The 57,671-nt window shown below is 63.2% G+C and carries 45 protein-coding genes, 1 tRNA gene and 4 pseudogenes (1 of these 50 only partly in view); 24 read left to right on the top strand and 26 right to left on the bottom strand.

Annotated elements, in window-relative coordinates; translation table 11 throughout:
• Positions 1 to 81 precede the first annotated feature (81 nt).
• The 3 genes from V5B44_RS09200 to V5B44_RS09190 all read right to left on the bottom strand — a co-directional run bounded on the left by V5B44_RS09200 (position 82) and on the right by V5B44_RS09190 (position 2,566).
• A complete protein-coding gene (locus V5B44_RS09200; RefSeq protein ID WP_332359104.1) occupies positions 82 to 1,242 on the bottom strand; it encodes a class I SAM-dependent methyltransferase in 1,161 nt (386 codons plus the stop codon).
• 49 nt (positions 1,243 to 1,291) lie between these two features.
• The gene (locus V5B44_RS09195) at positions 1,292 to 1,912 is read right to left on the bottom strand and encodes a restriction endonuclease (protein ID WP_332358759.1); all 621 of its coding nucleotides are present in this window, start codon (positions 1,910 to 1,912) and stop codon (positions 1,292 to 1,294) included.
• 315 nt (positions 1,913 to 2,227) lie between these two features.
• Positions 2,228 to 2,566 (bottom strand): hypothetical protein, encoded by a 339-nt coding sequence (locus V5B44_RS09190; RefSeq protein WP_332358758.1) that lies wholly within the window; start codon positions 2,564 to 2,566, stop codon positions 2,228 to 2,230.
• Between the two features lie 221 nt (positions 2,567 to 2,787).
• Between V5B44_RS09190 and V5B44_RS09185 the strand changes: the two genes are divergently transcribed.
• Positions 2,788 to 4,617, top strand: a complete 1,830-nt coding sequence (locus tag V5B44_RS09185) for an efflux RND transporter permease subunit (protein WP_332358757.1) — start codon at positions 2,788 to 2,790, stop codon at positions 4,615 to 4,617.
• 60 nt (positions 4,618 to 4,677) lie between these two features.
• Here the strand turns inward: V5B44_RS09185 and V5B44_RS09180 are convergent, their stop codons facing one another.
• Together V5B44_RS09180 and V5B44_RS09175 are read right to left on the bottom strand one after the other, a co-directional pair.
• Positions 4,678 to 5,817, bottom strand: coding sequence for a Fic family protein (locus tag V5B44_RS09180; RefSeq protein WP_332358756.1), 1,140 nt, complete (start codon positions 5,815 to 5,817; stop codon positions 4,678 to 4,680).
• 609 nt (positions 5,818 to 6,426) lie between these two features.
• The gene (locus V5B44_RS09175; RefSeq protein ID WP_332358755.1) at positions 6,427 to 8,343 is read right to left on the bottom strand and encodes an ATP-binding cassette domain-containing protein; all 1,917 of its coding nucleotides are present in this window, start codon (positions 8,341 to 8,343) and stop codon (positions 6,427 to 6,429) included.
• Between the two features lie 250 nt (positions 8,344 to 8,593).
• Between V5B44_RS09175 and V5B44_RS09170 the strand changes: the two genes are divergently transcribed.
• The 4 genes from V5B44_RS09170 (at position 8,594) to V5B44_RS09155 (ending at position 10,649) form a co-directional block, all read left to right on the top strand.
• Positions 8,594 to 8,665: transfer RNA gene (locus V5B44_RS09170), tRNA-Arg, on the top strand.
• Between the two features lie 147 nt (positions 8,666 to 8,812).
• Entirely contained in the window at positions 8,813 to 9,427 is a 615-nt protein-coding gene (locus V5B44_RS09165) for a tyrosine-type recombinase/integrase (protein WP_332358754.1), read from the top strand.
• Between the two features lie 252 nt (positions 9,428 to 9,679).
• Complete coding sequence (locus tag V5B44_RS09160; RefSeq protein WP_332359103.1) at positions 9,680 to 10,255, top strand: DNA-3-methyladenine glycosylase I; 576 nt, start codon at positions 9,680 to 9,682, stop codon at positions 10,253 to 10,255.
• Positions 10,256 to 10,331: 76 nt separating this feature from the next.
• A complete protein-coding gene (locus tag V5B44_RS09155) occupies positions 10,332 to 10,649 on the top strand; it encodes a hypothetical protein (RefSeq protein ID WP_332358753.1) in 318 nt (105 codons plus the stop codon).
• A 436-nt stretch (positions 10,650 to 11,085) separates the two neighbouring features.
• Here V5B44_RS09155 and V5B44_RS09150 read toward each other — a convergent pair whose 3' ends face one another.
• Both V5B44_RS09150 and V5B44_RS09145 read right to left on the bottom strand, forming a co-directional pair.
• Positions 11,086 to 11,436 (bottom strand): hypothetical protein, encoded by a 351-nt coding sequence (locus V5B44_RS09150; RefSeq protein WP_287655731.1) that lies wholly within the window; start codon positions 11,434 to 11,436, stop codon positions 11,086 to 11,088.
• Positions 11,437 to 11,905: 469 nt separating this feature from the next.
• Entirely contained in the window at positions 11,906 to 13,108 is a 1,203-nt protein-coding gene (locus V5B44_RS09145; RefSeq protein ID WP_332359102.1) for an IS4 family transposase, read from the bottom strand.
• A 248-nt stretch (positions 13,109 to 13,356) separates the two neighbouring features.
• On the opposite strand from V5B44_RS09145, the gene V5B44_RS09140 reads away from it, so the two are divergent.
• Positions 13,357 to 14,541, top strand: coding sequence for an MFS transporter (locus V5B44_RS09140; protein ID WP_332358752.1), 1,185 nt, complete (start codon positions 13,357 to 13,359; stop codon positions 14,539 to 14,541).
• Between the two features lie 83 nt (positions 14,542 to 14,624).
• Here V5B44_RS09140 and V5B44_RS09135 read toward each other — a convergent pair.
• From V5B44_RS09135 to V5B44_RS09110, 6 genes and pseudogenes are all read right to left on the bottom strand, one after another.
• A pseudogene (locus tag V5B44_RS09135) lies at positions 14,625 to 15,223 on the bottom strand (ATP-binding cassette domain-containing protein).
• 1 nt (position 15,224) lies between these two features.
• A pseudogene (locus V5B44_RS09130) lies at positions 15,225 to 16,290 on the bottom strand (ABC transporter permease).
• Positions 16,287 to 16,481, bottom strand: a complete 195-nt coding sequence (locus V5B44_RS09125; RefSeq protein ID WP_332358751.1) for a hypothetical protein — start codon at positions 16,479 to 16,481, stop codon at positions 16,287 to 16,289. Before V5B44_RS09125 ends, V5B44_RS09130 begins: the two are co-directional and overlap by 4 nt.
• A gap of 373 nt (positions 16,482 to 16,854) precedes the next feature.
• Positions 16,855 to 18,249 carry a sigma 54-interacting transcriptional regulator gene (locus V5B44_RS09120; protein WP_332359101.1) on the bottom strand — a complete coding sequence of 465 codons (1,395 nt, stop codon included), beginning with the start codon at positions 18,247 to 18,249 and terminating at the stop codon, positions 16,855 to 16,857.
• Positions 18,249 to 18,803, bottom strand: a complete 555-nt coding sequence (locus V5B44_RS09115) for a permease (RefSeq protein ID WP_332358750.1) — start codon at positions 18,801 to 18,803, stop codon at positions 18,249 to 18,251. The genes V5B44_RS09120 and V5B44_RS09115 overlap by 1 nt, the downstream gene beginning before the upstream one ends.
• A gap of 24 nt (positions 18,804 to 18,827) precedes the next feature.
• A complete protein-coding gene (locus V5B44_RS09110) occupies positions 18,828 to 20,237 on the bottom strand; it encodes a sensor histidine kinase (RefSeq protein WP_332358749.1) in 1,410 nt (469 codons plus the stop codon).
• A 475-nt stretch (positions 20,238 to 20,712) separates the two neighbouring features.
• Between V5B44_RS09110 and V5B44_RS09105 the strand changes: the two genes are divergently transcribed.
• Both V5B44_RS09105 and V5B44_RS09100 read left to right on the top strand, forming a co-directional pair.
• Positions 20,713 to 21,390 (top strand): bactofilin family protein, encoded by a 678-nt coding sequence (locus V5B44_RS09105; RefSeq protein WP_332358748.1) that lies wholly within the window; start codon positions 20,713 to 20,715, stop codon positions 21,388 to 21,390.
• A 2-nt stretch (positions 21,391 to 21,392) separates the two neighbouring features.
• A complete protein-coding gene (locus V5B44_RS09100; protein WP_332358747.1) occupies positions 21,393 to 22,094 on the top strand; it encodes an N-acyl amino acid synthase FeeM domain-containing protein in 702 nt (233 codons plus the stop codon).
• 117 nt (positions 22,095 to 22,211) lie between these two features.
• On the opposite strand, the gene V5B44_RS09095 is transcribed toward V5B44_RS09100, so the two are convergent.
• Positions 22,212 to 22,688: a MarR family winged helix-turn-helix transcriptional regulator gene (locus tag V5B44_RS09095; RefSeq protein WP_332358746.1), complete on the bottom strand. Its 477-nt coding sequence runs from the start codon at positions 22,686 to 22,688 to the stop codon at positions 22,212 to 22,214.
• 102 nt (positions 22,689 to 22,790) lie between these two features.
• Between V5B44_RS09095 and V5B44_RS09090 the strand changes: the two genes are divergently transcribed.
• The 3 genes from V5B44_RS09090 to dinB all read left to right on the top strand — a co-directional run bounded on the left by V5B44_RS09090 (position 22,791) and on the right by dinB (position 25,354).
• Positions 22,791 to 23,159: an antibiotic biosynthesis monooxygenase family protein gene (locus tag V5B44_RS09090; RefSeq protein WP_332358745.1), complete on the top strand. Its 369-nt coding sequence runs from the start codon at positions 22,791 to 22,793 to the stop codon at positions 23,157 to 23,159.
• Between the two features lie 267 nt (positions 23,160 to 23,426).
• Positions 23,427 to 23,651 carry a hypothetical protein gene (locus V5B44_RS26620; RefSeq protein ID WP_434735430.1) on the top strand — a complete coding sequence of 75 codons (225 nt, stop codon included), beginning with the start codon at positions 23,427 to 23,429 and terminating at the stop codon, positions 23,649 to 23,651.
• A gap of 434 nt (positions 23,652 to 24,085) precedes the next feature.
• The gene (gene dinB, locus V5B44_RS09080; RefSeq protein ID WP_332358744.1) at positions 24,086 to 25,354 is read left to right on the top strand and encodes a DNA polymerase IV; all 1,269 of its coding nucleotides are present in this window, start codon (positions 24,086 to 24,088) and stop codon (positions 25,352 to 25,354) included.
• A gap of 132 nt (positions 25,355 to 25,486) precedes the next feature.
• On the opposite strand, the gene V5B44_RS09075 is transcribed toward dinB, so the two are convergent.
• Genes V5B44_RS09075 through V5B44_RS09065 form a run of 3 tightly spaced genes read right to left on the bottom strand, consistent with a single transcriptional unit; the run spans position 25,487 to position 29,054 of the window.
• Positions 25,487 to 26,170: a redoxin domain-containing protein gene (locus V5B44_RS09075; RefSeq protein WP_332358743.1), complete on the bottom strand. Its 684-nt coding sequence runs from the start codon at positions 26,168 to 26,170 to the stop codon at positions 25,487 to 25,489.
• A gap of 2 nt (positions 26,171 to 26,172) precedes the next feature.
• Positions 26,173 to 28,464, bottom strand: coding sequence for a protein-disulfide reductase DsbD family protein (locus V5B44_RS09070; RefSeq protein ID WP_332358742.1), 2,292 nt, complete (start codon positions 28,462 to 28,464; stop codon positions 26,173 to 26,175).
• A 20-nt stretch (positions 28,465 to 28,484) separates the two neighbouring features.
• Positions 28,485 to 29,054 (bottom strand): histidine phosphatase family protein, encoded by a 570-nt coding sequence (locus tag V5B44_RS09065; RefSeq protein WP_332358741.1) that lies wholly within the window; start codon positions 29,052 to 29,054, stop codon positions 28,485 to 28,487.
• 845 nt (positions 29,055 to 29,899) lie between these two features.
• Here V5B44_RS09065 and glgX point away from each other — a divergent pair.
• From glgX to V5B44_RS09010, 11 genes and pseudogenes are all read left to right on the top strand, one after another.
• Positions 29,900 to 32,020: pseudogene (gene glgX / locus V5B44_RS09060) on the top strand (glycogen debranching protein GlgX); the annotation flags it as partial.
• A 42-nt stretch (positions 32,021 to 32,062) separates the two neighbouring features.
• A complete protein-coding gene (locus tag V5B44_RS09055; protein ID WP_332359099.1) occupies positions 32,063 to 33,832 on the top strand; it encodes a DUF3459 domain-containing protein in 1,770 nt (589 codons plus the stop codon).
• A gap of 79 nt (positions 33,833 to 33,911) precedes the next feature.
• The gene (gene glgB / locus V5B44_RS09050) at positions 33,912 to 36,083 is read left to right on the top strand and encodes a 1,4-alpha-glucan branching protein GlgB (protein WP_332358740.1); all 2,172 of its coding nucleotides are present in this window, start codon (positions 33,912 to 33,914) and stop codon (positions 36,081 to 36,083) included.
• A 395-nt stretch (positions 36,084 to 36,478) separates the two neighbouring features.
• The gene (locus V5B44_RS09045; RefSeq protein WP_332344460.1) at positions 36,479 to 36,802 is read left to right on the top strand and encodes a helix-turn-helix domain-containing protein; all 324 of its coding nucleotides are present in this window, start codon (positions 36,479 to 36,481) and stop codon (positions 36,800 to 36,802) included.
• Positions 36,802 to 38,091, top strand: coding sequence for a type II toxin-antitoxin system HipA family toxin (locus V5B44_RS09040; protein ID WP_332358739.1), 1,290 nt, complete (start codon positions 36,802 to 36,804; stop codon positions 38,089 to 38,091). Before V5B44_RS09045 ends, V5B44_RS09040 begins: the two co-directional genes overlap by 1 nt.
• A gap of 310 nt (positions 38,092 to 38,401) precedes the next feature.
• Complete coding sequence (locus V5B44_RS09035; protein ID WP_332358738.1) at positions 38,402 to 38,992, top strand: YiiX/YebB-like N1pC/P60 family cysteine hydrolase; 591 nt, start codon at positions 38,402 to 38,404, stop codon at positions 38,990 to 38,992.
• A 198-nt stretch (positions 38,993 to 39,190) separates the two neighbouring features.
• Positions 39,191 to 40,459: a homoserine dehydrogenase gene (locus V5B44_RS09030; RefSeq protein ID WP_332358737.1), complete on the top strand. Its 1,269-nt coding sequence runs from the start codon at positions 39,191 to 39,193 to the stop codon at positions 40,457 to 40,459.
• Between the two features lie 129 nt (positions 40,460 to 40,588).
• Positions 40,589 to 41,605 (top strand): ribonuclease Z, encoded by a 1,017-nt coding sequence (locus tag V5B44_RS09025; RefSeq protein ID WP_332358736.1) that lies wholly within the window; start codon positions 40,589 to 40,591, stop codon positions 41,603 to 41,605.
• A gap of 205 nt (positions 41,606 to 41,810) precedes the next feature.
• A complete protein-coding gene (locus V5B44_RS09020; RefSeq protein ID WP_332358735.1) occupies positions 41,811 to 42,299 on the top strand; it encodes a DUF1499 domain-containing protein in 489 nt (162 codons plus the stop codon).
• A gap of 112 nt (positions 42,300 to 42,411) precedes the next feature.
• Positions 42,412 to 43,266 (top strand): archaetidylserine decarboxylase, encoded by an 855-nt coding sequence (asd, locus tag V5B44_RS09015; protein WP_332358734.1) that lies wholly within the window; start codon positions 42,412 to 42,414, stop codon positions 43,264 to 43,266.
• Between the two features lie 156 nt (positions 43,267 to 43,422).
• Positions 43,423 to 44,418, top strand: a complete 996-nt coding sequence (locus tag V5B44_RS09010; protein WP_332358733.1) for a hypothetical protein — start codon at positions 43,423 to 43,425, stop codon at positions 44,416 to 44,418.
• A gap of 310 nt (positions 44,419 to 44,728) precedes the next feature.
• On the opposite strand, the gene V5B44_RS09005 is transcribed toward V5B44_RS09010, so the two are convergent.
• The 8 genes from V5B44_RS09005 to V5B44_RS08970 all read right to left on the bottom strand — a co-directional run bounded on the left by V5B44_RS09005 (position 44,729) and on the right by V5B44_RS08970 (position 53,922).
• Positions 44,729 to 45,754, bottom strand: coding sequence for a toll/interleukin-1 receptor domain-containing protein (locus V5B44_RS09005; RefSeq protein WP_332358732.1), 1,026 nt, complete (start codon positions 45,752 to 45,754; stop codon positions 44,729 to 44,731).
• Positions 45,755 to 46,028: 274 nt separating this feature from the next.
• Positions 46,029 to 46,316 carry a putative quinol monooxygenase gene (locus V5B44_RS09000; protein ID WP_332358731.1) on the bottom strand — a complete coding sequence of 96 codons (288 nt, stop codon included), beginning with the start codon at positions 46,314 to 46,316 and terminating at the stop codon, positions 46,029 to 46,031.
• Between the two features lie 265 nt (positions 46,317 to 46,581).
• Entirely contained in the window at positions 46,582 to 47,880 is a 1,299-nt protein-coding gene (locus tag V5B44_RS08995; RefSeq protein ID WP_332358730.1) for a hypothetical protein, read from the bottom strand.
• Positions 47,881 to 47,892: 12 nt separating this feature from the next.
• On the bottom strand, positions 47,893 to 50,346 hold the full coding sequence (locus tag V5B44_RS08990; protein ID WP_332358729.1) for a tetratricopeptide repeat protein: 2,454 nt from the start codon (positions 50,344 to 50,346) through the stop codon (positions 47,893 to 47,895).
• Position 50,347: 1 nt separating this feature from the next.
• Entirely contained in the window at positions 50,348 to 50,944 is a 597-nt protein-coding gene (locus V5B44_RS08985; protein WP_332358728.1) for a PqiC family protein, read from the bottom strand.
• Complete coding sequence (locus tag V5B44_RS08980) at positions 50,944 to 52,611, bottom strand: intermembrane transport protein PqiB (RefSeq protein ID WP_332358727.1); 1,668 nt, start codon at positions 52,609 to 52,611, stop codon at positions 50,944 to 50,946. Before V5B44_RS08980 ends, V5B44_RS08985 begins: the two co-directional genes overlap by 1 nt.
• Entirely contained in the window at positions 52,604 to 53,245 is a 642-nt protein-coding gene (locus tag V5B44_RS08975; protein ID WP_332358726.1) for a paraquat-inducible protein A, read from the bottom strand. The genes V5B44_RS08980 and V5B44_RS08975 overlap by 8 nt, the downstream gene beginning before the upstream one ends.
• Positions 53,242 to 53,922 carry a paraquat-inducible protein A gene (locus V5B44_RS08970; protein WP_332358725.1) on the bottom strand — a complete coding sequence of 227 codons (681 nt, stop codon included), beginning with the start codon at positions 53,920 to 53,922 and terminating at the stop codon, positions 53,242 to 53,244. The genes V5B44_RS08975 and V5B44_RS08970 overlap by 4 nt, the downstream gene beginning before the upstream one ends.
• 909 nt (positions 53,923 to 54,831) lie before the next feature.
• Here V5B44_RS08970 and V5B44_RS08965 point away from each other — a divergent pair.
• Both V5B44_RS08965 and V5B44_RS08960 read left to right on the top strand, forming a co-directional pair.
• Complete coding sequence (locus V5B44_RS08965; RefSeq protein ID WP_332358724.1) at positions 54,832 to 55,665, top strand: alpha/beta fold hydrolase; 834 nt, start codon at positions 54,832 to 54,834, stop codon at positions 55,663 to 55,665.
• Between the two features lie 107 nt (positions 55,666 to 55,772).
• A complete protein-coding gene (locus V5B44_RS08960; RefSeq protein ID WP_332358723.1) occupies positions 55,773 to 56,057 on the top strand; it encodes a hypothetical protein in 285 nt (94 codons plus the stop codon).
• Between the two features lie 94 nt (positions 56,058 to 56,151).
• Here the strand turns inward: V5B44_RS08960 and V5B44_RS08950 are convergent.
• A pseudogene (locus V5B44_RS08950) lies at positions 56,152 to 57,671 on the bottom strand (IS1634 family transposase); it runs 96 nt beyond the window's last position.

Below are 57,671 nucleotides of genomic sequence, written 5' to 3'. Positions count from 1 at the left end.
TGGTTTCCTCGAAAACCGTGTCCCTTGTTATCTTAGTGGGTCCCGGCCGCAACGCGCGATTCGGGCGACTGACCTTCATTGCTAATCAACAACTGTCTTGGGTAAAAATCTTTGGAACAATTCGGGTAAAGGCGCGTTTTCAAGACTTCGTTGTGAAAACAGAAATCTCCCATCGCATACAAAACCTAGTTGATCCCACTCAACGCTATTCAGAGCGTCGCAAAACTCTTTCATGTCGATACTTTTGTCGTGGGGAAAGACCGCTAGTATTGCACCGTCAAAGTTATTGCATTCGTGCAGGAAAAATGGCTGCGATTGGCGTGTTTTGCCATTGACGTAGGCTCGGGGAGCCTCTGTAATAGGGTAGCCCCGTCCCCACTGCCACCAGTTTGATTCATCAAAGGAACGTATCCCCCGAGAAATGAGACGTTCCTTATGCGGAAAAAGTGATTCCGGAGGTCCGTCCTTTTTCCCAACCCAGATCATGCGCCGAGTGCTCCCAGTCTTTACTGTTCCGGACCACACAAAATCCAGGGTGCCAAACTCTTCATCCACGTAAATATCATCTGCGCCCGACACAGCGCCAACTTTGACGCTTGCTATATCTTTCATTTGCAAAGCATGTAGATCACGAGAGAACATAAGGTGGCCAGCCTTTTCGACGAAATGCCTGTCCTCCCACATTGGCAATGCTAAGGACGACTCCAAGTCATCTTTGTTGCCAACTTCAGCGTATCGGACGATACGGTCGAACTGGCCTTTCGCATATCGCCAGATAAGGCAGTTTGGCACCGCTGTGGAAAACACCCGAGCGTCTCCGAGTTCTATCGCGTGTGTGATCGTTCCATGGGAATAAAGCCATTTATTCATGCGCACGCTCGATGTTGTCTTTTGAAAGTCACGTGGCGTGATGAAGATCAGCTCCCCGCCATCAGTTAGATGACGAACAGCTTTCTCAATGAAGAAGAGATACAGATTTGAGCGAAGATCAAACAGGTCTGACTTAATCAGGTCTTTGGTGCCTCGATGTATATCTTGATACCGAACATAGGGCGGATTACCGATGATCGTCTCGAATTTTTCCGACTCGGGAAAAGCGAAGAAATCTACGTTCAGGCTGCCGACCGGCGCATGCCTGCGATCAATCTCTATCGCGACGCAACCCGGCAAGCTCTTCGAGAATGCGCCATCACCGCAGGATGGCTCTAAGACTCGCTTATCGTTCTTTCGCAAAGCTAGCATTGCACGAACAACGCTATGGGGGGTGAAAACCTGACCGAGGGTCTCAACGTCATACGAACTTTCCGAGGTGTTGTTCGAACTCGTCGAGGATATTGGCTCGAAGTTTGATTGATTCGTAGAACTTTCCGAGAAGAAACTTAACTGCTGCATCGTGTGTCCTTAAATGAAGCGTACGGTTGTTGCCCCAGTTGCACTGGAAGGGTAGGTTGTTGCCGTTCGCTACGAGAGTTTGTATCTGCTTTAGACTGGTAGAGAATACATCACGCGGATTCTTCTTGCTAATAACTAGAAAGTAGTAGTCCTTGTCCGTTTTGGTGTTGAGGTCCCGTTGCATCAACGAGAAATATTCACCCCAAGGCATTTCGTTGGCGAACTCTGGCCAGATCCCGGTAAGAGCGTAATACATTCCAAGTTTGCACTGGACATTGTCCGCCGTAGAGGTCGAAGTCACCTTGATATTCACAGGGATTTTGTCGCTTCCCTTCTTGATCGCGAAGTCAAACCAGTGCCGATGTGGTGGAAGGTCAATGTCAAACCTTGACTGGATTGCCTTGACTATTTCATCCTCGTTGATTGATGCATTAATACGCCCATCTTGGAACTGCCGAGACAAGTGAACTGAATTGGATGAAAGGAAGTTCTGGATATCAGTAAGTTCTTGCGGGATCATTGCGTGCCCCAGTATGCCATTGTTGAAGAACGGATTGTACGAGCTGCCGCGTCGATACACTTAGCGAGTGGCCCAGATGTTGAAGGGTAAAGGGTCAGATGGGCCAAGCTCCAATAGTGTGCCGTAGCCGTTGATCGGCTGGCTCTAACTGGTGAATGGCTACGTCCGACATTCGGGGCGGGAGACTAACAACCGTGTGCCCGCAAGTAGCCTCCATCTTCTGAATGTCGGCGCAGATCGCATGGATGTCGAAATTAAACCTCCGCGCATGTTCAGCGCGATGCTTCCGCACTCCGTCAACGATTGGGTCGATCATTACAGGTCTCCAAAGACCTCTTCCGGCGAGCACAGTTCGGGGCACTGGCAGCCGTGCCGCTCGATGACCGCCCGTATCTTGTACCGGGTGGCCGCGTTATTGATGCGGGTGAAGTTCCACGTCACCACGAAGTCCATTCGGTTCAACGCCGCTGTTGCAACGTGCATGGCGTCTTCCGCGGACTCCGCTGGGATCGCCTTCTCCGCAACCAGGAACTCGGCCACCTGCCCCGCGTCATCTCCGACGTGCAACCCCGGCAACGCGCGTACTGCGTCCAGCCGCCGTGCGGCGGCCACCTCGTCGCCCTTGCCTGCCTCCAGCACCACCAGCGCCGACACGAAGCACTCGCAGTCGCTCAGTAGTCGATCCCATACCTCGCGGGTAACCTCCTGTCGCGCCGCAATAATCAGGTCGCAACTCGGCCTCGCCGTCAGATGGCTGATTACCATCGTTTCGATTTAGACCCGCGGCTTCATGAGGTTCTTTCCGGTAGGGATCAAGCATGCCGAGATGGGTGGTTGGCCAGAGTCTACTCCAGAAGGCTGGAGTCTTCCAATCGTTGCGACTCCGGATCAAGCAGAACGACAAGCTCGCCCAACAGCGCAAGGAGGTCGGACCGGCGCTGTTCTTCTCGCTGCTGATCATCACCGTTTCCTTCCTGCCGGTCTTCAGCCCCGAAGGTCAGGAAGGCCGGCTGTTTTCACCACTGGCCTACACCAAGACCTTCGCCATGACCGGCGCGGCGCTGCTTTCGGTGACGCTGGTACCGGTGCTGATGCTGCTGTTCATCCGCGGCAAGATCCTGCCGGAAGCGAAGAACCCGGTGAACCGCTTTCTGATCTGGGTCTATCGACCGATCATCGCCGGCGTGCTGCGCTGGAAGAAACTGACGATCCGGCTCGGCACCGAGTTCATGCCGACGCTCAATGAGGGAACGCTGCTCTACATGCCGACCTCGCTGCCGGGGATGTCGATCACCAAGGCGGCCGAGCTGATGCAGACCCAGAACAGGATCATCAAGAGCTTCCCCGAGGTTGCCTCGGTCTATGGCAAGGCCGGGCGCGCCAACACCGCGACCGACCCGGCACCGACCGAGATGTTCGAGACGGTGATCAACCTCAAGCCGGAATCCGAATGGCGCGCCGGCCTGACCACCGACAAGCTGATCGCCGAACTCGACCAGGCCCTGCAGTTCCCCGGTGTCGCCAACGCCTGGACGATGCCGATCAAGGCGCGCATCGACATGCTGTCCACGGGTATCCGCACGCCGATCGGCATCAAGGTCTTCGGCAAGGATCTCGACGAGATGGAGAAGCTGGCCAAGGAGATCGAAGCGGTGGTGAAGGCCGTCCCCGGCACGACCAGCGCCTTCGCCGAGCGCATCACCGGTGGCTTCTACCTCAACATCGAACCCGACCGCGAGCAACTGGCGCGCTACGGGCTGGCTGTCGGCGAACTGCTGGACGTCATTGGCACCGCCCTCGGCGGTGAGATGGTGACCACCACGGTCGAGGGTCGCGAGCGCTTCGGCGTCAGCGTCCGCTATCCGCGCGAGCTGCGCTCCGACCCGCAGCAGATCGCCCGCGAGGTGCTGATCCCGACCATGGACGGGGCGATGATCCCCCTCGGGCAACTGGCCCGGGTGGTCGTCGCCAAGGGAGCGCCGAGCATCCGCACCGAAAACGCGCTGCTCTCGGCCTACATCTACGTCGACATTCGCGACCGCGACATCGGCGGCTACGTCGCCGATGCGATGAAGGCAGTGACCGAGCAGGTCAGCTTCCCGCCCGGCTATTACGTGACCTGGAGCGGCCAGTTCGAGTACATGGAGCGGGCGACCGAGAAGATGAAGATCGTCATTCCGGTGACGCTGCTGTCGATCTTCCTGCTGCTCTACCTCAACTTCAAGCGCCTCACCGAAACGCTGATCGTCATGCTCTCGGTGCCTTTCGCCCTGGTCGGCGGCATCTGGCTGCTGTGGCTGCTCGACTACAACCTTTCGGTGGCCGTGGTCATCGGCTTCATCGCGCTCGCCGGGGTGGCGGCCGAGACGGGCGTGATCATGCTGATCTATCTCGACCACGCCTGGGAAGCGGTCCAGGCGAAATGCCGCGCAGCGGGGCGCGCGCCAAACGTCGACGACCTCTACGCGGCGATCATGGAAGGCGCCGTCGAGCGCGTACGACCGAAGATGATGACCGTGGTGGCGATCATGGCCGGCCTGCTGCCAATCATGTGGGGCACCGGCACCGGTTCGGAAGTGATGAGCCGCATCGCCGCGCCGATGGTCGGCGGGATGATTTCGTCAACGGTGCTCACGCTGGCGGTGATTCCGGCGATCTACGCGCTGGTCAAGCAATGGTTCCTGAGGCGGGGAAGCGGGCAATAGGGTGTTTTCGTCTCGGCTCGATGGAAAAGCTGGTTAAGGAAATCGACGTCGCTGCCATCTCTATTCATGCTCGCTCCAAGTTGGATGCTCATCCAACACGTAGCTTGTGCTGCGGCCACCCGCATGCGACTTCCGCAGCACGCCCAGCGCCAGCAGGTCGTTGATGTCGCGCAAGGCACTGTCCGGCGAGCACTTGGCAATGGCCGCCCACTTGCTGCTCGTGAGTTTGCCGTCGAAGCCATCAAGCAGCTTGTTGAGCAACTTCACCTGCCGCTCATTCAATGGCGTGGTCGCCCAGCGCTGCCAGAACCGCGCCTTGGCCAGTACGGCGTCGAGCGTGTGCTTTGCCTGATCGACGGCGCGATGGAGCGTGTCGAGGAACCATGCAAGCCACTCGGTGACATCCAGCGAACTTTTCTGGGTTCGCTCCAGGATATCGTAGTAGGCCTTGCGCTCCCGCTGGATCTGCGCCGACAAGCTGTAGAGCCGCTGGGGACTGCCATCGGCACGGGCCAGCAGCAGATCGCCGATGGCCCGTGCAATCCGGCCATTGGCGTCGTCGAACGGATGCAGAGTGACGAACCACAGGTGGCCGAGGCCCGCCTTGAGCAGCGGCGGTTCACTCGCTGGACCATTCAGCCAGTCGAGGAAGCGGCTGATTTCGGCTTCAAGACGATCGGCGGGCGGCGCTTCAAAATACACCCGCTGCCGACCGATGGGGCCGGACACCACTTGCATCGGACCATTGGCATCGTCGCGCCAGCCGCCGACCTTGATCATGGCAAGGCCAGAATATCCGGTGGGAAACAATGCGGCATGCCAGCCGAACAACCGCTCTCGCGACACCGACGCATCGCAGTTGGCAGTGGCGTCGAGCACCATCTCGACCACGCCTTCGACGTGGCGATCCACCGGGGCGAGCGCGCCAATGTCTACGCCCAGCTTGCGGGCGATGCTTGATCGCACGGATGCGACATTGAGCTGCTCGCCCTCGATCTCGCTGGTCTTGACCACATCCTCGGTGAGCGCGGCCAAGCTTGCCTGATCGCGCAGCGCCATGCCCACGTCCGCCAGACGCCCCATCAAGAGCCCTTGGGCACGACTCACCTCTGCCATGGGCCCCGCGAGTGCCGCCAGGTCGAAGTGCCAGTTTGGCCAGTCACCGGCCTGCCAGATGTATTTGTAATCTCCGCTATTCATGCGGAGATTATGAACAGCATTCTCCGCATACGCAAGTTATTCACCGCATATTGTGCGGCGATAGATGTCGCCATTCGCCGCACGATGGGCTGTCCCCTCTGAATTGAGTGTAAATGGGCGTACTCTTGGTTGGAGCAACGGACACGGATTCGATTCCGGTTTCGGGAATTGAAGTGGCCCCAGAAAGCAGACGAACTTGATGCCCGTTCCCGGCGACCAGCATGACCAGAAAACCTGCTTGCAGATCTACAATCCGGCAGGCTTTTCGATTGAGTTCGCAATGGTTCGCAACACCCCGCAGCGCTTCGATTCCCTACTTTCCCGTGATGGAGCGAGAACATGCAGCGCATTCGCTCTTAGCCCACTCCGAAGCAAAAAGCAAGACCGCGCTGATGGTTTTCCGAGGAAAGAAGAAAGACCTGCCCCACAACCACGACCATGCTTGACCCCACGACCATGCACGACGATGCCAAAGACCTCTTCCGGCGAGCACAGCCCGAGGCGCTGAAAGCCATGCCGCTCGGTGCCCCCCGGGATCTTGTGCCGGACCATGGCGTTCGGGTACATACTGGCGGCCAGCCGCACGGTACTGCCGCCCACGACCTCCGGTCAGCTCTCGAGCGCTTCCCAGCGGTCGAGCAGGGCCAGCAGCTGGTCATCGATTTCGCCCAGGCGCGCCGACAGCCGCTGGGCTTCCTGCGGCTGCGTCTGGTACAGGGCCGGATCGGCCAGGCGTTCGGCGATCACCTTCTGTTCCGCTTCGAGGGCCGTGATGCGCTGCGGCAGTTCGGCCAGTTCGTGCGTCTCCTTCCACGACAGCTTGCCGCCCGCGGTCGCTTTCTGCCGACCCGGCTTTGCCGGCTCTGCCGGGCGCTGGTCACCACGCTTGCCTGCGCCCGCTGGTGGCGTTTCTTCCTTGCGCCGAGCGGCCTGATAGTCGGCCCAGTCGTGATAGCCGCCGGCGTATTCGCGCCAGCAGCCGTCGCCTTCAGCCGCAATCGTCTGGGTCACCACATTGTCGATGAAGGCGCGGTCGTGGCTGACCAGGAACAGCGTACCGCTGTAATCCTGCAGCAGTTCCTCGAGTAGCTCGAGCGTCTCGATGTCGAGATCGTTGGTCGGCTCGTCAAGCACCAGCACATTGGCCGGGCGCGCCAGCAGGCGCGCCAGCAGCAGGCGGTTGCGCTCACCGCCGGACAGCGAACTGACCAGCGAACGCGCGCGCTGCGGGGCAAACAGGAAATCACCGAGGTAACTGATCACGTGCTTCTTCTGGTTGCCGATCTCGACGAAATCCGATCCCGGCGAGATGACATCGATCAGCGTCGCCTGTTCATCGAGTTGGCTCCGGAACTGGTCGAAATAGGCGACCTGTACCTTGGTCCCGAGCGCCACCCTGCCCTTGTCCGGCGCCAGTTCACCGAGGATCAGGCGGAGCAGCGTCGTCTTGCCGGCACCGTTGGCGCCGATGATGCCGATCTTGTCCCCGCGCTGGATACGACAGGAGAAGTCGCGCACCACGACCTTGTCGCCGAAACACTTGCTGACGTTCTCCAGCGAGGCCACCACCTTGCCGCTTCGGTCGCCGGCATCGACCGCCAGCTCGACCTTTCCCTGTCGCTCCCGCCTTGCCGCCCGCTCCCGGCGCAGACGTTCGAGCCGCAGCACGCGGCCCTCGTTGCGTGTCCGGCGGGCCTTGATTCCCTGCCTGATCCACACTTCCTCCTGGGCGAGAAACTTGTCCGAACGGGCGTTGTTCAGCGCCTCGTCGTGCAGCATCGCCTCCTTGCGGGCCTGATACTCGCTGAAGCTGCCCGGACAGGAAAGCAGGCTGCCGCGGTCCAGTTCGACGATGCGGGTGGCGACACGTTCGAGAAAGCGGCGATCGTGGGTGATGAACACCAGCGTCACGCCCGAGCTGACGAGCATCTCTTCCAGCCACTCGATGGCTGCGACATCAAGGTGGTTGGTCGGCTCGTCGAGCAGCAAGAGCTCGGGTGAAATCGCCAGTGCCTGGGCCAGCGCGAGGCGCTTCTTCTGGCCGCCGGACAGGGTGCCGACCAGGCTGTCGGCATCGAGCGAGAAGCGCTGAATGACGCGCTCGGCCTGCGCCTCGAACGACCACGCCTGCCGCGATTCGAGTTCCGTCTGCAGCGCGTGCATGCGCTCAAGCAGTCTTTCCTGCTCGGCACCGGGCTCCCCGAGTGCGTGCGACACCGCATGGTACTCGGCCAGCAAGGCCGACAGCTCGCCCATGCCAGCCACGACAGCCTCGAAAACCGTCAGATCGGGGTCAAACGGCGGCTCCTGGGGAACGTAACCGATGCGCAGGCCCGGCTGCAGCCAGACCTTGCCATCGTCGAGCCCACCACAACCGGCGAGCGCGCTCAATAGCGAGGACTTGCCGGTGCCGTTGCGGCCGATCAGCGCCACCCTTTCGCCAGCGTCGAGCTGGAAATCCGCATGGTCAAGCAGCGGCACGTGGCCAAAAGCCAGCGAGGCGTCAGAGAGAATCAGGTACGGCATGGGCGTTGTCGCTTCCGTGGAGGTGGGTAACGTCGACGGCTGCACGCGCCGCGAGCGCCGGCCGCTGCTTGCCTGCGGCCGCAGGGCGCGATTCTACCGCGGCTGGCGAAGCGCCAGAGGCCCAATGCGAGAGCATCGGAGCGATGGCCGCGGGTTACCAGGCAAATGCCGAGGCGAATGCCCGGGCAGCGCCGTCTCAGCCGCGTTGAATTGGCGCAATTCGGGGGCAGCGGCTACAATACGCGCCCGACTCCTCGTAGCACAATGGACAGTGCACACGCCTCCTAAGCGTGGGATACAGGTTCGATTCCTGTCGAGGGGACTTTCCGGGAGTCCGAAGTAGTCCGCAGAAATCAAAACCTCCAATGTATTCAGATGGTCATACAAGATTTCTGGTCCACTTCGATATCGGAAAGTCCACGGGCATCCGCACCTGACTGGGGTATAACTCGGGGTACGCGAACACCTCTTGGGGTACGATGCCACTCTCAGACACCGCGGTCCGAGCCGCCAAACCCAGCGAGCGACCAGTAAAGCTGTTCGACAGCGGGGCTTGTTCCTCCTCGTAACGCCGGCCGGCGGAAAGCTGTGGCTGTTCAAGTACCCGTTCGCGGACAAGGAAAAGCTCATTGCCCTCCGAAAGTACCCCGAGATCACGCTCAAGGAGGCGCGGGTGCGCAGCGACGATGCGCACAAGCTGCTGGCGCATGCGATAGATCCAGGCGAGCAGCGAAAGCTCAGCGGAAACACATTCGAAGTGGTGGCGCGCCGGTGGTATGCCTTGCAAAAGGCGTCGCTGGTGGAAAGCTTTGCAATTGAGGTAATCCGTTCGCTCGAAGCCGATGCGCTCCCCACAATCGGTGCCCGATCAATCAATGACATCAAGCCCCCCGAGGTACTGGCAATGCTTCGCAAAGTCGAGGCGCGCGGAGCCCTCGGACGATTGACCTATCTCTACAGCACCGACCCCAACGGTCAGCGTCACAGGCATCTGCCACGCCCGGACGATCAACAGGCCAAAATCCTCGACGCCATCGGCCTTTCCTTCCCACTCACGGCCAAAGCCGACAAGCGCGCCGTGTAGGCAGCCGCCGCTTTTGCGGCACTGGATTTTTCTTCAATAAAAACCAATACTTAAAGCTTAGTTGCGTCTACTGGCTAGAGCAAGATCCGTCGGTGAGCGGTCTCGTGGAAGTGACGGGCGTGGCCCCAGTTTCACGATGGCGGATGTCGCGCTGGAATCGGCCCAGGGCGCGTCCCAGCTTGCCAAGGGAAGAAAAGGCAATTCCTGGACTCTTGGCAGTAGACTGACTCTTTGTCCGCTGAGTTGATGTCGATGGAACGTTGCCCTTGGTGCGAAGGTTTTGACCTTTACCGTGAATACCATGATTCCGAATGGGGCGTACCGCTCTACGATGATCGGTCGCTTTTTGAGTTGCTGATCCTGGAAGGAGCGCAGGCCGGTTTGTCGTGGGCGACGATCCTGAAAAAAAGAGAAAACTATCGGCGTGCTTTCGATGGTTTCGATCCTGTCAAGATTGCCGAGTATGACGACGCAAGAGTTGCAGCACTGTTGGCAGATTCGGGGATCGTCCGAAATCGCGCCAAGGTTGCCGCAGCCATCCAGAACGCCAAAGCGTACCTGGCTCTCACAGACGATGGACAGTCGTTCAGCGCTTTTCTTTGGCGCTTCGTTGATGACTTACCGATTCAGAATCAATGGACTTCAATGGCAGAGGTACCGGCCAGGACGACACGGTCGGACGCTATGAGTAAGGCTTTGGGTCGAGCCGGGTTCAAGTTCGTTGGTTCGACGATTTGCTATGCGTTAATGCAATCGGCTGGCATGGTTAACGACCATCTGACCACGTGCCCGCGTCACGGAGAAGTCAAAGGTCGCTTGCGCAGGTGATTCTTCCTGTCGCTCGCGCGAACAGCTTGGCTGACTTTTCATAGGCCAAGGTCGGTGTTCATGGTTTGCTACCTGCGTGGCAGGCTGCGCCCTGCTCGCCACCATCCTGGTCATCTTGATGACGACGCCGCGCTCGACGCGCGAGTGGGCTGTCGGACTGATCAGCACCGTGGTCACCGCGATCGGTGGCGTGGCCATTGCGGTCCAGTACTTCCGGTTGCAGGAATGGGTGGATTCGGTGACCTGTCTCATGGCACTGGGCGGCTTGATCTGTGACTGTCGAGCGAGGGCGCTCGGCCTTCAACGTCATCGAGAAGAATCGGGATGCCAGAATAGAAGATGTCGCCGGGCGGTGATGGAGGCGCGACACTTCGTCGCGCTGATGGGGGCATAAGCGCAGTTGCGCCAAAACGACCGGTGTGACGGCGACAGGCGCAACTGCGCAAACGGCTACTGGTCCTTGCACCGTATCACTTCTGCGGCAAGTGAGGCGACTTGCTCTTCGGTCTCATGCTGAACAAAGGGGCCACCGAATATCGTGCGATGCTCGAATCAGGAACAATCTCAGCACGGTAGCGAACCAGGGCTCCGCTCTTAGTTTCCGACAGCGCCATTTCACTTTCAAACCGCTTTGCATTTCCTGTGAGTTGTATGGCGAGAATCCGTTTCATTGGCTCAAGCTGTATTTCTCTCACGGAGGCAGATGAGTGAGGCCTGGCTAGGCGCGGGTGCTGATGTCCCAGCCGGGAGATGGACGGTTCGGGTCCTTTCTTGGCCACCGTCACCCGTTCCCTCTCGGGGGCTACCCATTACAGCCACGGCGCGCACTGCTAGGGAATGGCCTCCTGTGATTTGCGCTGTTCGACTTCAGCCCAAAGGGCTTTGCCAAACGCCTTCCAGGCTGGGCCTCCGTGGCATTCGAATCCCACACCAGCACATTCCTCCATCGTCTTGAGCATGATGCCGGCAAGACCGAACAGATCAACCTTAGCCATGAGCTTGCGGTCGATAGGGCTGGAAGCGGAAAGTTTGATCTCGGCAGCGGACTGGTCAAGCGCTTCCTTTGCCAGAGCACGCACCTGGACGTCATTCGTCCAGTCGATACCGAGAACAATTCCCTTCCGCTCAATTTCTAGCTCAATCTCCTTTGCTTCTTCAACGTAGTTCTCAAAACCGGCCATCGTGTTCTCCTTCGCCCGTAGTACTCGACTCTAGCAGGATAGAGGATAGCCGCAAAGAAGATTGCCACACAGCTACCACATGTTGCCCAGGAACACCATCCGTTTCACTACCCTACCGCCCGAGGCACACCCCCTTTGAATCTATGTCGGAGACAGCACAGACCGCGCCTCCATTTCGGATAGGGCTGCTGCGCTTCTCCGATGCGGCGCCGGTGCCAACCTGCTAGGCGGGACGGATAGGCTCAGACACAACGGGCGATGTCCCCCATAGCTCGACTCGGACATTGGTCGCGAAGCCACGCAATTCGACATCTATCGATTGCCAGAGGTCGCTCTCGGCGAAAGTGGCTCAATTCACCAAAGACTTCCGTTATGGATATTCGGATCTGAGGGTTGCCCAGCACATTTCGGTTGGCACGAAACTCAATCACCCCAGGTTCTCACCCCATCCTCACAACTTAGCATTTTGTCATGTAGGCTTATAGGCATGAGATCGGTGTGGTTTGGGCTGCGGCTTTCGAGGTCGCGAGCGATGGGGAACGAGCTTCTGGAGATTCAAGGGACGCTCTTCAAGCAACGGTTTGAGGCGACGTGGAGTAGCGGCAGTGGTGAGCAACCAGCGGCCGATCTGCCGCTTGATCTTGTCGATGGCCAGGGTTCGGTTGATCTTGTAGGGCGAATCCGGATCGATGAGCGCATCCGTGGCGACATAGGCGGCGAGCGCATTGAGGTTGTCGAAGACCGCCTTCGCCCCGAAATCCTGATGCGCGGCGTGCCAGGACAAACCCGAGGTATGCTCCAGACCAAGCCGGCTCTTGATCCGTTTAAATGCCTCCTCGATCCGCCACCTGCCATGGTAAAGGTCGGCAAACGCGGCGACCGGGAAAGCCACTGGATCAAGCAGCGAAGTCATCACCACATGCACTCGTCCAGTCGGCGTCGCCACCCGCACCAGCCGAACGGTGGTCGGCGTCGCCGGACACTCATAGTCTGCGGCATCACGGGCATCCGGCGCCCGCAAGACCACCTGCGTCTCGCTTTGCCCGGAGCGCATGAACTCACGGACCGCTTTGAATCCTCGCGACAAATCGCAACGAATACAAAAGGGGATCCCGCGTGCGGTCAGCGCCGACACCAGCCAACGACAGGGAAAGCCCCGATCCAGCAGCAGCACATCGTCGGCGCGCAGGTTGTCGATCGCCTCGAAGAGCATCTGGCGCTCATCGCACAGCGGCTCGAACAGCCGAAAGTCGAGAAAGAGCTCAATGCCTGGCAAGTACAAGCCGAAAGCCACCCCCTGGACAATCGACCGCACGCCGTCTTTCATCAAGGTCAGACGAACCGCGCTGCCATCGGCGGCGACCAGCCGCAGCCCCTGCCACCGCGGGATCGGCAAGTGCTTCTCCACCAGACGGATCAGTTCCTGATTCAGCTCGCCAAACACCAACGCGTTGATCCGGTAACGTGCCTGATAGAACGCTTGCGCCGTCACCTCGCGCACCGAGTTGGCGCGATTGCGCAGGTGGGCAAAGAACTGATCGAGTTCGGACTGGACGGCGCCCTGAACGCCGGAGAGGAGGAAGCTCACGACGGTCGGCAGCGTCAGCGTGCGCTGCCGGGTGAAGTGCTTGGATCTGATCCGTGCCGCCTCGAGAAACGTGCGTGAAAACAGATAGTTGGACAGGTATATAAGGATCTTCCAATATTCAGGCCGCCATGTGATAGTCTTTTATAAACAATGGATTACACCGCGATTATGGAACACAACTACACCCGCCGCAACGCGAACGCCTGCGCGGCTTTGGGAGCGCCATCAAAGTTATCCGAAAGTGCTAAGTTGTGAGGATGGCCCGAAGGCGGGCCAACCCGACCGAACCCGCGAGAACGTCACAGGAACGTAAAGGACAAGATTCAGTGCCCTTGAACCACCCCGTCAACAAAATTCCACCTGCCGTCTGGGTTCTGGGTTTCGTCAGCCTGCTGATGGATGTGTCTTCGGAACTGATTCACAGTCTGTTGCCAGTGTTCATGACTACCGTCCTCGGCGTCAGCGCCTTGACGATCGGTCTGATAGAGGGCGCCGCCGAAGCGACTGCATTGATCGTAAAGGTCTTCTCGGGCGTGCTTTCCGACTGGTGGGGCAAACGCAAGCCCCTGGCCATACTCGGCTACGGCTTGGGCGCAATCTCCAAGCCGCTGTTCGCGTTGGCCGGGGGCGCCGGGCTGGTAGTGGCCGCGCGTCTAATCGACCGCCTTGGCAAGGGAATCCGTGGCGCACCGCGCGATGCGCTGGTCGCAGACATTGCCCCGCCCGGAATACGCGGTGCGTCTTTCGGCCTGCGCCAGTCGCTCGATACCATTGGTGCCTTCCTTGGCCCCTTGCTGGCGATGGGGCTGATGCTCGCCTGGGCAAACGATTTTCGGGCGGTGTTCTGGGTGGCAATCATCCCGGCTTTGCTTGCCGTTGCATTGCTGTTCTTCGGCGTACAGGAGCCTGAACGTCATCAGGACGAAAAGCGTGTCAATCCGATATCTCGCGAGAATCTACGTCGCCTTACAGGAGACTATTGGTGGGTGGTGGGAATTGGCGCAGTATTCACACTGGCACGATTTTCGGAGGCCTTCCTGGTTCTGCGCGCCGCGCAGGGCGGTTTGCCTGTCGCCTTTACGCCGCTGGTGCTGATCGGCTTGAATGTGATTTATGCGGTCAGCGCCTACCCGTTCGGCAAGCTGTCGGACTCAGTGAGCCACCGCCAGCTACTGGCCTGGGGGTTGGGAGTTCTTATCGCTGCCGATGTCGCCTTGGCCTACAGCAACCACTGGGCCTGGGTTTGGGCCGGCATCTCCCTGTGGGGCCTGCATATGGGCGTCACCCAGGGTCTGCTGGCGACCATGGTGGCCGACACGGCGCCTGCCGATCTGCGTGGCACTGCCTATGGCTTCTTCAATCTCGTCAGCGGGCTGGCGATGCTGGTGGCCAGCGCTTTGGCCGGGCTACTCTGGGACAGCTTTGGCGCAAGCTTCACTTTTGTTGCCGGTGCGGGTTTCGGCACATTGGCGCTGCTGGCGATCGTCCTGCATGCGGCGCGACGACCTGCGGCGTAGCAGTTTCGTGCCATGATCCTGTTTTCGGCGTCGAAGCCTCGTGTTGGCTGCAGCCGTTCGTCGGCCAGCCTCGTCTCCTTTTTTCACCTCAATGGTCGGCGTCTCGAGTGCCTTCCTGCGATTACCTTTGCACGATTACTCCAGCGCCCGCCCTGCCCCCACTTTCCAAAAGTCCGCCCATCCCGGATGTTGTAGATGCGCCGGAAAGTGGGGATGATTTTCTCTTGATGAGTCACGACGATGATGGCCGTCTGGTATTCGCTGGCCATCTGGCTGAGGATGCGCATCCCGGCCAGCGCCCGGGCGCGAGCCTCCCCGTTGGGCCGCCCCGCCAGCATGGGTAACAGCGCCACATTGTCGGTCACGTCGAGAAAAGGGATCAGGTAGGGCGCCTGGAAGATAAAGCCGATGCGATCCCGGCCCAGCTCCCGCAGGTCGGAAATCTTCCAAGCGTTGTCGCAGATCACGTCGCCGCCCAGAGTCATGCGGCCGCGCGTCGGTTCGATCACCGCCCCAAGGATTTGAGCAGAGTGGTCTTGCCGGAGCCGCTGGGGCCGATGAGGCCGACCACCTCGCCGGGAGCGACGCTCATATTCACTTCCTTGAGCGCATCGACGGCGGTTTCGCCGGCGCCACAACGCTTGCTCAAGCCTTCGATGCGGATGCCGACGCCTTGGTCCATGTCAGCCGCCAATGGCGGTGGCCGGATCGACCTTGAGCGCCGCGCGTATCGCCAGGGTGCTGGCGAGGGTGCAGACGAGCATCACGAGGACGAAGCCACGCAGCGCATCGCCCGGTTCGAGCAACACATATCGCGGGAAAGCCCGCCCCCGAACGGTGGCGGCGATTTTGCCGACGGCGAATCCGATCAGCCCCAAGCCCAGCGCCTGTTGCAGGATCATGCCGGCGATGGTGCGGTTATGGGTGCCGATCAGCTTGGCGACCAGAATCTCCTCCATCGGCTCGCGGTCAAAGACCTGCCGATGCTTCCAGCGGTGGATACCCCGCCCCATCATCTCGGCAGAGCGGCCATCGGCCACCCGCACCAGCACCGCTTTGACGTTGTGGTTGCTGGGCTGCGAAGCGTTAAGCGCGTGCAGCAGGCCGGGCACACCAGGGCGGTTGAGCGCGGGAGTAGCGGCGGTGCGGATGCGCTCGTTTACGATGGCGTCGTTGTCCTTGAGAAATAGCGCTTCCAGGGCATCCTTGAGCGGGATGAACACCATTGGGTCGCTGCCGGAGGACACCATGCGCCGGGTGAGCCCGACCACGCGGTAATCGTGATGGCGGATACTGATACGGTCACCCAGGACGAACCCGCTTTTGACATCGGCCACCGCCTCTTAGCGACTGCGGGTGACGCGCCGACCCGCCACCAGATAGCCCGCCTCGCCCGGCTGGTCGGGCTCAAAGCCCACCACCATGGCGCGTACGTCAGTGCTGCCTTTTGCTCACCTGGATGGTGAGGTAAGTGACATTGGCGGCCTGCGCCACGCCGGGCATGCCGAGAACGCTGCGATACACATCGTCGTGGATGCTGGACGACTCGGCATAGGGGCCTAGCGTGTCTTTTTGCACCACTCACAAATCGGCGCCGCTATTGTCGAGCAGCACCTTCGCGTCGTCCACCATGCCGCGATAGACACCGGCCATCGTCAAAGTAACGCCAATGAGCAGGCCGAGACCCAGTCCAGTGAGAACAAGCTTGCTCCATGAATGCAGAATGTCGCGACCAGCGAGGCTGATCATTTCGCTTTTCCGCCCAATGAAGCAACCTTGATGCGGGCCAGGTCTTGCCGGGCACTCGTCAGCGTGGATTCGGCGGCTGCACCTTGGGCATCCGCCGATTGCTGTTGCTGTAACTTGCCATCCACCACACTCTGACTGACAAAGCCCTTACGCCCCAAATCGGCAAAGCGTCGCGCCTCGCTGGCAGCCAATGCCTAGCGGCTCTTCGCACCGTCCATCTGGGCTTGCGCCGTCGTCAGTGCGCTACCGGCACTGGCCGTCGACGCGACTGCAGAAGTCACCCGCTCGTGGTGGTCACCCAGCCCAAGGCAAGCAACAACCCCGTGCCGAAGACGGCAAACCAGGCCTGCCGTGGCAGGGGAAAAGGGATTTTCATCGCTGTCGTCCGATCGGAGGTGCGGCAGCGAGTCGTGCAAGAAAAACCGCCTATCGACATGATTTGAGGGGCAGCCAGAACAGGAGCAAGGGTATGGCAAGAAGGACGAGGCGGGACCACGCACCGGCATTCAAGGCGAAAGTGGCACTGTCGGCGCTGAAGAGCGACAGGTTGGGCGCCGCAGACCTTCATCGCTCGACCACGCCGCCGTCGTCGGCCGCGCCGCGAAACATCGCCGGCGTCAGTTCGTACTTCTGCAGCAAACGGTAGAACTCGGTGCGGTTGCGGTCGGCGATGCGGGCGGCGTCGGCGACGTTGCCGTCGGTCAGCTTGAGAAGCTGCACCAGGTAGTTGCGCTCGAAGCGCTGCTTTGCCTCGGCGTAGGACAGCGCTTCCATCGTCGGCACGCGCAGGGCGCGCTGGATCAGGGTCAGCGGAATCAGCGGCGTGGTCGCCAGGGCGCAGGACTGCTCGACGACGTTGTAGAGCTGGCGGACGTTGCCCGGCCAGGCAGCGCTGGCGAGTGTCTCGAGTGCCTCCGGGGCGATGCCGGCGATCGGCTTGCCGTACTTTCTGGCCAGCTGCTGGACGAAACAGATCGCCAGCAAGGGGATATCCTCGCGCCGCTCGTCGAGGCGCGGCAGCGTCAGCGTCACGACGTCGAGGCGATAGTACAGATCCTCGCGAAACAGGCCCTCGGCCATGGCGACTTCGAGGTCGCGGTGGGTGGCGGAAAGGACGCGCACGTCCACCGGCTCGGCGCGCGTCGCACCCACTGGCCGCACGGCCCGATCCTGCAGCACGCGCAGCAGTTTGACCTGCAGCGCCAGCGGCATGTCGCCAATTTCGTCGAGAAACAGCGTGCCGCCGTCGGCCGACTGGAACAGGCCGGGGTGCGCGCTGGCGGCACCGGTAAAGGCTCCCCGGACGTGGCCAAAGAGTTCCGACTCGAGCAACTGCTCGGGAATCGCGCCGCAGTTGATGGCCACGAAAGGTGCCTGGGCGCGTCGGCTGGCGCGGTGGATGGCGCGTGCCAGCACTTCCTTGCCGGTGCCACTTTCACCCCGGATGAGGACGCTGGCGTCCGAGGCCGCGACCACCCGAGCCTCCTCGAGCAGTTCCGCCATACGGCTGCTGCGGAAGACGATGCCTTCTCGCCAGGCCTGGCCGCTGCCGGTCTCGTGTCCGGCAGCGGCCGGTGAGAGCTGCAGCGCCTGCTCGATCTTCTCGAGCAGCACCTTGCTGTCGAAAGGCTTGGTGAGATAGCCGAAGACGCCGCGTGACATCGCCTGCACCGCGTCGGGAATCGTCCCGTGGGCGGTCAGCAGGATCACCGGCAGGGTCGGTCGGGTCGAGCGGATCTCGTCGAACAGGGCGAGCCCGTCCTGGCCCGGCAGGCGAATGTCGCTGACGACCAATTGCGGCGGTTCGACGGCGATGCGCGCCAGGCCTTCCTCGGCGGAGGCAGCCGTCGATACCCGGAAACCCCGGGCGTGCAGGCGCATCGACAGCAGTCGCAGCAGATCGAGGTCGTCGTCGATGACCAGGACATGCGCGGCGTGGGCTCTTGGGATAAGGTTCATCATGGCCCTCCGGGCGCGTTGCTGCCAGCCGTCGGGCGCGCCGGCAACGAGCGTTCAATATCGGTCAGCGCGTCGAGTTTCTCCTGCAGTTCGCTGCTTCGGCGCTGGCTGTCCTTCAACTGCTGGAGGAGCTTTTCGTTCTGCGTCTCGAGCCTCAGCCGCTCCCGGTACTGACTGGCCAGCGCCCGCGTCAGCGGATGCAAGCTGGCTGCCGCCGGCTCCCTGCTCTTCAGCACGGCGTCGAGGAGGCCCAGCGCGCGGACGAGATCGGCCGGGCCGCGCACTTGCCCGAGCACCATGGCGAGGCGAACCTGCGTCGCCGGGGTTGGCGGGATGGCCGCCAGGACGCTGCGTTCCCGTTGCAGTTCCTGCGGCGACATCTGTTGCAGCAGTTGCAGGTAACCGAGCAGCGGCAACATGGCAGCCTCATCGACCCTGGCCACCGTCACGGGCGACGACGCCGCCAGCTCCGGCGCCGGCCCGCTGGCGCAGGCCGCGAGCAGGGCGGCGGCGAGCAGCCCAGGCCAGCGGCCGCGCGGGCGAGCGGCGATCATCGCGTCCGCCCCCACGGCGAGCGGCTATCCACAGGGCACCTCGATGCGGAAATGCGCTCCCGGTGCCAGGCCATCGCCGTGGACCAGCATCACTTGCCCACCCATCGCGGTCATCAGTTCGCGGACGATCGACAGGCCGACACCGCTGCCCTGCCGCGGCGTCGGCGAGGCCAGGCGCCCCTGGACGAAAGGCTCGAAGATACGTTCCGCATCCTCGGGGGCAATCCCCGGTCCCTGGTCGATGCAGGAAATCCGGATGCTCTTGCCGAAGGCGGCGGCCTGCAGGCGGATGACGCCCCCTTCGGGGCTGAAATCGATGGCGTTGGAGAGCAGGTTGTCGACGACCACCAGCAACTTGTCGCCGTCGAGGTTGCGAGTGATCGCCGGCGCTTCGTGCAGCACCGTCAGCTGGCGTGTCTGGATCTGCAGTTCCCGGCCCTGGACGACCTCGGCGAGCAGCCTGCGCAACGGCAGCGGCCGGTAGGTAGGTCGGCGGGCCTCGAAGCAGGCGGCATTGAGTCGCAGCAGGCTTTCGATGTGCCCCTGCAAGGCCATGACGTTGTGCTGCAGGATGTCGACGACTTCCCGCTGGGCTCCTTCGAGGGGTCCTGGCACCTGCTCCTGGAGCAGCGCGATGCCTTCACGCAAGGCGGTCAGTGGCGTCTTCAACTCGTGCGAGACGTGTCGCAGGGTCCGCTCGCGGTCCGTCTCGAGCTCGCCCAGGCGCTGCCGCAGCCATTCCAGCCGGCGCCCGACCCGCCGCAGGTCGGCCGGGCCACCGATCGCCACGGAGGTGTCGAACCGACTTTCACCGAGGCGCTCGATCACTCGCACGATGCTGCCGATCGGCCGTGACAGCCACCAGCCCATCGCCAGGGCAACCACGAAGGCGCCGACCACGGTCACCGCGACCAGCCCGGTAAGTTGCAGGCGGTTGTGTTCGAGTTGCGCCAGCCGAACGGCATTCTGCTCGTCTATCCACAGCCGGCCGGCGTGCGCCAGTTCACCGTTGATCTCGGCAAGCCGTCTCAGAAGAGGTAGCAACTCGACCGCAGGCGCCGATCGGTGGAGGCCCTGGCTGAGCTGTTCGGCGGCCGCGCGCCAGTCGCGCGCCAGCTTCCCAAGTGCTTCGCCGGGAATCGACTGCAGGCGTCCAACCGCTGCCAGGGCGTGCTCGAGGTTCGTATCGAAGCGCTCAAGCAGCGTTGCCTCGTTGAGTACCGCGAACTGGCGCGCGCTCCGTTCGAGGCCGACCGTCCGGTCGGCGATCTCCTGAATCGACCCGCTGAGCTGCAGTACGTGCTCGCCGCTTCGCCGACTCTCGTCGACAAACTGCTCGAGGACGAGCCAGCTGCGCACGGCCGCCCAACCAAGCAGGGACGCGATCAACAGGAATCCGGCCAGCATGCTTTGCCGGAACGATATGCGAATCATGACAAAAGACTTCTCCGGGCAGCGGTGGATAGAAACGCCAGTCCGCCAGGTGGCGGAGCGGACCACGCGATTGCTGCCGCCGCGTCTGGCGGGCGGAGCCCAGGATCGCCGCCGGCAGGTCCAGCGCGTGCGCTGCGTGCCGCCAGTTTAGCCCGCCGCGACGGCGCGCGGGGTAAGGAATTAGTCCTGTGCTTGCCGGCGTCGGGCTCGACCGGAAGCAGTGATGCGTTTAAAAACAATGCGTTGGCAAGCGCGTCGCCAAACAGCGACACGGCAAGTGGCTGTGCCGGAAAGTATTTTCAGTAAAGTCCGGCGATCCTGTCGCTTTTTCCCCACAGTTTGCCGGGCAAGCTGCCAGTCCTGGTTCAGGAATATTCCGTAACCAATTGTTTTGTATATGTTACATAGTCCTGGCACGAATCTCGCTAGCCTTCTCCCGACCTCAGTACCACCACTCCACCGAGAAGGAAGCGCCATGTTCAACAAACCCAACGTCTTCAATCGCAATGAACCGATCGCCCGTCGCGACGTCCAGCCCAGCGTCGGTTTCGGCGCCCAGCCCAGCGCGTCGCCATCAGGCGCGCCGGCGACCGCCGGCAGGGAGACCGCCGGCAAGGATACGCCGCCGAGTAACGTCGTCGGCCCGTCTGCCGTATCTCCCGACGAGCTTTCCCAGCATCTCCCTGGCGCCCATCCCGTGCGCGCCGCCAACGCCCCGCCGCCGGCCAGCGCGGCGGCAGCGCGCGAGTCGTTGATCAGCGAAAACATGATCGGTGCCCGCCTGCTCGTCGGCCCCGACGTCAAGCTCAAGGGCGCCGAAATCCTCGACTGCGACACCCTGGTGGTGGAAGGTCGGGTCGAGGCGACGATGGATAGCCGGGTCATCCGGGTCGCCGAGAACGGCGCGTTTGTCGGCAAGGTCAGCATCGATATCGCCGAGATCGACGGGACCTTCGAGGGCGAGCTGACCGCTCGCAGCCAACTGATCATCCATTCGACCGGACGCGTCAGCGGCAAGATTCGCTACGGCAAACTGGTGGTCGACGAAGGCGGTGAGGTGTCCGGCGACATCAGCACCCTGTCTGACCATGCGTCACCCCGGGGCAGACCGTTGATGGAAGCGCTGGTCGCGGTCAACGCCGCCGCCGGTTGACCATGCTGACCGCCATCCACGCCGGGCGACCGCCGGCAGCGTCACTCGCCCTTGACCGGCCGAGCGTGCGGCTGTCGAGCGCTACGCGCTGTTCGCGGCCGCCCGAAAGGTCGGCCGCATACCCCGCGCAGCGTGCCGACTACGCCATTCGCCCGGCGCACACGCCGTATGAGCAGGGCATGGCCAGCATGCTGGTGCGCCGGATGTACGCCTGGCGCGGCTACCAGACGGAAGCCGCCGGGCCCCCGGCGGAAGACCCAAGCCGGCTGACGCTCACCGCCTGGCACGACGATGAGGTGGCGGCGACCCTTACGCTGGGCTGCGATTCCCCAGCCGGTCTGCTCGCCGACGCCCTCTACTCGCCGGAACTCAGCGGCCTGCGCCGCCCCGGGCGCAGAGTCTGCGAGGTGTCCAGGTTGGCGGTGGACCCGGAGTTCAGTTCGCCGGACCTGTTGATCACCCTCGTACAAACTGCCCATCGACACGCACAGCAGTGCTTTGCCGCCAGCGATGTGGTGATCGAGGTGAACCCCCGCCACGTCCGTTACTACCAGCGCGTGCTGGGCTTCCAACAACTTGGCGGTCTGCGCCAGTGTCCGCGTGTGGACGCACCGGCGGTTCTCCTGCACCGGCCACTCGACGGTTTCTCCGTGCGAGGGATGAGAACTCCAACGGCACCATCGAGAGTTCATGAGCCCGCGTAATGGGATGGGCACCCCTTCCCGAAACGGCATCTGAATGCCACGGTGGAGATGGGATATCTCCACCGCCACGAAGGAGAGGCAACCCCGAGAACGATTGCCACGTACCGTGGGCAACTCCTACTCCGGCTGTTCCGCTCCCCGGTCGCCTCCAAGCTTCCCGCAGAGCGCGGCAACCACTCGGTGCGTCGTCTCAATTTCGGTGACGGCTAGTCCATCTGATAGCTCATTGATCCACGGCGCCTGAAGACGCATGGCGTCGTCGAATGCGCGTCTCCCCGCTTCGCTGAGCACAACCAACTGAGCTCTCCTGTGATGGGGGTTCGGCCGATATTCCACCAAGCCTTCCTTCACAAGGTCGTTGACGATCCGCTGGACGTTCTGACGGTTGCCTCCCATGTCGCGCGCGAGCCAGGCGACCGGTTGAGGTCGTTCTGCTGTGGAGATCGTGCCGAGCACCTTCCAGCGGGCACTCGTGAGGCCGATGCCGGCGACCAGCCGGTCTCCTGCCGCAAGCAGCCGATTGTTCAGTCGGAACAGTTCGAGGACGAGGTCGGTCAAGGCTCTGCCGGATGGGGTGTGCTTGTATTTGCTCATAGGCACTCATGCTGCATTATTGACACTACGGTGTCAATATGGCCATAATTTGCTTGTGTTGTGTCCACTTGTCATGATGCAGCCAATTTAATGGAGGTCTCTATGCTTTCTCTGCTCCCCCTTGATCCTGTAGTGCCCATCGAGCAACAGCTCCACAATGCCGCGACACCGGTCGTGCTGGTGAATCTGTTCACCGTGGCCGAGCCGGACATCCCTGCGTTGATGACCGCCTGGGAGAAGGATGCCAACTGGATGAAGCGCCAGCCCGGCTTCATTTCCACGCAGTTGCATCGCGCCATCGGCGGCAGTTGCATGTTCATGAACTACGCCGTGTGGGAGACAGTCGATCACTTCCGCGCCGCGTTTACCCACCCCGAATTCGTCCGTGCCTTGGACGCCTATCCGTCCAGTGCCATTGCGACGCCGCACCTGTTCAGCAAGATTGCGGTGCCAAACCTGTGTACGGCCTGATCAGGTACACCAGAAAGAACCATGCTAATGCCCAGGCTTGCTCACCGTATCGGGGGTGTCCTCGCCCCTCTCTGCATTGCAACGTTTTTCCTCTCGACCATCCTTGCTGAGTTGTTCGGTTCCCACGAAGCAGTCGCACAGCTAAAGTCGCTCATCGTCAGTCCGGGCTTGTGGATTCTGATCCCGGCTATCGCGGCTGCCGGAGGTAGCGGCTTGTATTTGTCCAAGTCGCGGCGGGGACGGCTGGTCGATGCCAAGAAGAAGCGCATGCCCTTCATTGCGGCCAATGGGCTGCTTGTGCTCGTGCCCTGTGCGATTTTCCTGAACCGGTGGGCGGCAGCAGGTACGTTCGACACGAGCTTCTATTTGGTGCAGGCAATCGAGCTGATCGCCGGAGCGACCAATTTGACGTTGATGGGCATGAACGTGCGCGATGGCCTGCGCATGGCTGGCCGACTTCGCGTGTCGCCACCCACGACACGCGTGCCCTGAGTAGCCACACATCCACACATGGATATGCCAGACGTCTGTCCACAGAGGACACTGGGGGCGACATCCGGCAGCTTGGCTTCCTTTGTCGTTATGCCGGGAAGACCCCGGCTCTGCCCGGGGTCTTCCCCTTTTTCTGAGACCACCCAAAGCGGGAATGACGGCCAGAATCACGCTCGCCAGCCAGGACCGCACAACTTCTGAGGGGTCGACGTTCTGGCGCGCCACGCACAATGGTATGCTTTCCTGGGGCTACGACAGGAATGGCTTGCAGCAGAGGGGGTCACCGTCGGGCGTCGCGCAGACTGCGTCAGCGCGGCCGGTTTCCGCCACGGCGAAGGCCGGCAGCCGAAGCAGGCGTGGCATAGCAGCGGCCAGGTTTGCATGGCCGCCTGAGAAACAGGTCCAGCCAGGGTTCACCGGGAGGAATGCCGCAGATGTCCGATCTTCACCGAAACGCGTCGTCCACGTCGGGGCGTTTCGGTGCAACCCGGATGATCCTGCACGTCGACATGGACGCGTTTTACGCTTCAGTCGAGGAGCGGGACCGCCCCGAACTGCTTGGCAGGCCCGTCATCGTCGGCGGCACGCCCGAAGGCCGCGGCGTCGTAGCGGCGGCCAGCTACGCGGCTCGCCAGTTTGGCGTCCATAGCGGCATGCCGGCTGTCACCGCGCAGCGACTGTGTCCTCGAGGCATCTTCCTGCGACCACGCATGTCGTACTACGCGGAGATTTCGGACCAGATACGGGGCATCTTCGAGAAGTTCACCCCCTTGGTCGAACCGCTGTCCCTGGACGAAGCCTTTCTCGATGTAAGCGGCAGCGAGCGACTGTTCGGCACCGCCGAAAGTATTGGCCGGGCGATCAAGCAGCAGATTCGCGAGCGGCTCAAGCTGGTTGCCTCGGTCGGCGTGGCGCCGAACAAGTTCCTCGCCAAGATCGCCAGTGACCTGGAAAAGCCGGACGGATTCGTCGTCGTCAAACCCGCCCGCGTCCAGGAGTTCCTCGATCCACTCCCGGTGGGCCGCCTGTGGGGCGTCGGCAAGGTCACAGGGGGTGCCCTGGCGAAGCTGGGTGTGCACCGGATCGGCCAACTGCGAGCGCTGCCCGTCGAGTTGCTGCGGCACCACTTCGGGAGCAGTGGCGATCACCTCCGGGAGCTTTCCCTGGGCATCGACGAGCGACCCGTGGTGCCGGAGCAGGAAGCAAAATCGATCTCGCACGAAACAACCTTTGCGCAGGATCTGGAAGATCCCGGGTTGATGCGCGCCTGGCTGCTGGAACTGTGCGAGCAGGTGGGATGTCGCTTGCGGCGCCACGGCCTGCAGGGATGCACGGTGCACCTGAAGGTCCGCTTCGGCGACTTCCACACCATCACGCGCGCGCAGACACTGCCGCAAGCCACGAACCTCACCCGGGACATCTGGCAGGCAGCGGCGGCGATGTTCGCCGGGCGGCTGCCGGCGCGTCGGCTGCGCATCCGCTTGCTGGGTGTCGGCATGAGCGGCTTCGAGCAGCCCGGGCCAAGGCAACCCGGCTTGTTTTCCGACACCGCGCACGAGCGGCAGGCCCGCCTCGATGAAGTCGCTGACCGGGTCAGGGAGAGGTTCGGTCAGGCATCCCTGCAGCGTGCCCTGGTGATCCTGCACGACCTTGACCATCGGTCCGGTCCGCCCGGCGCCAGCGACACCCAGTACGGCCGATAGGAACGTCGCGCGGGTGTTTTCTGGCGTGGGGGCGCGGTCCGCCGTCACCGGCGTGCCGCAGATCACCTCCCAGCGCCTGCGCCGGTACCTGCGGTAGCGCTCGGGAATGGCCTGGGGCCACGGCGGACCTGGTCAGTACTTGATCGAACAGCCGTAAGGCGTGGTGACGGGCATCGATACCGGTTTGCCGGAGACGGCCTCGGCGATCGCAGCCTTGACGTGATTTCGTGCACCAGGTATGTCCGCCGGATTGGTCGAGCGCCGGTCGTCGATCGCGCCGTTGTAGACCAGCTGGCCACCAGGGTCAATCAGATACATGTGCGGCGTGGTTTTTGCGGCGTAAGCCTTGCCAACGGCACCCGATTCATCGAGCGCGGCATAGGTCGGGCTCGCCTTCATTGCCGCCAGCCAGTCGCTCATCTGCTTCGCCGACTTGTAGTCCTGATGGCTCGGGTTGGTCGAGTTGAGCTGCACCCAGACCACCTTGCTTTCAGCTGCAGCGCGCTGCGTCGCCTGCATGTTGCCTGAACTGTAGTGCTTCTGAACGAAGGGACAATCCGGGTTGGTCCACTCCAGCGCGACCCACTTGCCCTTGAGTTCAGCCAGTGAAACCGGCTTGCCGTCGAGCGTCGTGACGGCAAAGGAAGGCGCTGGGTGGCCGGGTACGGCAGCCGCCAGCGGGCCACTGGCCAGGGTTGCAAGGAGAGCACCAGCCAGCAGCGAACGGCTGCACCAGCGGGGCTGTTCATCAGCGCAAGCCGCGGGTACCTGTGGCATCTTCCGGTCAGAGGGCGGGAATCGCAGCGGGAGAATCATGATCATTTCCTTTCGTCGGGTGGCAGGGAAGTCTGTCTCGCGTGCTGTCCCGCATCGGGCAAGCGCGCGAGTGCAGCGAGAATCGAAGTATGCGTCAGCACCTCAGGCAGCAGTATGGGCTCGCCACGCGGCGGGTAGAGTGCATAGACAGGTACGCCGCTGCGGCCGAGTGCCGCCAGCGCGCGCGTGATCTCGGGGTCATGCCGCGTCCAGTCGGCGCGCATCAGATGCACGCCGGCTTTGGCAAAGTCTGCCAGCACGACGTCGCGGGAGAGCACCAGCCGCTTGTTGACCTGGCAGGTCACGCACCACGCGGCAGTGAAGTCAACGAACACGCCCGCGTTGGCTGTGCGGGCCGTCATCAGGGCAGCCGGCGACCACGCTTCCCACGCGCTGGGTGGCCCGCCTGGCGCAGCCGAAGGTGCCGGGCTGGTCGCTGCCGGCATGACCAGGATCAGCGCCAGCGCGGTGGCCAGCGCTGCGATGCCGCCGCCTGTCCGCCAGAACGGGTGCTGCAAATGGAGCAGCCACGCCAGCAAAGCGACGAGCAGCAATCCTGCCCCGAGGTAAAGGATAGCCGTTGGGCCGACCTGCTCGACCAGCACCCAGGCGAGCCAGACGACGGTGGCGTAGAGCGGCAAGGCGAGGAACTCTTTCAGCCGGGCCATCCAGGCCCCCGGCGTCGGCAGTCGGGCAAGGGCCCGCGGCATGATGGCCAGCAGACCGTAGGGCAGCGCCATGCCCAGCGCCAGCGCCAGGAAGACCGCCAGGGTCAAGGCAGCAGGCATGGCGAAGGCGGCGCCGAGCGCCACGCCCATGAAGGGGGCCGTGCAGGGGGATGCGACCAGCACGGCCAGCGCGCCGGCGGCGAAGGCATCGACGTTGGGGTGTCGCTGGCGCCAGCTGCCTGGCACGTCCTGCGCCAGCGTCGCTATCGGCAGGGCACCGGAGAGCGACAGGCCCAGGGCGAAGAACAGCAGCGCCATGGCGCCGACGAAAGGCGGCGACTGCAGTTGGAACCCCCAGCCGAGGAAGGCCCCACCGGCTTTCAGGGTCAGCAGGAGGCCGGCCAGGGAGAGAAAAGTAGCGACTACTCCCAGGGTATAGAACAGGGCATGCCGGCGACGTTGCCGCCGGCCTTCCACCGCCTCACCGGCATGACCTGCCAGGCCGAGCAGCTTGATCGAGAGGATCGGGAAAACACAGGGCATCAGATTGAGCAGGATGCCACCGACAAACGCCAGCCCGGCCACCGCCACGAATGACAGCGGTACCCTCCCCTCGCTCGCAGCAGCTGGCACAGTCGCGTCCGCTGCCGCCGGCGACGCCGGCTGAATCGCGCCAGGCGCCGCACCGGCGATCGCTTCATCGACGGCGAAGCCAACCGGCCCGGTGCCGGTCCCGGCGCCCGGGCTGGCGACCAGAACGCCAGCCAGCGAGTGCCAGTCGCCGATCGGCACTTCGGCACCGGTGAGGCTCAGGACATAGCCCCCGGACTGCCGCCGGAAGCGCTGCTCGGCCGAAGCCTGCATCTGCCCCTCGGCAAACGGGAAGAAGGTAAGCGAAGCGAGGGGCGGCGCGGTGGCTGGGGTGACGATGCGAACGCTGACCTCGCCGCCCTCGACACGCGCCGAAACCGCCCAGCCGGCCGGTGGCGACGGCATCGGCGATGCCTGCCGAGCAGCTGCAAACAACCCGGCCTGCCCGGGTGCCGCTTGTGCGAGGGCACCGACGACGGGTAAGTCCAAGACGAAGGTTCCCGATTCCGGGATGCAATCCTCCTTGCACACCAGCCAGTCGGCAGCGAGCCGGACAGGGAAGCTTCGCGCCGCGTAATCATCCGGAATCTCGATCGGCACGGCGAGCAAGACCTCGCCCTTGTAGCCGAAATTGGTCAGCGGCCCGACCGCGATGCGCGTTGGCAGCGGCCACGAGATCTCGCCGGCCCGCGCCCCGGCGGGAAGCGTCCAGGTGAAACTCGGCGGGTATCCCGAATCGCCGGGATTGCGCCAGTAAACATGCCACTGCGGCGCCAGTTGCAGCTGCAGTCCCAGCCAGTGGGTCGCGCCCGGTACCACGGCTGCGACCTCGGCAACGAGCGTCGCGGTGACGTGCGGCGTCGACACCACCGCCTCGCGATCGGCGGCAGCGCTCCCGGAAGCCGATACGAGGATCCCCAGCCCGACAACGAGCGAGCGCGCGATCCGCTGCAGGAACCGGCACGCCACGCCCGGCTTGAGAGTGCACATCGCCACTGCCAGAGAGGCCAGGACCTGGCTGAATGGCTGACTCATGGCGGCCGACATTCCTCTGATCAATGGGTCGGGATGCTGCCCAGCCAGCGCGGCGAACCCGAGCCATTGAGCTGGAAGATGCTGCCGCCGCCCGAGGGAACGCTGGCATCGGCGAAGGCATTGATGGTGACCTGGTGGGTCACCAGGACGACCGGCTGGCCGGCAACCGGCAGTCCGGCGAGAAATGCCCGCAGCGCACTGACCCTGGCTTGGCGATCCTGAGGTCGGCTGAAGAACGAGTTCAGCGCCGGCAGTGCCGTCACTTCACCCAGTTGCAACAGCCGGGCAGTTTCCAGGCAACGGCACCACTGGCTCGAATAGACCGTAGCGCGGCCGACGCCCGCCGTGGCCAATCTCTCGCCGAGCTCTCTGGCCTGGGCACGGCCGGCTTCGTCCAGGTTGCGTTGCGTCGCGCAGTCGGACAGGCGAAAACGCGGGGGATCGCCAGTGCCGGGAGCGAAGGCATGCCGCAGCATGAGGACGCGGCCTGGCCTGGCAAGTTCAGCGAGGGGAACGTTGTTGGTGGCGAAGACGCTTGGTGTCGACAGGGCCGTGAAACCGACGAGGCAGATAAAGCTGCGGCGTCGCATCAGGCCGTGCCAAACCAACCGAGTTGCTTAAACCTGCTCACGCTCACCTCCACGAAACAATTCTGACGCGTTGCCGCCTGTCTTACAACCGCGGCTTTGATCCCGACAATGGCGCATGGTTCAACCGCCGTTTCCATGGGAAGCTCACCATGCCTGCCGCACAACCGTCGCCGTCGTTGGTCACGCCAGCCGTCACCCCTGCCCCTTGACCGGCTACGGTCGAATTGCGCGGAGTGCTTCGCGGCGATCGAGGAGGCGCCCGCTTGGACGGCGGCGCCGTGCGCTGGTACAATCCCAACACTGGCACAAGTGGCTTCCTATGACTTCGCTGCGTCGCTTCGGCACCGCGTCACGCCGGCAGCGAGCAGGCCATTCGGCTGGCCCGCAATTCACTCTACCAGTCTGCTCGGCAGAACCACCCGCTCGTCGGAGTCGACGGACCGGAAACTGGCTCCGATCAGAGCGGTAGCACCTGGACGATCGGGCTGGCATTGGCGCACAGGCGGGGCCGATGGTAAGGGAAAGGGTGTCGAGGGTGCAGTGCACTCGCGTTGGACCTGCTCAGTGAGCTGGTCAAGGACTTGCCTGCAGGTTGTTGCAGCCATGGCCCCTGCGTGAAGTGCCAGCGCTCGCGGGTGTGGTTTTGATGGGCAGCGTAGAATGCAATCGCCGTACAGGGGACCTGGAATGCTATCGCCGCTACGGCCGGCGCGCACAGGCATGGCAGTCGAACGCCCTGCGACTGCCGGAAGACAGTCGGAACGCGACGCGGTGGGTCGTCCAAAACTCCCTGCACGCCAGCGCCCGCCTGCTACCGGCTTGGCCGGCTCGTTGTGTCAGCAGCCATGGCTGAAGAACTGATGACGGCCGTCTGGCCCGGCAAACCCTATCCCCTGGGCGCCACCTGGGACGGACAAGGAGTCAATTTCGCCTTGTTCACCGAGCACGCCGACAAGGTCGAGTTGTGCCTGTTTGACGACAGCGGGCGAAAGGAACAACAGCGCATCGAGCTGGGCGAGCAAACCGACCAAATCTGGCATGCCTATCTGCCCGAAGTGCGTCCGGGCCAGTTGTACGGCTACCGGGTCCATGGTCCCTATCGGCCAGATGAGGGACACCGCTTCAATCCGCACAAGCTGCTGCTGGACCCCTACGCCAAAGCGATTGTCGGCGCCATCGAGTGGAGCGATGCCCAGTTCGGTTACCGTATCGGCAGCCCCCGCGAGGATTTGAGCTTCAGCCGCCGCGACAGCGCGCCCGGCATGTTCAAGTGCCAGGTGATCGATCCCGGCTTTGATTGGGACGGGGATCGCCCGCCCAATATTCCCTGGCATCAAACCGTCATCTATGAGCTGCACGTCAAGGGCTTCACCCGCCTGCACCCGCACGTTCCGCCCGAGATGCGCGGCACCTATGCCGGGCTGAGCACGCCACCGGTGATCAACCACCTCAAGCGCCTGGGTGTCACCGCGGTGGAGTTCCTGCCGATACAGACTTTCGTCGACGACCGTCATCTGCTCGACCGAGGACTGAAAAACTACTGGGGCTACAATTCCATCGGCTACTTCGCCCCCGATCCACGCTATTCCGCCAGCGGTCGTCTCGACGAATTCAAGCACCTGGTCAAGGCCCTGCACGCCGCCGGTATCGAAGTGATCATGGATGTGGTCTACAACCACACCGCCGAGGGCAACCATCTGGGGCCGACGCTGTGTTTCCGGGGCATTGACAACGCCGCCTATTATCGGCTGGTGGCGGACGCTCCCCGCTACTACATGGACTACACCGGCTGCGGCAATACCTTGAACATGATGCATCCCCGGGTATTGCAACTGATCATGGACAGCCTGCGATACTGGGTCATCGAGATGCACGTCGATGGTTTTCGCTTCGATCTGGCGGCCGCCCTGGCCAGGGAGCTGCACGAAGTGGATCAGCTCGGGGCGTTCATGGACATCATTCACCAAGACCCGGTCCTGTCGCAGGTGAAGCTGATTGCCGAGCCCTGGGACCTGGGGGACGGCGGCTATCAGGTGGGCAACTTTCCGGTCGGCTGGACCGAGTGGAATGGCAAGTATCGGGACGTCGTGCGCGACTACTGGCGCGGCGAGGGGGGCCTGATGGGCCAGCTGGCCTACCGTCTCACCGGTTCCAGCGACCTGTACCAACACAGTGGCCGTCGACCCTATGCGAGCATCAACTTCATCACCGCCCATGATGGCTTTACGCTCCACGATCTGGTCAGCCATAACGAAAAGCACAACGCCGCCAATGGCGAAGACAACCGCGATGGCGACGCGCACAACCGCAGCTGGAACTGCGGCGCCGAGGGCGAGACCACTGACCCCGAGGTGCTCCGGCTGAGGCGGCGACAGCAACGCAATCTGCTGGCGACGCTGCTGCTCTCGCAGGGCGTGCCGATGCTGCTGGCGGGCGATGAAATCGGACGCACCCAGCGCGGCAACAACAACGCCTATTGTCAGGACAATGAACTGAGCTGGGTCAATTGGGATCTGGCCTCGACGGCGGACAACCAGGCACTTTTCGAATTCACCCGTCGCCTGATCGAGCTGCGCAAGAAGCATCCGGCGTTGCGGCGGCGGCATTTCTTTCAGGGGCAGCGCATCCGCGGCGCCGGCGTCAGGGACATCATCTGGCTGCATCCGGACGCAGGCGAGATCAGTGATCAGGACTGGGATCACCATCATGCCCGTTGTTTCGGTCTGTACCTGGTCGGCGAGGCACTGGCGGAGCAGGATGAACGCGGCCAATGGGCCAAGGACGATGATTTCCTGCTGCTGCTCAATGGCCACCACGAGGCGATTCGCTTCACACTGCCGTGGAAGGGCGATTGCGAACTGGTGCTGGATACCGCCCTGGCCGAAGGCGGCGAGCTGCGGCAGGTCAGCGACCAGTCTTATGGCTTGGCGGGCCGTTCGCTGGCGCTGCTGACCCAGCGGCGCCAGGCTGGCCGGGTAGCGGAGCCGCTACTGCGCCGGCGCTATTTCATGCCCTTCGGTGCGCAAGTGCTGGAAGGTGGACGGGTCCGCTTTCGCCTGTGGGCGCCAGCGGCCGAACGGGTAGACGTGTCGCTGCAAAAAGCGGGGGGTCACACCATCCTCCTGCCGATGGAATCCAGGGAAGCGGGCTGGTACGAATTGACCAGCGACCAGGCGACGGTGAACGATCTCTATCGCTATCGGATCGATGGCTTTGGCGAAGTTCCCGATCCAGCCTCCCGTTACAATCCCCAGGGCGTGCATGGCCCCAGTCAGGTCATCGAGCCGGGTCAGTTCGCCTGGAACGATCGCAGTTGGCGTGGCCGGCCCTGGGAGGAAGCGATCATCTATCAGTTGCATGTCGGCGCTTTTACTCCGCAGGGTAGCTTCGCGGCGGTCAGGGAACGACTGGATTACCTGGTGGAACTCGGCGTCACCGCGATTCAACTGCTACCGGTCGGTGCCTTTGCCGGGGCGCATAACTGGGGTTACGACGGCGTGCTGCCATTTGCCCCCGCCGCCAGCTATGGCCATCCGGACGAACTGAAGGATCTGGTCCAGACCGCCCACCACAAGGGACTGATGGTCCTGCTTGATGTCGCCTGTCACTACTTCGGGCCCGAGGGCAATTACCTTTCGGGTTACGCGCCGACGTTCTTCGCCTGTCGCGCGACCGATCTCGCCGGCAGGAGCATCGACCTCACGTTGGCAGTCGCAAGCGAGTTCTTCATCCACAATGCGCTGTACTGGTTGGAGGAGTTTCATCTCGATGGCCTGCGCCTGAATGCGGCACTGCTGCAGGAACATGCGGGTGAGCTCGATCTGCTGGAGGCGCTCGCCGACGCTGTCCGTGAAGGGCCGGGCAAACACCGCCATTGCCACTTGCTGTTGGGTCATGATCAGCGGGCTGCCCGCTATCTCCACTGGCATGATCACAGTGCTCCGCGCCGCTATGAAGCCGTCTGGAATGACGGCGCCCAGCAGGCCATGCAGGAATTGTTGACCGCCGCACCGGCCGGCGCGGTCGATACCGCCCGGCCGCTCGACCAACTCGGCGCCTGCCTGAGCAGGGGGTTTGCCGGCGGCGGGTCAGATCGCCTGCTGCCCACCGCTTACGTGACCTTCCTGCAGGACTATGCGCGTATCGGCGACCGCGCACGCGGCGAACGCCTCCACCAGTTGACTTCACCACGGCCACTTGGTGCCACGGTCGCGACCTCACTGTTGGCGCCCATGCCGCCGGCGCTGTTCATGGGTGAAGAGTTCGCCGCCGCCCAGCCGTTCCTGTATTTCTGCGACTTCAACCCGGAGCTGGTCAAGAACATTGCGATCAACCGGCGCAAGTCCTTTGCCCATCTCCCGGGGTTTCGCACGACCAGGACTCGGGCGCGCATTCCAGACCCCACGGAACCGGCCACTTTTCAGCGCTGCAAACTGGACTGGAACAGCGTCAGCCAGTCACCGCATGCTGACTGGCTGGATTTCCATCGCCGCCTGCTGGCCGTTCGCCGCCGGGAAATCTGTCCGCGGTTGACTGGCATGCATGAAGAAGCCGTTGGCTATGCCTTGATCGACGGGCGAGGCTTGTCGATCCGGTGGACGCTGGGCGACGACTCAGTACTGACCCTGTTGGCAAACTACAGCGGGGTTCCGCTGGCGGGACTGCAACGGCCGGCCGGTGCAGTCCTCTGGGCGGAGCCAGGCGAAGCCGACCACGCCCTGACGCAAGGGCGGCTGCTGCCATGGTCGGTCGTGTGGTTGCTGCGGGTTGATGTTTGATGCCAGTTACGATAGTCAAAACCGGTGACGTCTTACGCACGTCACACCCGATTGACCCTGACCAAGGGAAGGAAGAATCATGATACAAGCCAAGCTGAATGACGAAATGATCCGGATCGCCGAGGCTCGCCACCACGATCCGTTTTCGGTGCTGGGAAGGCATCCTTGCGCTGAAGGCGTTGTGGTCCGGGCCTACATCCCGCATGCAACGGAAGTTTCCATCGTCGAAGGAAATTTGCCGCTCGAACGTGTTCCGGGTTCCGACTTTTTCGAGTGGCAGGGTTCCGGCAAGAACCTTCCGGAACACTATCGCCTGATCTGGCGTGATACCTGGCATCACGACCATATTGCCCACGATCCTTATAGCTATCTGCCGCAGATACCGGACTTCGACCTGCACCTTTTTGGCGAAGGCAGGCACAGCCACGCCTATAAGTTCCTGGGGGCAAACGAACATGAGATTGCCGGCGTCGCTGGCATCCTGTTCGCCGTCTGGGCACCCAATGCCGAGCGTGTGAGCGTCCTGGGTGACTTCAATCACTGGGACGGTCGTCGCCACCCAATGCGCGTGCGTCCGGGGAGCGGCGTATGGGAGCTGTTCATTCCGGACATCGCCCCCGGCATCTTCTATCGCTTCGAGATCAGGAACCGGAACAGCGGCGAGGTGCTCACCAAATCCGACCCCTACGGTCGACGCTTCGAGATGCGGCCGGGCAATGCATCGATTGTCGCTCCGCGCTCAACTTACGTCTGGCAGGACACCGCCTGGATCGAGCGGCGCGCCGCGGCCGACTGGCAGCATGCGCCGATGTCCACCTATGAGGTCCATCTCGGTTCCTGGCAGCGTGGCTACGAAGGGGAATTCCTCAACTACCGCGAGTTGGCGCGACAACTGGTCGAATATGTAACGCGGATGGGCTTCACCCATATTGAACTCCTGCCGGTCACCGAGCATCCGTTCGATCAGTCGTGGGGCTACCAGGTCACCGGCTATTTCGCGCCGACCAGCCGTTTCGGCACACCGGACGACTTTCGCTACTTCGTCGATCTCTGCCACCAGAACGATATTGGCGTGATTCTCGACTGGGTTCCCGCGCATTTCCCCAAGGATGCCCATGCGCTGGCGCGGTTCGACGGCACGGCGCTCTACGAGCACGAGGATCCACGCAAGGGCGAACACCTGGACTGGTCGACGCTGATCTTCAATTTCGGCCGCAACGAGGTGAAGAACTTCCTGATTTCCAGCGCCGTTTATTGGCTTGACGAGTTCCATATCGACGGTTTGCGCGTCGATGCCGTCGCGTCAATGCTCTACCTCGATTATTCGCGCACCGAATGGGTGCCCAATGAATACGGCGGCCGGGAGAACATCGAAGCGATCGAGTTCCTGCGCCAACTCAACGCCACAACCCACACGGAATCTCCCGGCACGCTGGTCATCGCCGAGGAATCGACATCCTGGCCGCAGGTAACGCGCCCGACCTACATTGGCGGGCTGGGTTTCGACATCAAGTGGAATATGGGCTGGATGAACGATACCCTGCGCTACATGGGACAGGAACCGATCTATCGCCAGTACCATCACGACCTGCTCACCTTCAGCATGCTCTATTCGTTCTCAGAGAACTTCATGCTGCCTTTCTCGCATGACGAAGTGGTGCATGGCAAGGGCTCGATGATCAACCGCATGCCTGGCGACGAATGGCAGCGTTTCGCCAATCTCAGACTGCTCTACACCTACATGTTCACTCATCCGGGCAAGAAGCTCCTGTTCATGGGCACCGAGTTCGGTCAAGGTCTCGAGTGGAACAGCGCGGGGGTCCTCGATTGGTATGTCCTTGACTTCCCGTTGCATGCCGGTATGCAGACCCTGGTGAAGGATCTCAATCACCTGTATCGCCGCTCGTCGGCCCTGCATGGCAACGAGTTCGAGTGGCAGGGATTCGAGTGGATCGATTGCCACGATTCCCAACAGTCGATCCTGAGCTTTGTCCGCAAGACCGACGATGAATTCGTTGTGGTGATCGTCAACTTCACCCCGGTCCCGCGTATGGATTACCGCATTGGCGTGCCGCAACCGGGCAGCTATCGAGAGGTCCTCAACTCGGATTCGCATTTCTACGGTGGTAGCGATTTGGGCAATGGCGATGGGCCGCTTGTCGCCGAGGAAGTGCCATGGATGAACCGCCCGTATTCATTGTCCGTCACGGTGCCGCCGCTTGCCGGCATTGTCCTGGCACTGAGGGGCTGACAGCGCGGAGGGGCTGTCGCAAACGCGCTCGCGGACTGGCAGCCTGTCGGACCTGGCGTCGGGAAAGCCGCCAGATTTCACAATGCGGAGTGAGCGGGCCGGATTTCGTCGACTTCCCGACCTTTTCGACGGCTTTCCGGTCGTTTTTCCCTACGCGGGCGCAATTTGGCCATCCGCTCCAAGGACGCTGGAGAAGCATGGACATGTGCCCACGATCGAAGACATCCTGGCGCAACAGCGTCAGCATGGGAGTTCCGAATAACACTCCGACAGGAGTCGTAATGCGATATAAATGCTCTGTTTGGAAGTGTTATTTGCAACCTCCCCTTGGTTGTATAGAATCGATCCCATAGAGACTTTTACGCATCATGATCGCTCTCATGGGAATACTTGACATGGACTCCCCCATCCCGCTGCCAGTCCAACGGGCCATCCAGAAATTTGGCGCCGATATCTCCCTGGCACGCCGACGGCGACATATCTCCCAGGCCTCGCTGGCCGAGCGCATGGGCGCGTCCCTCTCGACGGTGAGGCGCATGGAGAAAGGCGACCTGCGGGTGCCCATCCACTTCTTTGCACGCGCGCTGCACGTCTTCGGCGAAATCCAGGCGCTGCAAAACCTCCTGGATACTGCCAAGGACGACATCGGCCTGACCCTGATGGACGAGCGCCTGCCCAAGCGTGTGCGCAGCAAGCCTGGTACCTCGGGAGCGCTGTGATGGCCATCGTCTCGATCCGTCGGCAGGTTCAGCTTTGCATCGGCAAGGCAGGCTTGCCGGTGGGTTCGCTCGTGTATGTCCGCCAGGGGCGGCGCGAGAACAGCGCCTTCGCCTATGACGAGAAGTGGTTGGCCAGTCCGGCGCGTTTCAACGTGTCGGCCGACCTGCAACTGATGGCGGGACACCAGTCGCACAAGGCAGCTTCGCCGCACGACTCGGTATTCCCCGGCGCCATCGCCGACACTGCGCCCGACGCCTGGGGCCGGCGCGTCATCGCCCGCGACCACGCCAAGCGCCGCAAGGATGATCCGAGGCTGCCGGCCCTCACGGAACTGGACTATCTGCTCGCGGTGGATGATTTCAGCCGCGTCGGCGCGTTGCGCCTGCGCGACCCGGATGGCACCTGGCACCGGCCGACGGTGGCCGGGCGGCGCAGCACCCCGCCCCTGGTCGAGTTGGAGCGTGTCTTTCAGGCCAGCCGGGCGGTCGAGCGCGGCGATGAGACAGCCGAGGATTTGCGCTACCTGCAGGGCAAGGGCACGTCGCTGGGTGGCATGCAGCCCAAGTGCACGCTGCTGGATGAGGACGGCCGACTCGCCATCGGCAAGTTTCCAAGCCTGAGCGACGAGCGCAGCGTCACTCGTGGCGAGGTACTGGCCTTGAAGCTGGCAGCGCAGGCGGGCATCGATGCAGCGCCGGCCCGGGTCGTTTTGCTGGGCGATAGCCCGGTAGCCGTCATCCGCCGCTTCGATCGCAACGAAGCAGACGGCCGCATCCCGTACCAGTCCGCTGCGTCGTTGCTGCAGGCCTCGCGCGAGGAAGACCGCAGCTACACCGAGATCGTCGACGCCATCCGGACCCACGGCCACGCCCCAGCGCAGGACGTGCAGCAGCTCTGGCGCCGGCTGGTGTTCAACCTGCTGATCACCAACGTGGACGATCACCTGCAGAACCACGGCTTCCTGCACGTGGCACACGGCCAGTGGCGCCTGGCGCCGGCCTTCGACATCAATCCGTTCCCGGACAAGGACCGTGAGTCCAGGACCTGGCTGTCCGAGCAAGATGGGCCGATCACCGATGTGCAGATGCTGCTGGCTCGTGCCTCGTACTTCGGGCTGGACGAAGCACAGGCCTTGGCTGTGCTGGCCGAAGTGCATGTTGCGGTGGCGAACTGGCGGCAGGTCGCACGCAGCCCGGAAGTGGGGTTGCGGCAGGCAGATCTGGATGACTTCGCGCCGGCCTTCGAGCATGAGCAGATGGGTGCCGCCGCAGGGCGGCTCGGGCCGTAACGCAAACGAGGAACACCCATGGAGTGCTTCCACATCGACGAAAGCGACTGTACGGGGTTTGATCTACTCAACCCGAAACAGCGTTTCCAAGGCGCTACCGCAGTGGCTATCAAGGATAGAAAATCCAAGCGCACCATGGTGATTATATGGGTGCCCAACAAGCAGCGTCGAGCGCAATACCGCAGCAGCCGTGCAAGGCCCGGGCAACTTCAAACACCCCTTTCGTGACGAGAGCGCCATGGCCGAAGCCAGACACTGCCGGTACCGGATGATCGTCGCTGTGACCCTGATACAGTAAGCGGAGACACGCATGGCCGATCCCCTTGGCGTCAAAGCTGTCGCCAAACTCCCCGTCCTCGACTACGATGAGGTCCGGAATGAACTCCGCACCGGCGACATCGTCTTCTGCTCGGGCACGTACTTTTTCTCGAAGACCATTCAGTGGTTTACGAAGTCCGTCTGGAGCCATGTTGGCATCATCTATCGTGACGACCATCTGCAGCGAATCTTCGTTCTTGAGAGCGAAACCGCAATCGGGGTTCGCCTCGTTCCCTTGTCCAAATACCTGCGTGACTACCACGGCAGGAACAAGCCCTACAAGGGACGCATCCTGATCGGCCGGATCACCCCGGAGCCGGACAACGAGAAGGTCAAGAAGGCCATCAGCTTCGGCATGGATGAACTCACCAGACCCTACGACAACTGGGAGATCTGTCGCATCGCCATGCGCATCCTGTTCAGGCGCGGCCGCAAGATCCGGGACCGCAAGTACATCTGCTCGGAACTTGTCTATGAGGCATTTCGCAAGGCGGAGATCGCCTTCAAGTTCAACCGCAGTTCGATCAGCCCGGACGACATCTGGAACGATGGCCGCGTCGTGATGAAGTTCCGCATCATGTGACGGCGATGGCGTTCGCTGTGGACGGGCCACCACAGCGATGCTGCCCCCCTGCTGCAAGTCAGGTGGTCCGGTTTGGCAGGAGTCACTTTTCAAGCTGGCACACATCGCCGCTGGACTCGCTATCATCCTGCTGGCAGTTCTGCCGATCGTGGGCTGGCCAGGAACCCATGAGCGCACAACCCTGAAGAAAGGAACCCCATGACCACCATTGGCCTGGCCGGGGCGGGAACCATCGGTTCCGGCCTGATCGGCCTACTGAACACCTCTCCGGCCGCCCGGAACCTGCGGCTCAAGGCCGTGCTGGTCCGCGACCTTGCCAGGCCCAGACCCGGAATCCCCGCCGGAACCCCGCTGACCACATGCTGCGGCGAGCTGACCGACGATCCCGAGATCGATATCGTGGTTGAACTGCTGGGCGGCGTCGACGAGGTCTTTGGGGTCGTCAGCCGGGCGCTTTCTCGGGGCAAGGCAGTGGTTACGGCCAACAAGAATCTGCTGGCCGAAAGGGGCCCAGAGCTCTTTGCCCTGGCGGCGAAGTACAAGGCGCCAGTGGGGTTCGAAGCCAGCGTCTGCGCCGGCATCCCCATCATCCGGACCCTTCAGGAAGCCCTCCGCGCCGACCGGATCACCTCCCTGGAAGGAATCGTCAACGGGACGACCAACTACCTGCTCACCCGCATGAGCGAGGAGCGTGCTTCCTACCAGGACTGTTTGGCCGACGCCCAGCGGCTGGGACTTGCCGAACCCGACCCCGACTACGATGTTTCGGGGAAGGATGCGGTCTGCAAGGCCGGCATTCTGGCCACCCTTGCCTTCGGGGCCTACGTCGACTTCCGGCGGATCCCCGCTTCGGGCATCGACACCCTGGAGCTGGAGGACGTCCGCCAGGCCGAGGCCATGGGTTACCGGATCAAGCTGGTCGCCGCGGCGCGGCGGTCTGCCGATGACCGACTCGACGCCGAGGTGGCCGCGGTTCTCCTGCCACTGGGCCACCCCCTGGCCTCGATCCGTATGGAGTACAACGCCGTACTCATCGAGGGCGAAGGCCTGGGAAAGGTCCTTCTTTCAGGGAAGGGAGCCGGACCTGCGCCGACGGCAATGAGCCTGCTGGCCGATCTGCTCGACATCGCCGAGGGCCGGGGCCGGATTCCCGGGGTTGACCACCCGTTCATCGCCGGCGTGTCTGCCCTCGGCAACCGTCAAGCGGCACTGGCCCGTTACTATCTGCGGCTGTCGGTTCCCGACCGGCCAGGCACCCTCGCCCACGTCGCCGGGCTTTTCGCTCAGCACGACATCAGTATCGCCTCGGTCGTCCAGCCCGAGGTACCCGACACCGCCGGCAGCGCTCTTGTGCCCCTCATCCTGACCACGCACAGCACGACCCGCGGGCGCCTCGACCTGGTCCTGGCCGCTCTGGCCACCGCAGGCTGGAGGCGGAGTGTCGTGCTGCGTATCCAGGAAGACTGACATGGCAAAAATGATCACCACCTCTGGCAGCATCGAAGCGCCCGCGCGGACCCGCGCAAGATCGCTGACGGCATCGGCGTGCAAGTTCGCCAGGCGGCGATACTGCGTGTAAGCGACGTTCCCACCCGCATGCGCCCGACTTTCTCCCTTCAGCTGGTCAACCCGCCGTTTGGCGACCCCGGGCTCCTGGTCGATTTCCTCTTCGAAAAGCGCGCGCTGCTCTTCGATCTCGGCGACATCCGTGCGCTGCCGCCACGCAAGCTGCTGCGCCTCAGCCATGTGTTCGTCTCGCACACCCACATGGACCACTTCATGGGTTTCGACTGGCTGCTGCGCGTCTCGCTCGGCCGGCCGAACGCGATCCAGCTCTTCGGGCCGCCGGGCATCCTTGCCCAGGTGGAGGCCAAGCTCGCCGCCTATACCTGGAACCTGGTGCACAACTACGAAGGTAACTTCACCCTGCTGGTCGGCGAACTGCATCCCGACGGCCATCTCGAACGGGCTCGCTTCGCCTGCCGCGAGCGTTTCCAGCGCCAGCCGCTGCCACCGGTCCAGTGCGACGACGGCCTGCTGGTCAGCGAGCCAGGCTTCCGGGTCCGCGCCACCTTCCTTGATCACGAGGTGCCGGTACTTGGCTTTGCTCTGGAGGAACCCCGGCACGTCAATCTCTGGAAAAATCGGCTCGGCGAAATGGGGTTGCCGGTAGGTCCATGGCTGCAGGGGCTCAAGCAGGCCGTGCTGGCCGGCGCCAGTGACGAGACACTGATCTGTGCCCGCTGGCAGAGCGAGGGCCGCAGCGTCGAGCGGACGCTGACCCTCGCCGAACTCAGACCGGCGATCAGGATCGTTCCGGGCAGCCGCATCGCGTACGTGACCGACGTCGTCCATCACGCGGAGAACCTCCGGCGCATCGTGGAACTCGCCCGCGGGGCCGATGTGCTGTTGATCGAATCGGTCTTCCTCGACGAGGACGCCGCGCATGCGGCACGGAAGTTCCATCTGACCGCCAGGCAGGCGGGAGACATCGCCCGCGCGGCGGCGGCGGGCCAGGTGATTCCGTTTCATTTCTCGCCGCGCTACGCCGGGCGGGAAGCCGAGTTACGGTGGGAACTGGACCAGGCCTTTCGCGGCGGTCAGTCGGGCTGACACCGGTTCCAACAAAAATCAATCCCTTGATCGAGATCGCGCGCCAGGGTTCACGACTGCACGCCACGGCGAGTTCCAGGCTGCGGCGCCGGACAGGCGATGGCTGGACAGAAGACGCCTATACTATCCGCGCAGCGAGCACGACAGCGTGGCGACGATCACGCCATTCCCGGCCTCGCTGCTCGGTCGATCAGGAGGCGTAGTCATGAGGATCTGCAAGTGGCTTGGCGCGGGCGTCACTGCATTCGCCGCACTGGCCCTGTTCGCAGCCCAGCTCGGCCTCTTCCAGGGGGCGCCGCCGAGCGACCTGGGGGTGCGTGACGGCAGGCTCAAGCCACCATCGACAACAGCCAACAGCGTCAGCAGCCAGGCGCTGCTTTGGCCCGACCACCCACAGCGCGAAAACGCCTGGATTGCGCCGCTGGCGCTGCGCGGCGACGGGCCCGCGACCATGACCAGGCTGAAGGCGCTGCTGCAAGCCCAGCCAGGTGTCAGCATCGTCGAGAGTCGGGCTGACTACCTTTACGTCCAATACACGACACGACTCATGAAGTTCGTCGATGACGCGGAGTTCTGGTTCGACCCCGCGCGCGGCGTGATCGAGGTGCGCTCATCGTCGCGCGTCGGGCGGGACGATTTCGGGGTCAATCGCCAGCGTATCGAAGCCTTGCGAGCACGCCTCGCCGCCTCCTGATCCCGACGTCGAAGGGAGGCGAAGCCTGTGCGCTGTCTACGAAAAGGAGGCAACTTCGGCTCAGGACCGGCCGAACCCGTATAATTGCGCTTCCACTCTCGCAGGCTCAATCGTGTCTGACCGTCTCGCTGTACTGTTCCAGTACCTGCTGCCCAAACAAGCACTTACGGCAATCGCCGGCAGACTCGCCGAAAGCGAGGTCGGCAGCCTCACCACCCGCGTCATCCGCTGGTTCGTCAAGCGCTACGGCGTTGACCTGAGCGAAGCGGTCGATACCGATCCGGTCAGCTACCGCAGCTTCAATGAATTCTTCACCCGCCCGCTGCGCCCTGGCGCGCGACCGCTGGCCGACGCCGACTTCGTCTGTCCGGTGGACGGCGCCATCAGCCAGTTCGGCGCCATCGAGCACGACCAAGTCTTCCAGGCCAAGGGCCATCACTACTCGACCGCGGCGCTGGTCGGTGGCGACAGCCAGCTCGCCAGCCACTTCGACAACGGCGCCTTTGCCACGCTCTATCTCAGCCCGCGCGACTACCACCGCATCCACATGCCGGTCGACGGCCGCCTGACGCGCATGATCCACGTTCCGGGCGCGCTGTTCTCGGTCAATCCGGCGACCGCCCGCGGCGTACCCGGCCTCTTCGCGCGCAACGAGCGCGTCGTCTGCGTCTTCGAGACCGACTTCGGCCCCTTCGTCCTGGTGCTGGTCGGCGCCACCATAGTCGGCAGCATGGCCACCGTCTGGCACGGCACGGTCAACCCGCCGCGCAGCGCTGCCCTGCGCGAGTGGTCCTACAACGATCAGCAGATCGTCCTGAAAAAGGGCGAGGAAATGGGCCGCTTCCAGCTCGGATCAACGGTGGTCATGCTCTTCCCGCAGGACACCCTGCGCTTCAACCCCGCCTGGGCACCCGCGCGGCCGATCCGCATGGGCGAAATGATGGGCAGCAAGGGCGACGGTGGCTAACCCTGGCCCTCGGCAGCACGCAAGGTGTCATCCCTCGCCCGGATCCGCTCGGCTGTCGATCCGCGCCGACCGTGAAAGCTACTGAACAGCCGGCTTCCACCCGCTCTTCCTTGTTGCTGTTCCCCCCAATCAGCATCCCGCTCCTGATCGTCAGCCATGGCCCTAATTCGCTGCAACAAATGCGCGCATCTGCAAGAACAACCCGATGAGCAGATTGGCGCGACCGTCGCCTGTCCCAGATGCGTCAACCCGACGCAGGTTTACCCGACCCTTTTTTTCGTTGGCCGGCTACTCGAGAAATACTTCGACGCCCAGCGCGAGATCATTCGCCTCAAGACAACGCCGGCTGAAAACCCGACTCAGACGTCAGGCGGGGCGCTTTCCCCCGCATCACCCCCAGCCGTCGATCTGTCGAATACCACCCACCTGGTCAGCGCACAACAGCACGAACCCATTGCTGAGTGGTTCAGGCGCAAGCAGATCACGATCCAGATCGAGAACCAGGCGGTCGACACAACGGGCTTTTTCGACGAGGTGGCAATGAGCATCGGCGGCAACCTGCCGGTGTTGAAGGATGTGTTGAATCGTATCCGCGGCGCCCAGCAGAGGGGATATTCGAGCACGGTCATCGGATTCGACGGAAAGTCCCCCGAGGACGTACGAGCCATCACTTCGTTCTGCCAGCAACTCTACGATTTTTCCTTTGTCGCCAAGTCGATCCCCAATCGACAGAAAAACAATCTCCTGTTGGCGCTGCAGCCGGCGGCGGCGATCCGGCATTTTTTCAACGGTGAGTGGCTGGAATGGTTCGCGCTGATGACCTGTCTGGAATACAGCCAGGAGCGCAAGAAGCGTTGCTCCTGCGCCCGCAAGCTCGGCCTGACGCTTAGCAACGAGGATCGGCACGAGCTCGACGTATTCATGCTGATCGACGGTCAGTTACCGATCGTCATTGAATGCAAGAGTGGCGAGTTCCGCCAGGACATCGACAAGTACCTCACCGTGCGCAAGCGTCTTGGTCTCAACGGCAAGAACATCGTGCTGTGCATCGCCGGCCTCGCCGACGAACACGCCAAGGGACTGACCGCCATGTACGATCTTACCTTCGTCAGTGAGCGCGGCCTCTTGCCTCATTTGAGCAGTCTGTTCTGACCAGGTCAACCCGCTCGACAAAAGGCCCAATCACCGTCGACCATTGCAGTGGCAAATACCGCATCCGGAATCCTCTAGATAAGGCATCGGCGGCGCCGTGCAGCCCTGCTCAAAATCATCCACCCGGGCCGTTCCTGTCCCTGGTGCCAACTCCGGTGTCAACCAAGCCACTCAGACGCTGGTGTCGGCGCAGACCATCAGAAACGATCGGCGTGCCGCATCGCCTCGACAACGGGTCGACCCATGTTGAACCTCCTGCAAACAGGATAAATATTCCGCTGCACTGCTGTCGCAAAGCGGTAGGCCGAGCCTACTGCTTCGCTTCGGACTGCGTGGCCTCGCCGGTCCGGCGCAGCACCCAGTTCATCGGTGTATCGTCGATCTGAGTGCTTTTGAGTAGCCCCGACAGCATGTTGCCGTCGACCGATATTTCCAGATTTGCCACCGCTTGTTGAGTTCCTGACGGCAAGACGCCGATAGCGATTTCGACGCTACGGTTATTGATCTGGACGACTCGATACACCGGGTTGGTCTCTGGTGGCTCGATGCGGCCCATGTCGAAACCGCCGCCTTCCCGTGTGACGATCTTGTAGAGCTTGCCATCGTCGTCGCGCCAGTAGCCGCGCAAGTCCTGGGCGTCGACTTTTGTCGGCGACGCCTTGACAACCAGCGGCACGGGACTCTGCGCCGGCGGCTCGACCTGGGCCGCGGGCGCGCTCACCGGCGGTGGCGCCACGTCTGCGGGTACCTTCATCCGGGTGAACAGCGCATAGCCGATTGCCAGAACGGCAAGCACCGTCAGCACATAGGCGATGCCCTGCGGAAAGCGCCGCGGGGCGCCGGTGACTGGCTCCGGCACGTGCCGCCGGGCATCGACTTGCGGCTTCGATGGTCCGCCTGCCGCTGCCTGCGCCGCCTCTTCCGCGCTCGCCGGCGGCCGCGGCGCCGACAGCGCGTCCAGCGCCACGGCCAGTTGCCGGTAGGCGTCGTCGTAGTCGCCGGTAAAGTCGATGTACTGCAGGCGCTTCAGGCGAAACGGGATGCTGCCCGATTGCAGAAGTATCGGCAGCACCACTTTCTTTTCGTCGAGCGCAAAAGACACCTCGTCGAGCACGTTTTGTGATTGCGTGGACGCCGGAGAAAGTACGACCAGCAGGCAACTGCTGGCTTTCAGTGCCTTTTCCACCTCGTCGTCCCAGCGCCCGCCTTTCGGAATGTCGAGCTGGTCGACCCAGATCCGCCGTCCCTCGTTGCGCAGCGCCTTCGCCACTTTGAGTACCAACTCCGAATCGCTGCGCGCGTAACTGACAAAGATTCCATGCGTTGCGTCTGCCATTTCACCCCTCCCGTTTCCATCCGTGCGCGCCGGCTTTCTGCCGCACCGTGCGGCAATAGGTCAGTTGCGCAACAGAATACGCGGAAACGCCTTGATCCGCGCCGGCAAATGGGCGCCACCACGCCTGCCTGATCTCCGCCGGGGACGCGCCAGCGGCCTCGCCTGGCGATTGAGCCTCTTGCAAAACTCGTCCTGCAGGGCCGATTTTTCGCGGCTGGAGGCAAAGCCAGCAATCACGCATTGCCCGTTGCCCTTTGCCAGTCACCGCCGAGCTTCAGGCAAGCTGCCTGAAGCGATGGATCAACGGCGTCTGCGCTAGCAAACCACTCGCCCGCGCGATCACCAACGCCACATGCGCGCTGTTCAGGTGGGCGTCAGCCGCCGCCTGGTCGCGCCACTGCTCGACGGTGACAAACTCGCGCGGATCGTCTTCGTTGAGGAACAGTTCGTAGCCCAGGCAGCCCTCTTCCCGGCGACTCGGGCCCGGCAGTTCCTGCAGCACCTGCCGCAGCTCCCCCTCACTACCTGCCCGGGCAGTAATCCGGGCCATGATCCTGATCATCGCTTCCTCCTCTCCAGTTGATAAACAACGCCGCTGATCGGGCGCTTACTCCGCGCTCCGTCGGCGATTCCGGATGCGGCGGCCAACCGGTTGCCACCGTCGAATGCCCGCCGGGACGCCAAGCAGCTGCCGCCTGCAGGCGGCCCGGAATGGCGTGTACCCGCCGCCAGGCGCTGGCCTCGTTGACCCTGAAATACCGTGTCGGCGGGCTTGCCTGCGCGACGCAGCTTCTCCACAGCCAACGCGCGGCTGGTACCATTTCGAGCTATTCCTCCGAGGACCCATCGTCATCGCTCAGGGTTTCGTCGCCATCCTGTTCATCCTCGCCCTGCACTTCCTCATCCTCGCCGTGGCGCGGCGGCTCGCCGGGCAAGGGCAGCTCCCGCGGGACCGGTTCGAGGACCACCGGTCGCACCACGGTCCGGATGAGACTTCCCTCGACCTGTGCCGCGATGTGATCGACCGCCGCCATCACCCCGGTCGCGGGGTCCTCCATCAGGCTGTGCCACATGTCGTCCAGCGCCGCGTTCAGGCTTTCCCGCAGTTGCGCTTCCATCTCCGGCCGTTCCTTCTCGTGCGTCATGGCGCCGATGCCGGCCGCGCCGAGGGAAATCACCGCGCCGGCGACGCCGCCGACCGCCGCCGCGGCAGCACTTGCCCCACCGCTGGCAGCAAGCCGGGCCACCAGCTTTTCGCTGGCCCGCTTCGCGACCGGCGATATCCTGGCGTTCGATGGCCCGGCTCCGGCGCCGCCAGCGTCCTTGCGGATACCAGCGAGCAAGGCCGCGTAGGCCGGCAACTCACTGATCGGCAGCGCATGAACGGTCTGGTAGAGCGATGCGCGCTGGGCTGCTGGCGGCGGCAGGACAATTGCCGGGATGTCCTTCAGCCGCCGGTCGAACTGATCGAGCGGGACGTCGTAGCGCCGCTGGATTCCCTGGATTTGCTCGCCGAGGAGCTGGACGTAGAGCTTCGTCGCCTGCCCCCGCACCGCATCCGGATCGATCTCGCGGGCGACGGGGCCCAGCACCTGCTCCTGGTATTGCTCCTGCAGATAGGCGGCCAGTCGTTCCACGGCCGGATCCTCCTCCTGGCCAGCGCTCATCTTGTACCAGGCCACCTTGATGGCCAGCCACTGCTGCGTCCAGTAACCCGTGTACCACGGAATGAAGTCTGCCTCTGTGCGTTGGCGAACGCTTGCCAGCCATGCCTTCATCGCGCCGCGGGCGTAGTTCCCGGCGGGTCGCCGCGCGGCGGTCGAGGCAGCGACGATGTCGCGATCGACCTGCTGCCAGGTGCTCTCCGGGATGTAGACCGGCGGCCTCGGATCCGGAGCCCGTTGCGGCGCGGCGCATCCCGCCAGGATGACCAGCAGGGTGACAATGACGAAGCGCGCCTGCAAGACGGCCGTTCGACCACCGCGGTCTGCTGGCTGTCTCTCAGCCGGCCTTGCCGGCGTCGAAAGCGGGTAGCGACAACTGTTCATTGCTGATTCGTTGATCGTGACCATGTTGAACGGTTGATCGCGTCGTCCCGGGAAACGGCGGTCCGGGCCGGCGCCCATGCTGCGAAAGGCTCACTGCTCTTCCAGCTCGGCAATCAGCCGGCCAAGATCGGCATTGCCGGGCATGATCTCGTCGAGCTGTTTGGCGTAGCGCAGCGCGGCGCGCTGGTCTCCCACCTCGCGACTGATCGAGAGCAGCGCGGCGAGGATGTCGAGGTTGTTCGGATGGCGTTTGCCGGCCTCCTGCAGCACCGCCAGCGCCCGCTCGCGCTGGCCGGCGGAGTGGACAGCGATCGCTTGCACGTAGGCGTAGCGGGCATTTTCAGGCGCGAGCCGGGCGGCCTCGGCGAATTCCCTGAGTGCTGCCGGCCTGTCGCCCTGGCGAGTCAGCGACAGACCAAGCGCATGGTGCAGGTCGGCGTCGCGCGGTAGTTCGGCGAGGCCCCGGCGCAGGACTTTCTCCGCGTCCGCCTCGCGGCCCTGCCGATGCCAGGCATCAGCAAGATTGACGTAGGCAGCGGCAAACTTCGCATCACGGACGATCGCGCGCTCGAAGGCGGCAACCGCCTCGTCGCTGCGTCCCTGCCGCAGGCGCAGATTGCCGAGGTTGACCTGACCCGATGGCCAGTCGGCTTCGAGTGCCAGCGCGTGCTCGTATTCCTGCATCGCGGCCTGCCGGGCAGCCCGGCGGCCTTCGGGAAGCTGGCTGTCGGGGACGTCGGCCAGCACGTTGGCGGCCTCGATGCGCACACCGCGCACGCCGTCCGAGAGCAGCGGCGCGGCGGCCAGCACCCGGTTGACCGGGTCGGCCGGTGCGATCATGCCGAGCGCGGCGATGCGCACGGACGGGTCGTCATCCTGCAGCAGCGCGCGGGCGGCCGGCAGGTTCGCCTGGCTGACGTAGGGCTGGGCCAGGGTCACGGCGGTGGCGCGGACGATGGCCGGGGCGCTCGGGCTGGCCGCGAGCTCGAGCAGGCCGGGCAGAGCGCGCAGGCCCTGGGTTTCGGCCGCATGCAGGGTATTGCCGTAATGCGGCCGCTCCCGCCAGCGCCTGCCATACCATTTGTCCATGGCGCTGGCCGCCCACTGCGGCTGCCTGTCGATGTGACACTGATTACAGGCATTCGGGCTGCCCAGCGAAAGCGAGAGATCGGGACGCGGGATGCGCAGGCTGTGATCCTGGCGGGCATGGATCACCATGTAGTTCTGCGTCGGCATGTGGCAGGTGACGCACTGGGCGCCCTTGCCGCCGGCGAGATGATGGTGATGAGCCGGGCTGTCGAACTCGCCAGCGGCGTGACAGCGCGTGCACAGCGCGTTGCCCTCGGCGCGCAGCTTGTGCGAATGCGGCTCGTGGCAATCCATGCAGGTGACGCCGCTCTGATGCATCCGGCTTTGCAGGAACGAGCCCCAGACATAGACCTCCTCGCGCTGCTGACCGTCGGCATGGTAGTTCGGTGCGGTGAGCAGCGCCAGGCGATGGCTGTCCTCGAGCGGCGCGCCGGCCTTGCGCTCTTCGCTCAGCGTGGAGCGACGGGCGTGACAGGCGGCACAGCTGTTGATGCCGGCAGGGTCGGCCGGCCGATCGCGGACGACCGACCGCGCGCCTTCGCTGGGGAATCTCCACGCCTCGCTCCAGCGTGTCTTCAGCGACGGCAGCCCCTTGTCGTCCTGCGCGTTATAGGGCGGCCGCGCCTGCCTGGCCCACTCGACATGGGCGGATGCCGGGCCGTGGCAGGCTTCGCAGGCAACGTTGATCTCGCTCCAGGTGGTGTGATAGGTCTGGCTGGCCGGATCGTAACCCTTGCGCAGATTGGTCGAATGGCACTCGGCACACTGCAGTGCCCAGTTGTGGTAGACGCCGGTCCAGTGCAGGGGGTCGCGATGGTCGACCTTTTGCTTTGGATAGAGGTGGAACCAGCGCTGCCCGCCGTCGCCCTTCGGCCGCGCATCCCAGGCGATCGGCAGCATCTGGTAGCGCCCCCCGGGGAACGGAATCAGGTACTGCTGCAGCGGATAGACGCCGAAGGTATGGCTGATGTCGTAGTCGGTCAGCTTGCCGTCCGGCCCGTCGGTGCGAACCATGAACTTGTCGCCACGCCGGAAGAAGGTCGATTCGACGCCGTCCTTGCTGAACCGGCCGTTGTCAAAGTTGCCGAGAACGCTGGCGGGCGTCGCCTCCTGCATCGCCAACTGGTGATGTGAGCCCGTCCAGGCCTTGAACTCGCTCTCGTGGCAGGTCTTGCAGGTTTCGGCACCGACGTAGCTGGCCGCGATGGTTCCGGGCCCACCGGCCGGCGACGCCGGCGACGCCGGCGACGCCGACAGCGGCGGCACCGGAATCGCAGTCGGCCAGGCCACGAAGGCGACCACCGTGACGATCAACACCGCCAACGCCACGCCGGCAGCGAGCAGGCGATGCGGCCGCTTTTGTTCGGCGGCTGCCGTTGGCGAAACAATGGCGGTAGCGGTCGGGGGGCTGGCAGCGGGAGCGCGCTCACCACGCCGACTGGCTCGTCTGCTCACGTCATCGTCCCGCCTCGGCGCGAATGGCGGCGGCGATATCGCGGCTCATCCCGGCGATCGCCCGGCTGTGCGCCGCGGCGAGTGCATCGTAGCCCTGACCCTGCACCGGCTCGCGCAGCGTCGTCCGCCCGCTGGTCGTCGCCGCGCCCGCGCCCGGCCGGCGTACCAGCCAGAGCGCATCGAGCGTCGCTGCCTCGCCCGGCACCGACTCGAAGCGCAGGATGTCGACCGTGACCCGGTACGCCGGATCGAAGCTCGGCGCCAACGGTCCGCTGACTACCCGCGACGTGCCGAGCAGAACGACGAGATTCTCGGCAAGAGTCCCCGCGACGCTGCTCGCCAGCGGCGCCGCCCAGCGATTGAATTCGTCGACGGCGACCCGATTCGGGCCCTTCTGAACGACGAACTGCGGTCGGTCCACCGTGGCTGGCAGAGCGACGCCATCGACAGCGACGACGTAAGCCGCCGGCGAGGCGCCTGCCTCTGGCCGCGCGGTCGCCGCCAGGGTGTAGAACTGCGCCGGCGCCGACGCGCAGCCCGACAGTGCTGCCGCCAGCGCCAACGCCGGCCCATGGACGCTCCATCCAGCACGCTTCATCACTGCAACTCCTCGCTCTTGCCACGAATCAGCGCCTCTGGATGGCGCTCGAGATAATCGGTCAGCACGCGCATCGACTGTGCCGCGCGCTTGATCTCGCTCAGCATGCCGCGCATTTCCGCCATCAACACCGAGTCGGGTGCGACCACCTTGCCCGCGGAATCGAAGCTGCGCTCCGCCGCTGCCAGCGTGCGACGCGCCTCGACCAGCGTGCTGCTCAGTTCCGGCGTCAGTTCGCCACCCCAGCGTTTGACCAGCGTATCGACATCCTTCAGCGTCTCGGCAAGCGTCGCCAGCGACTGCTTCAGGTCGTTGCCGATGGCGTCGATCGGCAGGCGGTCCAGCTTGGTCAGGATGTTCGTCAACTTGGCCTCGATGTCGGTGAGACCGCTCTTGGCCACCGGAAAGACCGGCGGATCGGCTTGCCAGTTGATGTTCGCGCGCGCCTCGTTCGGAACGTAGGCCAGGGCGACATAGAGTTGACCAGTGAGCAGGTTGCCCGTCTGCAACTGCGCGCGCAGGCCGCGCGCCACCAGGCGGTCGAGGAGATCCCGCCGCATTGCCGGGGTGATCTCTTTGCCTCCGGTAAGGTCCTGCGGGTCCACCAGCACATCGAGAAAACGCTGCGGAAAAGTCGCCACCCGCACGCGCGCCCGCACTTTCAGGTCCTTCCGGCTGCCCGCCTCGAGACGCACCGAGACGACCTCGCCAATCGGCAGGCCGAGCAGTGTCACCGGCGCACCAGCCGACAGACCGCGCACCGACTCGTCAAAGTAGAGTACGTAGTGTACGGACCGCCTCTCCGGAGCCTTCATCGCCGATGCCTGGTCGCCAAAAAGCTCAAAACGCGCGTCTGCGGGGGCCGGATCGGCCTCGGCGCTCTCTGTCGGCGTGTCGAAAGCGACTCCCCCGATCAGCAGTGAGGCCAGCGACTCGGTCTGCACATTGAGGCCGTCGGCGTTGAGCGAAAAATCGAGTCCGCTGGCCTGCCAGAAGCGCGTCTCGGGCTTGATGAATCGGTCGTACGGCGCCTTGACGAAGATTCTTACCACCAGCCCGCGTCCGTTTTCCTCAAGGCGGTAGGAAGCGACCTGCCCAACCTGGATTCGCCGAAATAAAATCGGCGTGCCGTAGTCAAGCGATCCGAGGTTCGCCGCCTCGAGCTGAAAGAAGCGTCCTGGCGTATTGGCAGCGACCACCGGCGGCACCTCCAGCGCGGTGAACGAACGAACGCGCTCGCTGCCATTGCCGATCGCCATGCCGATGTAGGAGCCCGAGAGCAGCGTCCCGAGGCCGGTGATGCTGCCGCCGGCGATGCGCGGGCGAACGACCCAGAAGGAGGTGTCGTCGACCAGCCACTCCCCCGCCTCCGGGGCCATCTGCACGCTGGCCAGAATCCGCTGGCGATCCGCTGAGACCTTCAGCGATTCGATCCGGCCAACGTCGACGCCGTTGTACTTGACCGTCGTTTTGCCGGCCTCGAGCCCGTCCGCCGAAGCGAAGCTGATCTCGATCGTCGGCCCCTCGGACAGAAGTTTCTGGACCGCGATCCAGCCACCCAGGAGCGCCGCGATGATCGGAATGATCCACACCACCGAAAGCCGTGTCCGCTTTTTCGGCACCGCAGTCGCCTCGGGAAGGTCGGAAAGTTCTTGATTCTCAGGCATTGCCCTGCTTCTCCTGTTGCGGAAGGTCCCAGATCAGCCGCGGATCGAAGCAATTCACCGCGACCATCGTCAGCACCACGACACCGGCAAAGAAGATCACTCCGGCGCCCGGCTCGACCCACATCAGCGGCCGCAACTGGATAAGCGCGACGACAAAGGTATCGACAAAAACGTCGAGCATCGACCAGCGGCCGATGAACTTTACCATGCGATAGAGCCGTACCCGTTGCCCCGTCGATTCGACCGAACCGCGCTGTACGCTGATCAACAGATAAGCCAGCGCAATCAGCTTGCCAAGTGGAATGGTGATGCTGGCGACGAAAACGATGATCGCCAGCGGCCACGACGACGGCGACCAGAGCTCGACGACCCCCTCCATGATGGTGGCGGTTGCAGCCCCCAGGGGCGTGTAGGTCGACAGCACCGGCAGCAGGTTGGCGGGAACGTAGAGGATCAGCGCAGCCAGCACCAGGGCCCAGGTACGCTCGATACTCGCCGGCCGGCGGAAATGGAGCCGCTCGCCACAGCGGGGACAGTGCGCCGCGACGCCCCCCAGCGGCGGTCTCGAGACCAAGCCGCAGGCCTCGCATCCGGCAAGGCCGAGCGACATCGCACTGACCTGCGCCGCGCTCACTGCCGCGCCTCTGGCAGGCAGGCCGTGTTACGTTCGCCCCGCGGCGACTGGTCCTCGGCCCACTCGATCCGGGCCCAGGCATCGTGCGGATCGAAGGCAGCGGCCATGGCTGCAAGCAGGAAGACCAGCGCGCCGAGCACGAACAGCGCGAGGCCGGGAATCACCGTCGCCAGTTCGGCAATCTTGATCAGCGCGACCAGCACACCGAGGAGCATGATCTCGATCATGCTCCACTCGCGGACAAGCTCGTAGCCGCGCAGCAGCAGGCCTGCCCAGTACGGCGCCGGCGGCCGGCGCACTGCCAGCACGACGGCGAGCAGGCAGACGATCTCCAGCGCCGGTGCGATCACGGCGGTGAACAGTACCAGCATCGCCACCTCCTGCCGGCCATCGCGCCACATCGCCAGGACGCCGCCAAACACCGTCGTGAAGGCCTCGCGACCGGCCACCGACAGGCCGAGCATTGGTACCGTATTGGCGATCAGCCAGAGGATGGCGCCGGCGAGCGCGAGCGCCAGCGTTCGATTGAGCGAGTCCGGCTTGTGTCGCCAGAGCGGCGCCTGACAGCGCGTGCACAGCGCCACCGCGCCCGCCGGAACCGGCGGCAGGCGCTGCAGGAGGTCGCAGTCAGGACAGGCGCGCAGGCCGGTATCGAAGGCGGAAGCACTGCGTATCACGAGATCCCCGCTTTGTTGCTGGTGACGAAAGAAACTTGCTCCGGGCAGCCAATGTCTGGCCCCCGGCTGACGTGCAATATTCTACTCGCTCACGGAGCGGGCTCAGAGCCTGTGCATGTCTGGCTGGCGCGCGGGATACTGGCCTATCGGTGTAGGGATGAGCGCGCCCACCCCCTCCGAAGCGTGCGTGCGTTCACTTCTCGCACCACATTGCGTGGTCGACCACATGATATGCGCTATGCGAAGGCGGTTTCCAAGAAAAGTCGTACTGTGCAAGCGGATCAAATCGCTGCGCGTCACAACCGGCAGAGATCAGGGTCCTGGTACGCGCCAGGCGATGCAGGACCCCAATGGCGTTCCTTCAAATCCGCGAGCTCATGATCGTGGAACGTTCGAGGCCCTTGCGTGCGCCAGCGCTTCGCCAATCTGGCAACTCTCAGCGCCACGCCTTGAGCTTAGCTGAAGATATCCAATCCCATGCGCTGACATGCACCGGGCCGGAAGGACCGGTTCCTCACCCGGTGCGCCTTGTACCGGATCGTACTCCGGTCGATTTCCGGGGAAAGCAGCTTGAGGGTCGCGTCCGGCTGATCCGGATCATCGACCAGACGCCTTAATTCCATTTGTTGACGCGATGAGCCCAGCCAGTTCGGCGCGCATGGCGATCAGGGCCGTAACCACATGTCCCTCTGCCATTGAAAATACTCCTGATCGTTGAAAACAATACCATTCTCGTCGAGCCAGGGGTCAGCCGCCGGGGATGGTTGCTCCCTAATCACGGGAAATCGACTAAGCGAAAATAGCTCTTCCTCGAGTCGCAGTTCCTTTTTGAGCTGACGAGGACTATAGTCGTTACTGTCAGGGTGATCTCACCCTCTGAATTTCTCGCTTACCTGTTCGCCGGTCTCGATGACGCATTTCTTTGCCGATGATGGAGAGAAGATCCACGTGCATGTGTCGGGAGACGGCTCACCGATCATCATGCTGCATGGCTGGACTGCCAGTCACCGGGAGTGGTCTCCATTTCTTGACCAACTGACACCGCAGCATCGTGTCTACCGATGGGATGCGCGTGGCCACGGTGGCCATCGCCTGACGCGAGACACCGTTCCGACGGTTCAGCGGATGGCGCAAGACCTTCGCAATCTGATCGATCACTACAACCTCCATGCACTAGTGGCTGTTGGCCACTCGATGGGAGCTCTGACCCTTTGGCAGTACATCCAGGAGCATGGCTGCAACCGGCTTGGCAAGGTTTGCTTCCTCGATCAGTCGCCAAAGCTGCTGACCGATGCCGACTGGTTGAATGGCATCTACGGCGACTTTGACCGAGAACGTTCCGCAGCCTTCCTGAGCCATCTGGAAAACGACTTCGCCGAGTCCGTTCTCCTCCTTGGTGCAATGGGGCTCAACGATCGCGCCAGAGAAAAGTATCAGGAGGGCTCGAGGGGCCTGGAGAAGGCGCGCCAATGGCTAAAGGAACAGGACCCGGCGCCGCTGATCGCTTGCTGGGAAAGCCTTACCGAGGCCGACTATCGGGCCACGCTGGACAGGATCGATATCCCAGCACTCCTCGTATATGGCGGTGCGAGCAATTACTACCGCAGCGAAACCGCCCATTACGTCCAGAAGCGAATCGCTAACGCTGTACTGCACATTTACGAAGGGTCCGATCACTCGCCACATCAGTGGGAACGAGATCGCTTCATCCGCGACTTGCGAGAGTTCATCGATGCCCCTTGAGGCGCGTGGCAAGACGCTGGCGCAACTTCGCCAGTTTGGGGCTGATAACGACCGGACAGTAGCTTTCAGCGTAGGGTTCCGGGGGAAATACCTGGCTGCTGACCGCCGTGTGGAAGGAACTGGGCTTCGCCGACGCCTTTCGCCGGTTGCTGCGCAACCCGCACCAGTTCGATGCCGAACGCCTGTTGCGGGTGATGGTGTTCAACCGGCTGTGTCGCTCAGTGGTAGTAATCGGGCCACGCAGATTGGCGTGTTCGAAGGGCAAACAGGTCTGGGCCGGGGTGCTGACGACGCGTTTCTGGTCCAGGCCGGACGCTGACGGGCGTTGGTGCGTAACCGGCAACTCCGCGGTGTTCTTCCCGCGCCCTGCTGTGCCGTCGACAATGCCGTGATCGGGCGGATCTTCCTCTAGCTAGTAGACGCAACTGCGCTTTAAGTAGTTGTTTTTGTTGCAGAAAAAGCCGGTTCCGCAAGAGCGGCGTCTGCCTACACGGCGCGCTTGTCGGCTTTGGCCTTGAGCGGGAAGGACAGGCCGATGGCGTCGAGGATTTTGGCCTGTTGATCGTCGGGGCGTGGCAGATGCGTGTGACGCTGACCGTTGCGGTCGGTGCTGTAGAGATAGGTCAATCGTCCGAGGGCCACCAGGGCGTCGTCCGGAGTGATGGCGGCGGGGTCGTCTTCGGTGCTGCCGAAGGTGCGGTGCAGATCCGCTTCAAACCGCCGCGTGATCTTCAAGGCGAGCATCGCCACGAAGACATGCGCCTTGGTGCGCTCGGCCTTGCGCAGGAAGATCGGACGAATTTCCAGAAAGGTGGTTTTGACCGTCGGAAATTGCGCTCGACTTTCTGCAGGTCGCGATAACGCGCATCGACCGTCTTCGCATCCATCAAACCTTGCGGCACATCGGTTTCCAGGAGATAGCAGCCGTCGAGCAGGGCGTCCTGCGCTTTAGCCTCCGTGTCGATGGTGCAGACAATGACGCGTTCGTTCAGCGCGAGGGTGACAAACGCGCTGAGCTTGTGGCTCTTGGCCCAGCGCTGCAAGGCGGCCAGGCCGATTGCCGCGTTGGCGCGCCTGGAGTTCTTGACGAAGGCGTTACGTTCGGCGACCTTCGCTTGCAACTGGGCCAACTTGTCCTCTCGTCGCCGCCCCTCGCGCACCCGCACGGTTTCGTTCCGGCGCACGATCAGGCGCTTATCGTCGTGCTCCACCTCGCACAGATGCGCATCGAACAGATCCGTCTGCAGCACGCCCTCCTTGAGGAAGGTGCGTATCTGGGCGTCAGTCAAGGCCGTGATATAACGGAAGCCCTGTGCCGACAGCGCGGCCTTCCCCTTGGCCTTAATCATTCCCCGATCGCCCACCATCACCACTTCGGCAATCCCGAATTGCTCCTTCAGAATCGTGATCTGGCTGGCCACCGTCGTCGGGTCCGCGGTGTTGCCCTCGAAGACGCGCACGGCGAGGGGCTCGCCGTCCTCGGCGGTCAATAAACCGATGACGATTTGCTGCTTGCCTCGCTTGCCGTCGCGGTTGTAGCCGTATTGCCCCAGCTCGTTGCATTCTCCTTCGAAATAGCTGGAGGTGACGTCGTAGAGCACCAGGACCGGCGGTTGGCCCTGCGCCTTGACGTAGGCCTGGTACAGTTCCCGCTCGATGCGCTCCTGCTGGCTCGCCAGCCAGTCCAGCGCGGCATAGAGGTCGTCCTCATCGAACTCCTCCAACGCCAACACATCGGCCACCGTGTGCTGTTTCGCCCAGCGCACCGCCGACAACCGCGACCCACCATGCGCGATGCGTGCGAGAATCAGAAACAGGTTGAGCCTGCTTTCCGCCGCACTGCCCAATACCCGCGTGATGCCCACCTGATCAGCCAACTGCTTGAGCGCAAACAGCACTCCAAAAATCTCGCCGCTGGTCATCTCTCCCGACCAGTCGTCGAATTCGCCCTTCACCAGACGTTCCATGGCGACGATCCGCTCCGGTGGCCAGTTCGTCAGGTTGGC

This window comes from Candidatus Accumulibacter necessarius, from assembly GCF_036625085.1.
Note: the sequence above shows the minus strand (reverse complement) of the source record. Positions and strands in the feature narration are given on the sequence as shown.

Excerpts from the sequence above, each read along its gene's own strand:
- V5B44_RS09200 (WP_332359104.1), bottom strand. The coding sequence starts at position 1,242 with ATGCTAGCTTTGCGAAAGAACGATAAGCGAGTCTTAGAGCCATCCTGC.
- V5B44_RS09195 (WP_332358759.1), bottom strand. The coding sequence starts at position 1,912 with ATGATCCCGCAAGAACTTACTGATATCCAGAACTTCCTTTCATCCAAT.
- V5B44_RS09180 (WP_332358756.1), bottom strand. The coding sequence starts at position 5,817 with ATGAATAGCGGAGATTACAAATACATCTGGCAGGCCGGTGACTGGCCA.
- V5B44_RS09175 (WP_332358755.1), bottom strand. The coding sequence starts at position 8,343 with ATGCCGTACCTGATTCTCTCTGACGCCTCGCTGGCTTTTGGCCACGTG.
- V5B44_RS09160 (WP_332359103.1), top strand. The coding sequence starts at position 9,680 with ATGGAACGTTGCCCTTGGTGCGAAGGTTTTGACCTTTACCGTGAATAC.
- V5B44_RS09150 (WP_287655731.1), bottom strand. The coding sequence starts at position 11,436 with ATGGCCGGTTTTGAGAACTACGTTGAAGAAGCAAAGGAGATTGAGCTA.
- V5B44_RS09120 (WP_332359101.1), bottom strand. The coding sequence starts at position 18,249 with ATGAACCTTATCCCAAGAGCCCACGCCGCGCATGTCCTGGTCATCGAC.
- V5B44_RS09115 (WP_332358750.1), bottom strand. The coding sequence starts at position 18,803 with ATGATCGCCGCTCGCCCGCGCGGCCGCTGGCCTGGGCTGCTCGCCGCC.
- V5B44_RS09110 (WP_332358749.1), bottom strand. The coding sequence starts at position 20,237 with ATGATTCGCATATCGTTCCGGCAAAGCATGCTGGCCGGATTCCTGTTG.
- V5B44_RS09105 (WP_332358748.1), top strand. The coding sequence starts at position 20,713 with ATGTTCAACAAACCCAACGTCTTCAATCGCAATGAACCGATCGCCCGT.
- V5B44_RS09100 (WP_332358747.1), top strand. The coding sequence starts at position 21,393 with ATGCTGACCGCCATCCACGCCGGGCGACCGCCGGCAGCGTCACTCGCC.
- V5B44_RS09095 (WP_332358746.1), bottom strand. The coding sequence starts at position 22,688 with ATGAGCAAATACAAGCACACCCCATCCGGCAGAGCCTTGACCGACCTC.
- V5B44_RS09090 (WP_332358745.1), top strand. The coding sequence starts at position 22,791 with ATGCTTTCTCTGCTCCCCCTTGATCCTGTAGTGCCCATCGAGCAACAG.
- V5B44_RS26620 (WP_434735430.1), top strand. The coding sequence starts at position 23,427 with ATGCCCTTCATTGCGGCCAATGGGCTGCTTGTGCTCGTGCCCTGTGCG.
- dinB (WP_332358744.1), top strand. The coding sequence starts at position 24,086 with ATGTCCGATCTTCACCGAAACGCGTCGTCCACGTCGGGGCGTTTCGGT.
- V5B44_RS09075 (WP_332358743.1), bottom strand. The coding sequence starts at position 26,170 with ATGATTCTCCCGCTGCGATTCCCGCCCTCTGACCGGAAGATGCCACAG.
- V5B44_RS09070 (WP_332358742.1), bottom strand. The coding sequence starts at position 28,464 with ATGAGTCAGCCATTCAGCCAGGTCCTGGCCTCTCTGGCAGTGGCGATG.
- V5B44_RS09065 (WP_332358741.1), bottom strand. The coding sequence starts at position 29,054 with ATGCGACGCCGCAGCTTTATCTGCCTCGTCGGTTTCACGGCCCTGTCG.
- V5B44_RS09055 (WP_332359099.1), top strand. The coding sequence starts at position 32,063 with ATGCCCTTCGGTGCGCAAGTGCTGGAAGGTGGACGGGTCCGCTTTCGC.
- glgB (WP_332358740.1), top strand. The coding sequence starts at position 33,912 with ATGATACAAGCCAAGCTGAATGACGAAATGATCCGGATCGCCGAGGCT.
- V5B44_RS09045 (WP_332344460.1), top strand. The coding sequence starts at position 36,479 with ATGGACTCCCCCATCCCGCTGCCAGTCCAACGGGCCATCCAGAAATTT.
- V5B44_RS09040 (WP_332358739.1), top strand. The coding sequence starts at position 36,802 with ATGGCCATCGTCTCGATCCGTCGGCAGGTTCAGCTTTGCATCGGCAAG.
- V5B44_RS09035 (WP_332358738.1), top strand. The coding sequence starts at position 38,402 with ATGGCCGATCCCCTTGGCGTCAAAGCTGTCGCCAAACTCCCCGTCCTC.
- V5B44_RS09030 (WP_332358737.1), top strand. The coding sequence starts at position 39,191 with ATGACCACCATTGGCCTGGCCGGGGCGGGAACCATCGGTTCCGGCCTG.
- V5B44_RS09025 (WP_332358736.1), top strand. The coding sequence starts at position 40,589 with ATGCGCCCGACTTTCTCCCTTCAGCTGGTCAACCCGCCGTTTGGCGAC.
- V5B44_RS09020 (WP_332358735.1), top strand. The coding sequence starts at position 41,811 with ATGAGGATCTGCAAGTGGCTTGGCGCGGGCGTCACTGCATTCGCCGCA.
- V5B44_RS09010 (WP_332358733.1), top strand. The coding sequence starts at position 43,423 with ATGGCCCTAATTCGCTGCAACAAATGCGCGCATCTGCAAGAACAACCC.
- V5B44_RS09005 (WP_332358732.1), bottom strand. The coding sequence starts at position 45,754 with ATGGCAGACGCAACGCATGGAATCTTTGTCAGTTACGCGCGCAGCGAT.
- V5B44_RS09000 (WP_332358731.1), bottom strand. The coding sequence starts at position 46,316 with ATGATCAGGATCATGGCCCGGATTACTGCCCGGGCAGGTAGTGAGGGG.
- V5B44_RS08995 (WP_332358730.1), bottom strand. The coding sequence starts at position 47,880 with ATGGGCGCCGGCCCGGACCGCCGTTTCCCGGGACGACGCGATCAACCG.
- V5B44_RS08985 (WP_332358728.1), bottom strand. The coding sequence starts at position 50,944 with ATGAAGCGTGCTGGATGGAGCGTCCATGGGCCGGCGTTGGCGCTGGCG.
- V5B44_RS08980 (WP_332358727.1), bottom strand. The coding sequence starts at position 52,611 with ATGCCTGAGAATCAAGAACTTTCCGACCTTCCCGAGGCGACTGCGGTG.
- V5B44_RS08965 (WP_332358724.1), top strand. The coding sequence starts at position 54,832 with ATGACGCATTTCTTTGCCGATGATGGAGAGAAGATCCACGTGCATGTG.